We start from the raw sequence: 55242 nt of genomic DNA on the forward strand, positions 1-55242 counted from the left end.
ATCAATATTCAGCATCGTCTGGTCTACCAAGTGCTCGAGGATGAGCGAGTGGTAAAAGTCCTCAGGCTCTGGAGCCACTATGAATGATGCATAACCGGCCGCTGTGCAGAGATCCTCGTCAGGCCTGCCGAGCAACGCCCAGCCAACCCCAGCCGATACAGCGCGACGAACGCCTGCTCATGGCCGAAAGACGACGCTTGCAAGGCATTGGTGACGGCCTGCATTCATTTCTCTCGAAGGCGGAGTTCTTTTCCGTCATTGCGCGGTCCCATGGCATGGGACCGATGACGGAACGTAGTGAACAGAGTCTTTACAGCGTTTCTTCCAGCAGCATGGCGAGCCGCTTGTGGTGCAGGGCATCGGCGGCCGCGTCGTAGGAGGGGGCGTCCTTGGCGGTGAAGCCGTGGGCCGCGCCATTGTAGAGCTCGGTGGTGAAGTGCACGCCGGCGGCGGCCAGCGCCTCGTCCATGCGGGCGATCTGCTCGGCGGGCAGTAGTTCATCCTTGTCGGCGTGGCCGAAGTAGACGCGCGCCTCGATGGCGTCGACCACGCCCACGGGGCTCGAGGCGTCGTCGGCCTTTGCCAGGTTGGCCGAGTGGAAGCCGGCTGCAGCGGCCACTCGGTCGGGGTGTTCGGCTGCCATGCGCAGCGCGAAGGCCGAGGTCATGCAATAGCCGACCACGCCGATCTTGCCGCCCGTGAACTCGGCTGCGCGGTCGAGGCAGTCGATCAGGGCAGCGAAGTCGCGGGATTGCGCCTCGGGCGTGAGATGACCGGCATACTCGACCAGCGTCGGACGCACCTCCGGGTCGCGGAAGGACTTGCCTTCCGGCACGATCTCGCCGGCCGCGTCACGGTAGTAGACGTTGGGCATCAGGACGGCGTAGCCGTTGTCCGCGATTCGCTGGGCCTTCTCGTGATAGCAGGGGCGCAGGCCGCCGATATCGGTGAACAGCACCACGGCCGGCAGCGGACCGTCGACGTTGGTGGGCGTGACGATGTGGGCGTCGATGGTGCCGTCGGTGGCGGGAATGTCGATGGCGCGAGACATGAGAGACTCCGGATGTCGATGGCGGATGGAGATTGTCGGGGACGACTGTCACGAGGGACGAATCTAACCGGAGACGGGGCCCGTTGACGAGGCCGCGGCTCCCCGCCCCGGGAGTCGGTCGCCTGTGGATAGGGCGATCGGGCGGGAAAGCCCCGGTTGTGGCTCAGGCTACCCGTAGCCGCTTGCCGAACAGCAACCCGCCCCACTGCAGGCGGTTGACCGCCAGGTTCCAGGTGATGGAGCCGGCCATGCCCACCCCCGCCAGGGTCAGCGCATAGAGTCCCAACGGGAGACGCTGGTCAGGGTCCAGCCGGTCCACCAGGTTGAAGAACATCGGGTGGGCCAGGTAGATGCCGAAGGAGAACTCGTTGAGCCGACGCACCAACGGCGGGGCCCGACGACCGCGCAGTCGATGCATCGCCCACAGGGTAAAGAGCAGGAACAGCGGGACCACCCACACTTCCTTGGAGGAGTATTCCAGCCAGCCGGGCAGCGCGAGCAGTACCACCAGGCCGATCAGGGCCAACAGCCAGCGCGGTTGCGCCAGTGCTTCCAGCCAGGCCGGACGGGTCTCGGTCTGATAGTGCCGCACCAGCGTCAGGGCCAGGAAGAACAGATAGAGCCAGCCGAAGGGCGCGATCCAGTGCAGGTAGCCCGGCGGCAGTTGGCTGCGCCACTGCCAGTAGCCCCACCAGCTCATGCTGACCAGGCTGCCGAGTGCCAGCCACGGGGTGGCCGGTAGCCAGCGGCCCAGGTTCAGCCGTCCGTAGAGCCAGTAGAAGGCGTAGAACTGGGCGGCGATGAGCAGGAAGTAGCCGTGCCAGCCGGCGTAGAGCAGATACTCGCGCAGGACGTCCGCAGCCCGGCATCGTCGTCAGCCGCGTGCAGGCGCAGGAACTCCGCGACGGCATACGCCAGGCCATAGACCAGATAGGGCACCATGATGTACTTCAGGCGATTGCCCAGGAAGCCGCGGGGAACCTCGTTCCCGTAGCGCAGGGAGAACAGGAAGACCGAGATGAAGATGAAGACCGGGGTACCGAACACCGTCGGAATACGGGCGACGTCGGTGACCAGGGTGTCCAGGCGCTGGTTGAGATGATCGAGGAGATGAAAGGCGAAGACCGCCAGGCAGCCGTAGGCGCGTAGCCAGTAGATTTCCTCGACGCGTTGCATGCTTCGGTTCCCTGCCAGCATCATGAAGAGTGAACGTGTATTGCGTACCCGCTGTCGGACCACGGCGTGCGCCATGAATTCCCTTCATCGGCGATGTCGTACATTCGCGGCTAGTGTCGTAAGAGAGGGAGAGCGCCAGGATTCTACAGCCAACTCTGACACAGGACACCAGGGAGGATCCGACATGTCGGCGGTGGCTCGAGGCGTGGCGTTCGCCATCCTGACGCTCCTGGTACTGGTCGGTCAGGTAGCGGCCGGCCAGGTCACCCATCACCGTTTCCATTCCGAGGTGCTGGGGCGCGACTATCCCTATACCCTCTATCTGCCTGTCGGCTACCACGACTCCGGGCTGGAGTATCCGGTGATCTATCTGCTGCACGGCTCCTTCGGCAGCGACCGTGACTGGGTCAACCGCGGGAGGCTGGAAGCCGTCGCCGACCGGATGATCCGACGGGGACGCATCCCGCCGGCCGTGATCGTCATGCCCGGGAGCCGTAGCTGGTGGGTCGATGGTCACAATGAGCCGGCCCGCACCGCTTTTCTCGAGGAGCTCATGCCTCAGGTGGAGGCGCTCTGGCGGGTGGTGCCCGAGCGAGAATGGCGCGGCATCGCCGGGCTCTCCGCCGGTGGTTATGGCACGGTGAACATGATCCTCGAACGCCCCGAGCTGTTCGGCGCCGCGGCGGCCCTGAGCCCGGCCAGTTACTATCCCCTGCCGCCGGCCGACTCCACGGCACGTCGACACCCGGCCTTCCTGACCCCCGACCGCCGTTTCGATGCCGAGCTGTGGCGGCAGCTCAACTATCCGGCCCATCTCGATGGCTATCTGGCCCAGGAGCGGGTAGTGCCGCTCTACCTGAGTGCCGGTGATCGCGACCGTTTCGATGCCATGAGGCATGCCCGCCGGCTGCAGGCGGCGCTGGAAGTGCACCAGCCGGGCCGGGTGCCGCTGGAGGTGCTGCCGGGGGGCCACAGCTGGCGCGTGTGGCGGGCCAGTCTCGGCCCGGCGCTGGAGTTCATGTTTCGCCATCTGCGAGCGCCGATCCCGACGCAGACGATGCCCTCGTCGACTACCGACGCGGCACCCTGATGCTTGGCCCTCGAGAGCCTCCTGTGATGCGACTCTCTCGGGAGGTCAGGCAAAGGCCGGCCGGCGGGGAAGCCAGCCGCCTTCACGAATCACCGGACGGCCGGTGACGTCGTGGTTGTAGAGGTAGAGCCAGGCGGGGCCGAAGGCGGTGGCATGAATGGCGCGGTCGTACATGCCCGATGCCGGAGCGCGCACGCGATAGTCCTCCAGGCGGTCGAGACCGGCAAAGGTCCGGGCGTCGACGCGATAGATCTCCACTTCCACGCCACACGAGGACTCGGCCTTGGCGCCCGGGCAGTGCCCCAGGTCGTAGAGCGTCGCACTGGTGAGGCGATCGCGACCGACGAAGGTGGCGCCTTCCAGCCAGTGGTGATTGCGCAGGCCGCGCTTCAGGGTGCCGTAGACGGCCACCAGGGGCGTTCGGGTAATGGCGAGGGCGGGGCTATGCATGGGCGTTTCGTGTGACTCGAGAAGACAGGTTCCGACCGGACGCGGCCGGCCGGAGAATTCACTTCAAGCCCAGATTATCGGGGCCGAAGGCATCCGGCAGCAACTCGTCCATGGTGTAGCGCCGGAGCAGGGTGCCGTCGGCATCGACCACATGAATGCGAGTTTCGCCGGTGGCGAATTCGCGGATGCGCTGGCGGCAGTCGCCACAGGGTGTGCAGAGGTGTTGGCCCGGCCCGATCACGTAGACCTCGCGCAGGCGCCGCTCCCCGGCGCTGGCCATGGCGGCGATGGCCGAGGCCTCGGCGCACAGCCCCTTGTAGTGGGCGACTTCGACGTTGGCGCCGCTGTAGCGAGTACCGCTCTCGCTGATCACCAGGGCGCCGACGGGGTGCCGGGAGTAGGGCGCGTAGGCGCGATCGCGCACCGCGACCAGTTCAGTGAGGAGCTCGGTGTCCAGGTCGGTGCTCATGCGCCACCTCCGGCATCGTCGCGAAGCACGCTGTCCAGGGCGATGCGCATCATGTCGTCGAAGGTGGTGGCGCGCTCGTCACTGGATAGCGAGTCGCCCTTGACGATGTGGTCCGAGACCGTGCAGATGGTCGCGGCCCGGGCGCCGAACTCGGCGGCCACGCCGTACAGGCCGGCGGCTTCCATCTCTACGCCGACGATACCGTAACGGCGCATCATCTCGACCATCTCGGGGCGCGGGTCGTAGAAGAGATCGGCGGAGAAGATGTTGCCGACCTTGACCGGCACGCCGTGTTCGCGGGCGACATCCGCGGCATGACGGGTCAGCTCGAAGTCGGCGATGGCACCGAGGTCGTTGCCCAGAAAACGGGTGCGGTTGACGCCGGAATCGGTGCTCGCGCCCATGCCGATCACCACGTCGCGTACTGCCACGTCGTCGCGCACCGCGCCGCAGGAGCCGACCCGGATCAAGCGATTGACGTCGAACTCGGTGATCAGTTCCTTGGCGTAGATCGATACCGAGGGAATGCCCATGCCATGGCCCATCACCGAGATCTCGCGACCCTGGTAGGTGCCGGTGTAGCCGTACATGTTGCGGACCTCGTTGACGAGCCGTGCATCGTCGAGAAAGGTCTCGGCGATGTATTTCGCGCGCAGCGGGTCGCCGGGCATCAGCACGGTATCGGCGAAATCACCGCGTTCGGCTTTGATATGGGGGGTCGCCATCATGTGTCTCCTTTTGGGGAACCAGCCGGGAGAAAGCTTTCACCGTCGTCCATGGGCGGCAGGTCGAAATGACGGGCCAGGCTCTGGCCGATGTCGGCGAAGCTGTTGCGTGCGCCGAGCGAGCCGGGAGCGAGCCCGGCGCCGAGGGCAAGAACCGGGATATGCTCGCGGGTATGGTCGGTGCCGTGCCAGGTTGGATCGCAGCCGTGGTCGGCGGTAATGATCAAGAGATCGTCGTCGTCGAGGCGTTCGAGCAGCTCGGGCAGGCGAGCATCGAAGGCCTCGAGGGCGGCGGCGTAGCCGGCCACGTCGCGCCGGTGACCGTAGACCATGTCGAAGTCGACGAAGTTGGTCATGATCAGGGTGCGCTCGCCGTCGGTGGCCATGGCATCCAGGGTGGCGTCGAACAGGGCGTCGTGGCCGCTGGCCTTGAGCGTGCGCGAGATGCCGCAGTGGGCGTAGATGTCGGCGATCTTGCCGATGGCGGTCACCTGACCGCCCGCATCGCAGAGACGTTGCAGCACGGTGGGCGAGGGCGGCTCGACACTGTAGTCGCGGCGGTTGGCGGTACGCTGGAAGGTTGCGGCATCGTTGCCGTTGAAGGGGCGGGCGATGACCCGGCCGATGTTGTAGGGCTCGAGCAGCCGACGGGCGATCTCGCAGAGGCGATAGAGCCGTTCGAGGCCGAAGGTGTCCTCGTGGGCGGCGATCTGGAAGACCGAGTCCGCCGAGGTGTAGACGATCGGCTTGCCGCTTTGCACATGCGCCTCGCCCAGCCGGGCGATGATCTCGGTGCCGGAGGCGTGGCAATCGCCCAGCACGCCGGGCAGTTCGGCCTCGCGGATAAGAGCATCCAGCAGATCGGCGGGGAAGCTGTTTTCCGGCTCGCTGAAGTAGCCCCAGTCGAAGCGCACCGGTACGCCGGCGATTTCCCAGTGGCCGGACGGCGTATCCTTACCGGAGGAGATCTCCCGGGCGTGGCCGTAGGCACCTGCGATCGACTTGGAGGGGACGACACCCTCGGCCCAGGCCCCGGTGCTTTCGCGGTGAGCATGGAAGAGGCCGAGTCGGCCGAGATTGGGGAGCTGCAAGGGACCGCGCTCGGCGGATGCGGCGCAGGCCGCGGCGATATGGCCGAGGGTGTCGGCACCGGCGTCGCCGAAGCGTTCGGCGTCGGGCGCGGCGCCGATGCCGAAGGAGTCGAGGACGAGCACGATGGCGCGTGTCATGGAGCCTCCCGGCGAATGATGTCGCGAATCAGGGTGGGGGATGTGGTGGCCTCACCGATCTCGATGGCCTCGAGCAACTGGCGCTCGGCCTGATCGGCCTCGGCAGGGCTGCGGGCATGCAGGGTGGCGAACGGTTGACCGGCGTCGAGTTTGGTGCCGAGTTCGGCGATATCGGACAGGCCTACCGCAGGATCGATGGTCTCGCCTGCCTGGCGACGGCCGCCACCGAGCTCGACCACGGTCATGCCCAGTGCCCGGGTATCCATGCCGCGCAGGTGACCGGCGCGCGGCGCAAGTACCAGACGCCTCACCGGCGCGGAGGGCAGGTGACGATCCGGGGCCTCGAGCAGGTTGGCGGGACCACCGAGGCCTGCCACCATGCGTCCGAAGCGCTCGGCGGCTTCGCCCGAGGCGAGTCGTTCGTCGAGCTTGCCCAGTGCCGCAGTCCGGTCGGTGGCCAGGCCGCCGGCCAGCAGCATTTCCGCCGCCAGGCCACGGGTCACCTCGAGCAGGCGGCCGTCACGGCGTGCGCCGGTGAGCACGGCCAGCGCTTCGCGCACTTCCAGGGCATTGCCGGCGCAGGGCGCCAGGGGCTGGCTCATGTCGGTGAGCAGGGCGGTGGTCGGGGTTCCGGCGCGACTGGCGACCTCGGCGATGGTCTCGGCCAGTTCCCGCGACGCCTCCGGCGTGGGCATGAAGGCACCGCTGCCGACCTTGACGTCCATCACCAGGGCATCGAGTCCGCAGGCGAGCTTCTTGCCGAGAATGGACGAGACGATCAGCGGCAACGATTCTACCGTGGCGGTGACGTCGCGAACCGCATAGAGGCGCCTGTCGGCCGGGGCGAGGTCGGCGGTCTGGCCGATGATGGCCACCCCGACGTCCTTGACCAGACGGCGGAAGGTGGCGGTGTCGGGGACGACCGAATAGCCGGGGATCGACTCCAGCTTGTCCAGGGTACCGCCGGTGTGGCCGAGGCCCCGACCGGAGATCATCGGCACATGACCGCCGCAGGCGGCGATCCAGGGACCGAGGATCAATGACACCACGTCTCCCACGCCACCGGTGGAGTGCTTGTCGATGACCGGACCGGGCAGGTCGAGTGCCGTCCAGTCGAGCACGTCGCCGGAGTCGCGGACTGCCTCGGTCAACGCCACCGTTTCGGTGGCGTCCATGCCGTTGAGGAAGATGGCCATGGCCAGCGCCCCGATCTGGGCATCGCCGAGGCCGTCATCGGCGATGCCGGCGACGAGATCGCCGATGGTCGCCGCATCCAGCGCCTCGCCATCGCGTTTGGCGCGGATGGCCTCCTGGGGCAGCATCAGTAGTCCTCCTCGATATCGGTGCCTCCCATCATGCCAAGGGTCTCGAGAAGGTTGTCCAGCAGGCCGGAGGCGCCGAAGCGGAAATGTTGCGGTGTGATCCAGCTGGCCCCCATCAGGCGCTCGGCCAGTTCGAGATAGGCCCGGGCATCTTCGGCGGTACGCACGCCGCCGGCGGCCTTGAAGCCGATGTCGCCGCCGTTGTCGCGGATCACCTCGAGCATGATCTCGGCGGCTTCCAGGGTGGCATTGACGGCAACCTTGCCGGTGGAGGTCTTGAGGAAATCGGCGCCGCCATCGATGGCCAGCTCCGATGCGCGACGGATCAAGGCCGGATCCTTCAGCTCGCCGGTCTCCAGTATGACCTTGAGGGTCTTGCCGCCGGCGGCGGCCTTGCACATCTCGACCAGCTCGCGGCCGGTGTCTTCGTCGCCTTCCTGCAGCGCGCGATAGGGGAAGACCACATCGACTTCATCGGCGCCCGAGGCAACGGCCTCGCGGGTCTCGCGGGCGGCATGCATGATATCGGCGTTGCCATGGGGGAAGTTGGTGACCGTGGCGATGCGGATGGTGTCGTTCAGGCGATGGGCGGTCAGGGCGCGCCGAGCCGGCACGATGAAGCGTGGGTAGATGCAGATCGCCGCCGGATGGCCGGCCGGTGTCTTGGCGCGCTGGCAGAGCGCTTCGATGCGCTCGTCGGTGTCGTCGTCGTTCAGGCTGGTGAGGTCCATCAGGGCCAGTGCCTGACGGGCGGTCCGGGTAAGGTCGTTCATGGCGTGCTCTCGTTGATGCATGAAGGAAACACTGCGGGATGCCGTCGCTGCGTGACACCCGGCTCAGTGCGTCCTGAGGGGGCGCGATGGCCCCCTGAAGATTATGGCTCAAGCGCCCAGGGCGATGAAAAAGCCGGCGAGTGTGGCAGACATCAGGTTGGAGAGGGTACCAGCCAGTACGGCCCGGATGCCGAAACGGGCGATGTCGTGACGACGGCTGGGCGCGATACTGCCCAGGCCACCCAGCAGGATGGCGATGGACGAGAGGTTGGCAAAGCCGCACAGGGCGAACGACAGGACCGCCTTGGTATGAGTGGTCATGGCCTCGCCGGTGGCGGCGACGACTTCCTCGCCACTGATATAGGGCGCGAGGTTGATATAGGCCACGAACTCGTTGACCACCAGCTTCTGGCCAATGAAGGAGCCGGCCAGCGTGGCCTCGGACCAGGGAATGCCGAGCAGGAAGGCCAGGGGCGCGAACAGCCAGCCGAGGATCTGCTCCAGGCTGAGCGCTTCCATGCCGAACCAGCCGCCGACGCCGCCGAGGATGCCATTGATCAGTGCGATCAGGCCGATGAAGGCGAGCAGCATGGCGCCGACGTTGGCTGCCAGGCGCAGGCCGGAGGAGGCGCCGGACGCGGCGGCGTCGAGCACATTGGAGGGATGGTCCTCTTCTTCCTCGAGACGCTCTTCGGCCGCCGAGACGCTGTCTTCGGGCGTCTCGGTCTCGGGCATGATCAGCTTGGCGAACAGCAGCCCGCCGGGCGCGGCCATGAAGGAAGCGGCCACCAGGTACTCCATGGGGATGCCCAGAGCAGCGTAGCCGGCCAGGACCGAGCCGGCCACGGATGCCAGGCCGCCGCACATTACCGCGAAGAGTTGCGACTGGGTCATGCGGTTGATGAAGGGGCGCACGACCAGCGGCGCCTCGGTCTGGCCGACGAAGATGTTGGCGGTGGCCGAGAGCGACTCGGTGCGCGAGGTGCCGAGCGCTTTCTGCAGGGCGCCGCCGAGCAGGCGGATGATCCACTGCATGATGCCCAGGTAGTAGAGCACGGCAGTCAGCGAGGAGAAGAAGATGATGACCGGCAGTACCTTGATGGCGAAGACGAAGCCGGTGTCCTCGACGTTGGCCAGGCCGCCGAACAGGAAGTCGATGCCATCGTTGGCATAGTTCACCACCTGGCTGACGGCCTCGGAGACGGTGGCGAGCACTGCCTGGCCGAAGGGCACATAGAGCACGAAGGCTCCCAGGCAGGCCTGGATGGCGAAGGCGCCGATCACGGTGCGCAGGCGGATCGCACGGCGATTGGTGGAGAACAGCAGGGCGATGACGACCAGGGTCGCCATTCCGACGAGACTCATGATCAAGGTCATGGCAATGTCCTTGTGGTCGATGGCATGGGGGCGCTCATATTACGGCGACTTAAAGGAAGTTGTACTTCAGGGTGTAGATCATCGCGTTCTGGTAATGATCGGCGGTGCCCAGCTTGTTGTTGGAGTAGCGATACTGAACGCCGGTGGTGATCTCTTCGATCGGGTGCCACCACAAGGCTACGGCGCCATTGGTGCCGGTGCTGCCGGCCGGACCATTGACGTAATTCTGCTGCAGATAGTCGTCATCGCGATCGAAGGTCTGCTCGTGCCAGTTGCTCAGGCTGAAGTTCTCGCCGAAGGCCTGGAAATCGTAACCCAGTACCCACCCGAGCATATAGCCGTTTTCGCCGCTGTAGGAATTGGCGTCGCTTTCGACCCAGGCCTTGCCGAGAAAGGGCTTGAACCACAGGCCGTTGTCGAAGGTGTGACGGTAGCCGAAGCCCACGATGCGGTCCTGTTCCTTGCTGTCGAACCCATGATCGCGGAAATCGTAGACATGGAAGTACAGCGAGAAGGGCGTGTCGCCAAGATAGATATGGGACGTGACCTTGCCGGCGGCTCGGCGATTGTCCCGGGTATCGTCTTCGAGGGTGTCGTTGTGGGGGTTCTCGAAATCGTAGAAGCCGTAGAATTCTCCCCAGTCGAAGCCGACGCCGCCTTCGAGTTCCAGGTAGAAGAAATCGCCCTTGGCGGCATTGCTGGCGGTGCGCTGTTCCGTGCCGTCGGACCAGTCAAGATAGTTGACGGAGACGTTGGCGAACGACCACAGCGGCGAGAGCCCCGATCCGGCATCATCACCGTTGGCGCTGGCAGGCAGGGCGGTGGCGGCAAGCAGCAGGCCGGTCAGGGGAACGAGACGCGGGAATGAGACGAAGGTCGGCATATGTCGGCTTCCTTTGGAGTTGTTGTCGTGTGATGCGTCGGGCAAGTAAGGACGGTCGGACCATCACGGACGTCAATGCATGGTTCCGGGCTGGCCGGATGGAGGTGAACGCTGGGCGTCGTGTTTGTTATTTGGGTAACATCGTGATGTTATTTTAATCACATCAAGGATCGCAACCCCAATGATCAACGGCGTGTACACGGCGTGAAAGGACGCTTCGATGACGGCGATGTCGGGAGTTCCGGGATAACAAGAGGTGGCTGAGTGAACGAACGCAGTACGATAAGGCTGAGACGGCTTCAGGCGTCGCTGGCACAGGGGGGGAGTCTGCGCCTGGCCGAAGCGGCGATGCTTTGCGGTGTCTCGGAGATGACCATTCGCCGTGACCTGGCGGCATCCGACGGCGCCCTGGTGCTGGTCGGCGGGTTGCTGATGCTTGCCGATGACCCACGTCACGCACCGGCGTATGACCTGGCCGTGCAGCGAGACCGCCATGCCCAGGTCAAGCGACGGCTCTGCGAACGGGCCATCGCGACCCTGGAAGAGGGTGACACCCTGTTCATCGACTGCGGGACGACACTGATGCCGCTGGCAGCCGGCCTGCCGTCCGACCTGTCGCTGACGGTGGTCACCTACGCCTTGAACGTGGCCGATGCCGTGAGCGCTCGTCCCGGCGTTCGGTTGTGGCTGCTGGGTGGTCTCTATCAGTCATCCTCGCGTTCCTTCGATGGTGACGACATGACGGCGACCATCGCGCGCCTGGGGATCAACAAGGCCTTTCTCTCGGCGGCGGGTGTGCACCCCGAAAAGGGCTTGAGCTGTTTCCATTTTCATGAGGTGGCGCCCAAGCAGGCCGCCATCGCCTCGGCGGAACATCGCGTGCTGGTGGTCGACCCGAGCAAGCGTGGCCTGGTTCGGCCGGCGCGCTTTGCAGGACTCGACGAGATCGACGAGGTCATCACCGAGGAGGCGAGTGTCGAGGTGTGATCGCGTGCGACAACCTGCGGCAAATCGCCTCTTCCCATTCTGACCTCGGACCCTCAGAATACGGGCCTCACGGCCGGAGCCTCCCGCCCGGCGATGTCGCAGCGAGTCGTCGCCGCGGGCTGCGTGCCGTGATTGTGCCCGAAGTACTCTCCACGACGGTCGCGCGTAGAGCTCCCCGCCAGAGCCTGCCAGCGACCCGCGCCGGAGAGCGCTTCGGCGCGTGCACCACCCGCTGACGTCAAGCGGGAATGCGTTCGCCGCCAAGCCCTGACGAGGTTGAAACATGAGAAGAAACCCCACCCTGCGCATGCTCGGCGTCTTGCTGCTGCTATCGCTGCCACTGCTGTTGGCGGGCTGCAGTTCGGCGCTGCTGGATCCCAAGGGACAGGTAGGTGAGGAGCAACGTACCCTCATCCTGACATCCTTGGCCCTGATGCAGATCGTCGTCATTCCGGTCATCGTGATGACGCTGCTGTTCGCCTGGCGTTATCGCCGCAGCAATCGGGATGCCACCTACACTCCCGACTGGTCCCACTCCAACAAGATCGAGGCCGTGGTCTGGTTCATTCCCATGGTCATCATCGTCTTCCTGGCGATCCTGACCTGGTACACCTCGCACAGTCTTGATCCGCACAAGTCCATCGAGCCGACCGAGAACCAGCAGGAGCCGATGGAAATCCAGGCGGTCTCGCTGGATTGGAAATGGTTGTTCATCTATCCGGAGCAGGGCATCGCCACCGTCAATGAACTGGCCTTCCCCGAGGACACCCCGGTGCGTTTCCGGGTCACCTCCGGTTCGGTGATGAACGCCTTCTTCATCCCGCGTCTGGGCAGCCAGATCTATGCCATGGCCGGCATGGACAACGACGTTCATTTGATCGCCGATGATCCGGGCGTCTATCCCGGTCGCTCCACCAACTACAGCGGTGCGGGCTTCTCGGAAATGACCTTCGACGCCCATGTGGGATCTCGGCAGGAGTTCGATGCCTGGGTCGAGCAGGTGCGTGAATCCTCCAAGTCCCTGACCTTCCCCGAGGAATACTATGCGCTGGCCGCGCCCAGCGAGGACAACGAGATCCAGTATTTCTCCGAGGTATCCCCGTCTCTCTACGAGAGCATCATCAAGAGCTTCCTGGCTGGCGGTGACCACGAGGAACGTATGACTGCATTCGCCGACCGCTACGCCGCAGGTTTCGGTCACGGTGCGGCCCACGATGACGACGGTCACGGCGAATCGACCGGCTCTCACGGCGAGTCCATGAGCTCGGAGGCAGCGGAGTAAATTATGTTCGGAAAACTCAGTCTAGAGGCGATCCCGACGCACGACCCCATCATCATGACGACCATCACGGCTATCGTCATCGGTGGACTCGCGCTGGTGGCCGCCATCACCTACTTCAAGAAGTGGGGCTACCTGTGGAGCGAATGGATTACCTCCATCGACCATAAGAAGCTCGGCATCATGTATTTCCTCGTGGCACTGGTGATGCTGCTGCGCGGCTTCGCCGATGCCATCATGATGCGCTCCCAGCTGGCCATGGCGTCGGCCGGCGCCGAGGGCTTCCTGCCGCCCTCGCACTATGATCAGATCTTCACCGCCCACGGCGTGATCATGATCTTCTTCGTGGCCATGCCCATGGTCATCGGCCTGATGAACCTGGTGGTGCCGCTGCAGATCGGCGCGCGTGACGTGGCCTTCCCGTTCCTGAACAACCTGAGCTTCTGGCTGTTCGTGGCGGGCGTGGTCCTGGTTAACGTGTCGCTCTTCGCCGGCGAGTTCGCCAAGACTGGCTGGCTGGCCTATGCGCCATTATCGGGGCTCGATTACAGTCCAGGGGTCGGGGTGGATTACTGGATATGGGCGTTGCAGATATCGGGTATCGGCACGACCCTGACCGGTATCAACTTCTTCGTCACTATCCTGAAGATGCGCACCAAGGGCATGACCCTGTTCCGCATGCCCATCTTCACCTGGACCTCGCTGTGCGCGAACGTCCTGATCATCGCTTCTTTCCCGATCCTGACCGCGACCATCGCGTTGCTGACACTCGATCGTTACCTGGGGATGCACTTCTTCACGAACGATTTCGGCGGCAACATGATGATGTACGTCAACCTCATCTGGGCTTGGGGCCATCCCGAGGTTTACATCCTCATCCTGCCGGCGTTCGGTGTCTTCTCCGAGGTTATCTCGACTTTCGCGCGCAAGCGTCTGTTCGGGTACGGCACGATGGTCTGGGCCACGGTGGCGATCACTATCCTGTCGTTCATCGTCTGGCTGCACCACTTCTTCACCATGGGGGCGGGTGCCAACGTCAATGCCTTCTTCGGCATCATGACGATGATCATCGCCATTCCAACCGGGGTGAAGATCTTCAACTGGTTGTTCACCATGTTCCGCGGCCGTCTCGAGTTCACCTCGCCGGTACTGTGGACCCTGGGCTTCATCATTACCTTCACCCTGGGTGGCATGACCGGCGTGATGCTGGCGGTGCCGGCGGCCAACTTCGTGCTGCACAACAGCCTGTTCGTCATTGCCCACTTCCACAACGTCATCATCGGCGGCGTGGTGTTCGGCATGCTGGCGGGTCTGACCTTCTGGTTCCCGAAGGCCTTCGGCTTCACCCTCGACGAGAAGTGGGGTAAGCGCTCCTTCTGGTGCTGGATCATCGGCTTTTACATGGCCTTCATGCCGCTGTACGTGCTGGCCTTCTTCGGTGCCGTGCGTCGCATGCAGTCCTATGAAAACGGCGACTGGCAGCCGCTGATGATCGTGGCCTGGGTCGGTGCGCTGATCATCGCCGCCGGTATCGCCTGCACGGTGATCCAGTTCATCGTCAGCATCCGTGATCGCAAGAAGAATCAGGATGTCACCGGTGATCCCTGGGGCGGTCGGACGCTGGAGTGGTCCACTTCCTCGCCGGCGCCGTTCTATAACTTCGCGCACCTACCCGAAGTGAACGACATCGATGGCTTCTGGGACCAGAAACAGCGCAATGGTGGCGAGGCGCCGCTCTCCAAGCCGCCGTACCAGGACATCCATATGCCCAAGAACACCTGGGAAGGACCGATCATCGCGCTGTTCGCGACGGTCGCCGGCTTTGCCCTGGTGTGGCACATCTGGTGGCTGGCCATCGTCGGTGGCGTCGCAACGTTCGCGACCTTCATGGCGCGGGTCTTCAGGGAGGACGTCGATTATTACGTCCCTGCCGCCGAAGTGGAGCGCATCGAGCGTGAGCACCAACAACGTGTGGAGATGCAGGCGTAATCATGGCAACCGACACTCTAAGCAACCACGAGGGTCATGCCCACGGGCATGACCACCACGACGATCATCACGATACGGCGGGCACCAAGGTCTTCGGCTTCTGGGTCTACCTGATGAGCGACCTGGTGATCTTCGGGTCACTGTTTGCCACCTATGCCGTGCTCCTCCGGGGCACGGCCGGGGGCCCGTCGGGCGCGGATATCTTCGAACTTCCGCTGATCCTGATCAGTACCTTCCTGCTGCTGGTGAGTAGTTTCACCTATGGCATGGCGGTGCTGGCGATGAATGCCGACCGGGTCAACCAGGTCAAGGCCTGGCTGGCCGTCACCTTCCTGCTCGGGGCAGGCTTCATCGGGCTGGAGCTGTATGAGTTCCAGCACCTGATCCACCTCGGCTTTGGACCGGATCGCAGTGCCTTCCTGTCGGCGTTCTTCACGCTGGTGGGGACCCACGGCCTGCACGTGATCTTCGGTCTGATCTGGATCCTGGTGATGCTGGTCCAGCTGCAGCAGAAGGGCCTGACCGAGATGACGCGGCCGCGGATCATGTGCCTGAGCCTGTTCTGGCACTTCCTGGATATCGTCTGGATCTGCGTCTTTTCCTTCGTCTATCTGATGGGAGTCCTTTGATATGAGCGGACACGCCTCTCACGAAGAGCACAGTCACGGTAGCGTCAAGTCCTACGTTGTGGGGCTGATCCTGTCCATCGTATTGACCATCATTCCCTTCGGGGTCGTGATGACCGGCTCCTTCGGTACGCCTGCCACGGTGCTGATCATCGTGGCCACGGCGGTGGCGCAGGTGCTGGTGCAGTTGATCCTGTTCATGCACATGAACACCAAGGCGGACGAAGGCTGGAACTTCATGTCGTTCGTGTTCACCGTGTCGATCCTGGTCCTGGTCATCGGAGGTTCGCTGTGGATCATGCATCATCTGCATCTCAACATGATGATCGGTTGACCCCGGCGGCCAGGATGCGAAAGGACTATCTCACCATCACCAAGCCGGGCATCATCGGCGGCAACGTGATCGCGGTACTGGGCGGCTTTTTCCTGGCCGCCCGGGGCGATGTCGATCCCTGGTTGCTGATCGCCACGGTGGTCGGCCTGGCATTGGTGATCGCCTCCGGGTGCGCGTTCAACAACGTCATCGATCGCGATATCGATGCGATGATGGAACGCACTCGAACACGCCCCCTGGTACAGGGACGTGTTACTCCTGCCGCGACCCTGCGTTTCGCGACCTTGCTCGGGATCGCGGGGTTCGCCCTGCTGGCACTGTTCACCAACTGGGTGACGGTGGGGCTCGCGGCATTCGGTTTTGCGATCTATGTCGGGGTCTACAGCCTCTACATGAAGCGTCAATCGGAGTACGGCACCCTGGTGGGCAGCCTCTCCGGCGCCATGCCGCCGGTGGTGGGGTACTGCGCCGTGACCGGGCATTTCGACACCGGTGCGCTGACACTGCTGGTGATCTTCTGCCTGTGGCAGATGCCGCATTCCTATGCCATCGCCATCTTTCGGTTGAAGGATTACCAGGCGGCCCGGATTCCGGTATTGCCGGTGGTCAGGGGTATCAGGACCGCCAAGCACTATATCCTCGGCTATATCCTGGCCTTCGTCCTCGCTTCCCTGGCGTTGAGCGTGGCGGGATATGCGGGCCCGGGCTATTTCATCGTTGCCCTGGTGATGGGGATCTACTGGCTGTATCTCGCCATGCAGGGCTATCGCGTGCATGACGAGGAACGCTGGGCGAAGCGCGTCTTTGCCTTCTCGATCATCACCATCACGGCCCTGAGCCTGATGATGTCGGTGGACGCCAGTCTGCCGCCGGCGACCCCCCTGTGGACCGCGCTTAACTGATCCTGCCTGTACATCCGGGGGCAAATCCCCCGGATTCCTGCCTATACTGCAAGTCGACAGAACCACGCAAAGGACCGACGGGCCAGTCCCGGTCCGTCTCCGGCAGGAGGTAGCGCTATGTTGACACATGTATGGGGTCTGCTCGCCCACCCGAATCGCGAGTGGAAACAGATCAAGGAAGAGCGCGAGACGCTCACCCACCTCTACGAACACCATGTCCTGTTGCTGGCGGCCATCCCGGTCGTCTGTTCCTACATCGGCACCACACAGGTCGGCTGGAGTCTGGGAGGCGGTACCACCATACAACTGAGTTATCTGGATGCCCTGGGGGCCGGGGTCGTCTTCTATCTGGTGATCCTGGCGGCGGTCTATGCGGTCGGCAAGGTCATCCGCTACATGGCCAAACGCTATACGAGTCCCCCGAGCCAGAGCCAGTGCATTGTCTTCGCCGGTTATGTCGCCACTCCGATGTTCCTGAGCGGCATCGTGGCGGTCTATCCGCTGATCTGGTTGTGCCTGCTGGCCGGTGTCATCGGCCTTTGCTACACCGCCTATCTGCTCTATCTCGGCATTCCCGGCTTCCTCAACATCAGCAAGGAGGAGGGGTTCATTGTCTCCAGCACGACTCTGGCCTTCGGCGTCCTGATCCTCGAGGCCCTGCTCGGGATGACGGTACTGTTGTGGGGGTATGGCGAGCGCATCATTCTGTCACTGCTGGGTTGATCGGACCCGGTTTCGCGAGTCCTGAAACACGAACGGGTGGCCAGGAGGCCGCCCGTTCGTGTTAGAGCATGACGCCCGGGGAGATCAGTCGTTCGGCTGATGCTCGACGTTCGTCAGGGCTCGCTCCAGTTGCTCGACGCTGCGCTCGACATTGTGCAGCTTGTCGAGGCCGAACAGGCCGATGCGAAAGGCCTGGAAGTCTTCACCCTCGTCGCACATCAAGGGGACACCGGCCGCAACCTGGACGCCGGCATCGGCGAACCTGGCGGCGATGCCGGCGTCGTCGGTATAGCTCACCACCACGCCGGGCGCCTCAAAGCCGGGTGCCGCGACACTCTTGAAGCCGTGCTCGGCGAGCATCTCGCGTACGCGGCGACCGAGCTCGAACTGCTCGTCGCGGACCTTGTCGAGGCCATAGGCCTCGGTCTCGGCCATGACATCGCGCAACTGGCGCAGCCCATCGGTCGGAAGGGTGGCGTGATAGGCATGGCCGCCCGCTTCGTAGGTCTCCATGATCGACAGCCACTTGCGCAAGTCGCAGGCAAAGCTCGAACTCGTCGTCTCGTCGATGATCTCCCGTGCCAGACGAGAGAGCATGACCATGCCGCAGCAGGGGGCGCCGCTCCAGCCCTTCTGCGGGGCACTGATCAGCACATCGACGCCGATATCCAGCATGTCGACCCAGGCGGTACCGGAGGCGATGCAGTCCAGCACGAACAGGCCGTTCTCTTCGTGGATCGCTTCGGCGATGCGCCGCATGTACTCGTCGGGCAGCATCATTCCCGAGGCGGTCTCGACGTGGGGCGCGAACACCAGGTCGGGTTGCTGGTCGTGGATCGCTTCGACTACGTCATCGATATCGGGCGGTGCGAAAGGGGAAGTCGGATCTTCGTCGTCCTGCCGCCGGGCCTTGCGTACGTTGAGCTCGGAGGGGATCCGGCCCATCTCGAGAATCTGGCTCCAACGGTAGCTGAACCAGCCATTGCGGATCACCAGGCAACGTCGATCGGTAGCGAACTGGCGGGCCACTGCCTCCATGCCGAAGGTGCCACTACCGGGGACGATGACCGCAGAGTGAGCGCGATAGACACGCTTCAGGGTAATGGAGATATCGCGCATCACCTCCTGGAAATTCTGCGACATGTGGTTGAGGGCGCGATCGGTGTAGACCACCGAGTATTCGAGCAGTCCATCGGGGTCGACATCGGGTAGCAAGCCGGCCATTAAAGTCTCCCTATGCTGGTACGGGCATTATGCATGGCTCAGAGGATATGCCGAATCTTTCTCTCGAGCCAGGGGGCGCGCCCCGAGGAAGGTGCGATCAGGTGTATAGACACTGCTCCCTGCTGCCTCAGTTATCCGATGAGGCAAGCTCGGTCGTGTCCGACAGGGCTTCGAGATTGATATGGGCGATCGCCTCGGCCGCTCGTTGCAGGGCCGGCAGGCAAGCCAGCGCCTTGTCGCGGTCCATGCGCATCACCGGGGCCTGGATCGCCAGTCCCGTGTTCGACAGTCCTTCCCGGTTGGGTGCCAGGACGGCGATGCACAGCAGGCCGGACAGAAACTCCTCATCGTCGAAGGCATATCCCTGGCGCCGCACGGCTTCGATCTCGGCTTCGAGAGCCTCGGGGTCGGTCAGCGTATTACGGGTGAACGCATTCAATGGCATCTGGTTCAGCAGCCGGCGGCGCTGGGCGGGTGCCATCTGGGCCAGAAACAGCTTGCCACTGGCCGAGCAGTGTACCGGCACGCGCGAGCCAGGGTGCAGGTAGAAGCGCAACGGCGCCGATGTCTCCACCCGATCGAGATACAGCACCTCGCCACCGGAGAGCGCCGTGATATTGCAGCTTTCGCCGACTTCTTCGACGAGCTCGGCCAATATCGCATGGCGTGCTCCCTGGATCGTGTCATTGAGGAGCAGGGTCTCGGCCAACCGCCGTAATCGGTTGCCCTTGCTGTAATGCCGTCCATCGGCCTCGCGCTGCAGCATGCCTGATGACTCGAGCTGCTGGAGCATGCGATGGAGAGTGGGTTTCGGCAGGCCGGTTTCATCGACCATCCCCTGCAGGGTGAAAAATTGATCCTTTCTCGCGATGACCTCCAGCAGTGCCAGCAGACGCTGCGCCGGCGTATCGCCCTCGAGGCGGGTCATGTCGGTTCGATTGGTGGTCATGGTCAGCTCTCCTTTGCTACCAAGGTACCTTGTTCCTTAAAAGAGATCAATTTGTACCGTTTTACGGAATATATGTTGACGAGGGTCATCGGTGGCGCTACTTTGTTGGAAAGTTCCATATATCGGAACTTTTCATATCATAAATCGGTTTTCGGCTGGCTGGACCATCCAGAATGCTTCCGAGGAGGACTTCCATGAGCAACCACGACACACAAGACACGCGCCAGGCGGTGCAAGGCAAGCAGAAGATGACGCCTTCGGAGGCTTTCGTCGAAACACTGGTGGCCAATGGGGTGACCGACATGTTCGGCATCATGGGCTCGGCGTTCATGGATGCCATGGATATCTTCGCACCGGCCGGTATTCGCCTGGTGCCGGTGGTTCACGAGCAGGGCGCAGCGCACATGGCGGATGGCTATGCGCGAGTCTCCGGGCGTCACGGCCTGGTCATCGGCCAGAATGGTCCCGGCATTTCCAACTGCGTGACGGGTATCGCGGCGGCCTACTGGGCACACAGCCCGGTGGTGATCGTCACGCCCGAAGCGGGTACCACCGGCATCGGCCTGGGAGGCTTCCAGGAATGCCACCAGCTGCCGATGTTCCAGGAGTTCACCAAGTACCAGGGGCATGTGACACATCCGGCCCGCATGGCGGAGTACACCGGACGCTGTTTCGACCGGGCGATGTCGGAGATGGGGCCGACTCAGCTCAACATCCCGCGCGACTATTTCTATGGCGAGATCGAAGCCGAGATTCCCGAACCGTCGCGCCTCGACCGCGGCCCGGGCGGAACCCGCAGCCTCGACGAGGCGGCCGCCTTGCTGGCCAAGGCCGAGTTCCCGGTGATCGTCTCCGGTGGCGGCGTGGTGATGGCCGACGGCGTGGAAGCCTGTCAGGCGCTGGCCGAGCGGCTGGGTGCCCCGGTGGTCAACAGCTATCAGCACAATGACTCCTTCCCGGCCAGTCATCCGCTGTGGTGCGGCCCGCTGGGCTACCAGGGTTCCAAGGCCGGCATGAAGCTGATTGCCCAGGCCGATGTGGTGGTGGCGCTGGGCACCCGACTCGGGCCGTTCGGCACTCTGCCGCAGCACGGTCTGGACTACTGGCCGAAGGACGCCAAGATCATCCAGATCGACGCCGACCACAAGATGCTGGGGCTGGTGAAGAAGATCGCGGTGGGGATCTGCGGCGATGCCAAGGCGTCCGCCGAGGCACTGAGCGAGCGTCTGGCCGACAACGAGCTGGCATGCGATGCGACCAGGGCGCAGCGCGCCGAGCGGATCGCCGAGGAGAAGGCGGCTTGGGAGCGCGAGCTCGACGAGTGGACCCACGAGCAGGACCCGTTCAGCCTCGATGCCATCGACGAGGCCAAGGACGAGACGCCGTTCTCGGGCGGCGAGTACCTGCACCCGCGCCAGGTGTTGCGTGAGCTGGAGAAGGCGATGCCGGCGGATGTGATGGTGTCCACGGACATCGGCAACATCAACGCCGTGGCGCATAGTTACCTGCGCTTCGAGCGGCCGCGCAGCTTCTTCGCGCCGATGAGCTTCGGCAACTGCGGTTATGCGCTGCCGACCATCATCGGCGCCAAGGCGGCGGCACCGGAGCGCCCGGCGATCGCGTATGCGGGCGACGGTGCCTGGGGCATGAGCCTGATGGAGACGATGACGGCGGTGCGCCATGACATTCCGGTGACCGCGGTGGTGTTCCATAACCGGCAGTGGGGGGCAGAGAAGAAGAACCAGGTGGAGTTCTATAACCGCCGTTTCGTGGCCGGCGAGCTGGATAATCAGAGTTTCGCGGAAATCGGCCGGGCGATGGGCGCCGAGGGTATCACCGTCGATCGACTGGAAGACGTGGGGCCGGCGCTCGAGAAGGCGGTGGCACTGCAGATGAAGGAAGGCAAGACCTGCATCATCGAGATCCTGTGCACCCGGGAGCTGGGCGACCCCTTCCGTCGGGACGCACTCAAGAAGCCGGTGCGGCTGTTGGAGAAGTATCAGGACTACGTCTGATCCAGCGTGTCGCAGTGTGTTGCCCCCGACGATGTCGGGGGCTTTTTTCCTGGGCAATGGCCGAAAGATGTCGACGTTCTTCGACCTTTCTGACATAGCCCGATGACTGCCGCACCGGCGGCGGAGACGGGAGGCCATACATGAAAGCCTTGAATCGGATTCTCGACCGAGCGCGTCGCGACCCGCGCTGCATCGTGCTCTGCGAGGGGCTGGACGAGCGGGTCCTGCAGGCTGCCGTCAAGGCGACCGAGGAGGGTATCGCCAGGATTCTCCTGGTGGGAAATGCCACTGCCATGACCGAAAAGGCGAGGGAACTGGGCGTCGGCCTGGCGGGCGTCGAGCTGATCGACCCGGCCGATTCGCCGCTCAAGGCGAGCCTGGCCGAGGCACTGTTCTCGTTGCGTGAGAAGAAGGGGATGACCCGGGAGCAGGCCGAGGTGGCGGTGTGCGAACCGCTTTGTTTCGCCAATATGCTGGTGCGAGAGGGCCATGCCGAGGGCAGCGTGGCAGGGGCGGTGAACACGACTGCCGATGTGGTACGCACGGCCATTCAACTGCTCGGTCTGGCGCCCGGTTGCCAACTGGTGTCGAGCTTCTTCCTGATGATGCTGTGTCAGCCATTCCATAGCCTCAAGGGCGGTCTGATCTTCTCCGATTGCGGCCTGGTCATCGACCCGGATGCCGAGCAGCTCTCGCAGATTGCCATGGCGGCGGCGGAAAGCGCTCGGGTCCTGTTGGGCGAGGAGCCGCGGGTCGCGATGCTGTCGTTTTCCACCAGTGGCAGCGCCAGGCATGCGTCGGTCGACAAGGTGGTCGAGGCGGCACGCCAGGTCAAGGCGCGGCATCCCGAGCTGGCCATCGATGAAGACGTGCAGCTCGATGCGGCCATCGTCGCCGAGATTGCCGAGCGCAAGCTTCCCGAGTCCCGGGTCAAGGGCCATGCCAATGTCCTGGTCTTCCCCGATCTCGAGGCCGGTAACATCGGTTATAAACTGGCCGAGCGTATCGGTGGCGCCATGGCCATCGGGCCTTTGCTGCAGGGACTGGCCAGACCGGCCAACGACCTGTCGCGAGGCTGCAGCGTCGACGATATCGTCAATGTGATTGCCGTGACCGCGGTTCAGGCACAGAACGCCCTCTCAAGCCCGTCGTAATCGTCATTCGAAGGAGCGGCGCATGATCCCCTTGACCGCAGGGCTTGAGCCCGGAGTGCTGTTGGCCACGCTGGCGATCATGGCGGTGGCCGGCTACTTGCATACGGTGTCGGGGTTCGGCCTGGGCATGATCGTGATGGGCGCCGCCGGCGGGCTCGGGATCGCCTCGGTCCCGGTGCTGGCGGCGGTGGTCAGTCTGGTGACCCTGGTCAACAGTGCCGTGGCGTTGCCCGGGGGATGGCGGCGCCTGGACAAGCGTCGGGTGGCGGCGCTGGCGGTGGGGATCATTCCCTTCATCGGGCTGGGAGTCTGGGCGCTGTCGTGGTTGAACGCCACCTTTGCCGGCGTGCTCACCCTGCTGCTTGGCACCATGGTGCTCTACGGCGGAATCAGCATCGGCCTGCGCCCGCATCCCCGCGAACGGGTCTCGGCGGCCTGGACCTTCACCCTGAGCGGCGCCTTGACGGGATTGTGCGGCGGGCTCTTCGGTGTGCCGGGGCCCCCCGTCATCTATCACTGCTATCGCCAGCCCCTGCCCCTGGAAACCATCAGGCTGCTGCTGATCCTGTGCTTCGCCATCACGTCCGGCGTTCGTACCCTGTTCGTCGCTGTCCAGGGTGGCTTGACGATGGACGTGTGGCACCTGGCGTTCTGGGCGGCGCCGGTCGTGGGGCTGGCAACCTGGCTGGGACGGCGTTGCCCTCCGCCCTGTACGGCGAAAACCATGCGCCAGGTTGCCATGCTGGCCCTGATCGGCCTGGGGTTGGCCATTGTGATAAAGAGTGTCGTCTCATTGGCATCGAGTTAAGGGGCTTTCCTCAGCCGCCACTCACCGTCCTCGATCGGCAGGAAGGCGGCGATCGCCGCGGTGGCGATGACGTGGGTAGTGGCATTGTCCGGGTCGTGGACGTCGAGCCCGCCGTGTACCACGCTCACCTCGGCGCGGCCGCGGGGCAGTTCGGCGGCTACCGCTTCGGCGTCGACCCGTTCGGGTTTCTGGACACCGATGGTCACCTGGACCCGCATCTCGCGATGGTCGTAGCCCAGCGATTTGAACAGCACGATGGATGAGTGGTGCAGGGCGTCCTGCACGGCACGGCAGGCGGCCTTGGTGTAGTCCTCGCCGTAGAGGTCGTTGCCGCTGCCCATTTCCAGGATGAGGCGTCGCTCAGGCATGTTCGGGCTCCATGTCGAAGGAGACGATGACGGCGGCGTTGGCGATCACGCTGGTGCCGCTACCGTCGGGTTTGTCCACGTCCAGTCCGCCCTTGATCAGCCTGACCGATGGCTGGCCGTACGGGAAGATTCCCAGCAGGGTCGCGACTTCCACGGCCTCGGGCTGCTGGATACCGATCTCGACGTCGATCAGCATGGCCTCTTTGGGAAAGTCGAAGGCATCGGCGATGTTGAGCGAGTTGTGCCACAGGGCATCGCGGATCGCCCGCGCTGCGGCCTCGGTGTAGTTGCGGCTGCGGATCGAGGTGCCCATGCCGAACTGGTGCACCAGGCGTGTCTTGGCCATGTCGGTCTCCTTGATCATGACGAGAAACTTGCTTCCTGGATCGTCAGCGTCGGTGACGACCACCGATCAGCGCGACGATCTCGTCGAACAGGTGGCTGTCCAGTGCCTGGGTCATGTCGGTGGCGAGGCAGCGACGATAGAAGGGACTGAGATCCAGGCCCACTCCCAGGCCGAGGATTTCCACGTGACCTTCCCGGGTACGCCGGGCGATGACGTCCTTGAGGTGGTTGTCCAGATAGTAGGTATCGTTGGTCAGGTTGGTGGCGCTGTCGGCCGGGCAACCGTCGGAGATCACGATCAGCAGGCGTCGCGATTCCGGGCGGCCGAGAAGGCGCTCGCAGGCCCAATCCACCGCTTCGCCGTCGATGCCCTCACGAAACAGGTCGGGCTTGAGCAGGGCGGCGATATCGGTACGTGCGCGTCGCCAGCTGCGTTCGGCCGACTTGACCACCAGGTGGCAGACTTCGTTGAGGCGGCCCGGGTGGCGGGGTCGGCCTTGCCGCATCCACTCCTTGTAGGCCCGGCCGCCGTTCCAGGCGCCGGTGGTGAAACCGAGCAGTTCGGTACTCGCGCCAATCATTTCCAGGGCACGAATCAGGCTCTCGGCCATCAGCGTCACCGGTTCGATATGGTGCTTCATGGAGCCCGAGCAGTCGATGAGCAGGCTGACCGCGCAATCGGCACCCAGCTTGTGCTGGTCACGATAGAAGAGGCGGCGCTCGGTCGGCGAACTGACCAGCTGGGCCAGGCGGCGTCCGTCGATGTGGCCCTCTTCCTCGCCGAAGTCCCGGCCATCGGGTCGGGGCTCGCAGAGCACGGTAGCGAGCCGCCTTGCCAGGCGAGGCAGGTTGATGCCTTGTTCGGCGGCCGCTCGATCGAGATGTTCACGGTATTCGCGCAGCAGTGCGCGACGCACCAGGCGGCCGGCCGTGACCTCGCGGTCGTACCGGGTCGTGAAGACCCGATAGGTCTGGGCGGTGTCCTCGAAGACCTTGCTGTGACCGGTCGTCGCGGCGGCAACGCCATCATCGTCGCCCTCGGCATCGTCAAGATCGAGCAGCAGGGCGAAAGCCTCCCTGGTCGTCTCGTCCGCATCGCCTGGATCGTCTTCTTCGGCCTGGGCACGTTCGACGCGCACTCGGTCACCGACGATTCGGGCGATGGCCAGGGCATGTTCGGCATAGGCGGCCTGGTCGTCGCGATGTTGACGCAGGCCGGCGAGCGCCGTACCCAGTTCGTTCACCAGGGAGGCCCGAGTGCTCTCGATATAGTCCTCGGTTTCCTCCAGCACGGGGCATGCGTTCAAGCGCGACCAGCCCATCTGGGCGACGGTATAGACCAGCATGCCGATGCTGCCCTCGGTGAGCCCGGAGCGGTAGAAGTCGCGGGACCAGCTCGAAAAGCGTCGGTGGAGGTTGTCGCGCATGCCCGGCATATCGCGGGGTGTCCGGGTTTCCGTTCTCAACTGTTCGAGCAATTCGAAGATCAGCCGCTCGACCGAACCCTCGGGCCGTAGACGGCGGTGCAAGTCGGTATCGGAGTGCAGCAGACGCAAGGCCATGCCGTCGGCGACGGCACGACAGTCGGCGAAGTTGTCCTGACCGGGGTCGATACGCAGGTGGGGCGCATGGGTCGGCAATCGTACCTCGCCACGGTAGAGGCGCCGTCCGCGATAGTGCAGGTCGGCATCCCCGGTCAACGCACGCAGGCTAGCGGCGCACAATTCCTCGATCCGTTGCTGGCGGAGCGCCTGCTGCTGGGCGCTTGCGGTCATGAGGAAGCGGCCTCCTGCATCCAGGATTCATCGAGTTCCGCACCGAAACAGCGCTGGTAGTACTCGGCGACGATGGGGCGTTCGGCTTCATCGCACTTGTTGAGGAATGACAGCCGGAAGGCGATCGCCGGGTTGCGGAAAATCTCGCAGTTTTCCGCCCATGTGATCACCGTGCGTGGCGACATCAGGGTCGACAAGTCGCCGGCGGCAAAGCCCTGCCGCGTCAGGTTGGCCACCGCCACCATGGCGGTGATCAACTCGCGTCCTCTCTCGGAGTCCTTGGAGGGCACGCGTCCCAGCACGATAGCGGCCTCTTCTTCACGGGGCAGGTAGTCGAGCTTGGCGACGATGTTCCAGCGATCAATCTGGGCGTGGTTGAGCACCTGGGTGCCCTGATAGAGCCCCGTGAGGTTGCCGAGCCCGACGGTGTTGGCGGTGGCGAAGAGACGGAAGTGGGGGTGGGGCTGAATCACTCGATTCTGGTCGAGCAGGGTGAAGTTGCCGTCGCGCTCCAGGATGCGCTGGATGACGAACATCACGTCCGGCCGACCGGCGTCGTACTCGTCGAAGATCAGTGCCACCGGTCGTTGCAGCGACCAGGGCACGATACCTTCCTGGAACTCAGTGACCTGCTGGCCGTCGCGCACCACGATGGCGTCCTTGCCCACGAGATCGAGGCGACTGATATGGCCGTCCAGGTTGACACGCAGGCAAGGCCAGTTGAGTCGGGCCGCCACTTGTTCGATATGCGTCGACTTGCCGGTGCCATGCAGCCCCTGAACCATCACCCGGCGGTTGCGGGTGAAGCCGGCCAGGATCGCCAGGGTCACGTCGGGATTGAAGCGATAGGCCTCATCGATCTCCGGCACGTATTCATCGCGCTCGCTGAAGGCAGGCACCTGCAGGTCACTGTCGATGCCGAAGAGCTCGCGTGCCGAGCGCAGTGTGTCGGGCTGGGCATACATGGGATCTGTCATCACTATCTCCTCGGCCCGTCGGGACCGTTTCCGTGGGGCCCGGACCTTGTCACCCGGGTCGGGCTTGGCTGCCGGGAATGCTTCGAGCATATAATGGTTTCATAAAAAGAATCAAATGGTACCGTTTTATGAAATTCTATAGAGCATCCGGCAGACTTCCCACGGAGGTGATTCATGAATGATTTCCTGATCATTGGCGGTGGCGTCATCGGCATGATGACCGCCTGGCAACTGGCCGAGGTGGGCCATGGCGTGACGCTGATCGAGCACGGGCAGTGTGGACGGGAGGCCTCTTGGGCCGGCGGTGGTATCGTCTCGCCCCTTTACCCCTGGCGATACAGTGCGCCTATCTCGGGGCTTTCGCGTTGGTCGGAAGGGCGGTATCGGGACCTGGCGGCTCGACTGGCCGAGGAGACCGGCATCGATCCGGAGTTTCGCCGGAAGGGGCTTTTCTATCTCGACCTGGACGATGCGGCCGAGGCCATGCAGTGGGCACAGCAACAGGACAAGCCGTTGGCACGGGTCGACGACGGCTTCCTTTATGCCAGGGAGCCGCATCTAGTCGACGGTCTGGAGGGCGCGTTGTGGATGCCGACGCTGGGCAGCATTCGAAATCCACGTCTGGGCCAGGCCCTGCGGGCCAGACTGGCGAGCTTGCCTGACGTGACGCTGAAAGAGGGGTGTCGGGTCGACCGTCTGGTGGTCGAGAAAGGCCGGATTCATGGCGTCGACACCGCTGATGGACGATTCTCGGCCGGGACGGTGATTCTCTGTGGCGGGGCCTGGACCGGACAACTGCTGGAAACGCTGGGGATCGGTCTGCCGGTGCGGCCGGTCAAGGGTCAGATGATGGTCTACCGAACACCAGTGGTGTCCGGCAGCCGCCAACTGCTCGATCGGGTGGTGCTGGCCCGGGGGCGATACCTGATCCCGAGGTCCGATGGTCGGGTGTTGATAGGCTCGACGCTCGAGGAAGCCGGTTTCGACAAGACGACCACGGCCTCGGCGCAGGCATCGTTGCATGACAGTGCGGTGTCCATGTTGCCTGCACTGGCCGACTGTGAAGTGGAACATCACTGGGCAGGATTACGACCGGGCGCCCCGGACGGCCTGCCGTTCATCGGCGAGCTTCCCCATGTCCGTGGCCTGTTCGTCAATGCGGGTCATTATCGCAATGGTCTGGTGCTGGCTCCGGCCGCCACGCGGCTGCTGGTCGATCAGTTGCTGGGACGCGAACCGATTCTCGACCCCGCGCCATTCTTGCCCCGCTCAGGGCCGGGCGTGTCGAATGTCGGTAACGATGTTGCCTTCTCGGGCGAGGCGTTCGTCTGATGGCAATCGACTGGTCCAATGTCCGGCTGGCATCTGGCGCTAATGTCGATCAGGCACAGTCAGTACTCTCGTGGGTGAACAAGGGACCGAATCTCCGGCCCTTTTCTCGCGCCTTGCGTGAACTGAACACAAGCCCAGGAGACAACAATGAGCCAGCCAACCGTGGAATTTCTTGAAGCCTTCAGTGATGCCCTGAACCGTCATGATATCGATGCCGTGATGGAAATGATGACCGAGGATTGCGTGTTCCATGCCATCGCCGGTCCGGAGTTGATGGGCAAGAGTTTCGTGGGGCAGGGCGAAGTCCGCCAGGCATTGGAGAATGCCTGGAAGACCGCGCCCGATGCTGCCTGGATCAATGGCGAACACTTTGTGGTCGGTGACCGTGGCGTTTCCGAGACCACATACTGCGGCACGACCGCCGAGGGGGCTCGCTCCGAGGCGCGCATGGTGGATGTCTTCACCTTCCGTGATGGCAAGATCGCCGTGAAGAATGCTTTCCGCAAGAATCGGCCGCCGGTCAATGCCTGACAGGGGCACGAGCGAGTCATGGCATTCAGACGGCGAGGAGTCCGGTCATGGAGACAGTATCGGTAGAAGAGGTGAAGGCCAGGGGAAGCACCGCGCCTTCCCGGCCTTACGATCCAGCTTATGATCCCTTGAAGAGTGCGACGCCGGGACAGGGTCGCGATTATGCGCCCACCTACTGGATCGATACCGCGGGTGAGCCGCCGGAGGATGATGGTCCGGTCAGTGGTGACATGGATGCCGATGTGGTGATCATCGGTTCCGGCTTTACCGGGCTGAGTGCCGCCATCTTCCTGGCTCGCGAGCACGGCATCAAGGCGACCGTGCTCGAAGCCAATCGTGCCAGTTGGGGGTGCTCCACGCGCAATGGTGGCCAGGCGCAATGTGCATCCGGCCGGCTGAAGCGCTCGCAGTGGATCCAGCGCTATGGGCTTGATGCCGCGCTCAAGCTTCATGAAGAATGCCTGGCCGGCATGGCGACCTTCAAGGGTTTGATTGCCGATATCGATTGCGACCCGCAGCCCGGCGGTCACCTCTACGTCGCCCACCGGGACAAGGTGATGCCGAGTCTGGAAAAGGAGGCCAGACTGCTGCGCGATACCTTCGATTATGATGCCCGGATTCTGGATGCCGAGACGGTCAAACGTGACTGGATGGGAGATCAGGAAGCGGCCGGCGCCATGCATGAACCCGAAGGCATCGGCATCCATGCCGGCAAGCTGGCCTTTGGTTATCATCGCAAGGCGCGTGAGCTGGGCGTGAAGATCCATCCGTCGAGTCCGGTGATGGGCTTCGAGACTCGAGGTGGTGTTCACTACCTTCAAACGCCGGGGGGCGTGGTCAAGGCGCGTGCCGTGGGTATCGCCACGGGAGGGTATACCTCCCAGAGCCTTCATCCCTCGCTGAAGAACCGACTGCTGCCGATCCTCTCCAATTCTATCGTCACCCGCCGGCTGACAGATGATGAGATCGCGTCATGCAATCTGTGGACGCACCAGGTGATCACCGATACGCGGATCCTGCGGCACTATTACCGCCTGTTGCCGGACAAGCGTCTGCAGATAGGCAGCCGGAGTGCGATCACTGGCCGTGAAGCGCCACAGAAGAAGTACGAGGATCGGCTGATCCATGACGTGCATCGCAAGTTCCCGACCCTCCAGGGCATCCAGATTGACTATTCCTGGTGGGGATGGGTCGACGTCAGTCACGACATGATGCCGCGTATTCATCAGCCTGATTCTCGCGAGACGGTCTATTATGCGCTGGGTTATGGCGGTAACGGAGTGATGTATTCCGCCCAGGCCGGTCGTCGGCTGGCCCAGTGGATTGCCGGGCAGGGGCAGGAGCTCGATCTGCCGATATTCACGTCGAGACTGCCGTATCCCAATGTTCGCGAAATGGTCGAGTCCCGGGCGTTTGCCCCTTTCCGGCGTCTCGGTCAGCGCATGCTGTATCGCTGGTACCACCTGAAGGATGAAGTGTTATGACATCAGGCCAGGCCGGGTAAGCAGCATCGCTCATGGCCGCCTTGCCGGCGGCCTACGCGATTCGACTGGCAGGTACTTCGATTCGATTGTCTCATGATCGTACCGCCTGGGGGATGAGCGCCGCGAGGCGCTCGATGCCCGGTTCGATACGTGATTCGGGAATCGCCGAGAAGCCCAGCCGGAAGTATTCGCGGCGAGGGGTATCGAAGAAGTGGATATCGCCGCACTCGATGAGGATGCCCTGCTCGGCGGCGAGACGCTGCAGCTCGTGGCAGTCCAGGCCCTCCGGGCCCCTTACCCAGAAACAGGATCCCCCGTAAGTCGAGGGTACCGAGGACTGCGGCATATGGCGGGCCAGGGCGTCGCCCATGCGCTGCCAACGGCTGTGGAAGACCTGATGGGTGTGCCGCAGCAGGGCATCGTGGTAGCCGCGATCGAGAAAGAGCGCCACGGCGCGCTGGTTGTTGGTCGGCGGGTGGCGGAGCATGAGGCGGCGAAGGGCTCGCGCTTCGCGGATCAGCGCCGGTGGTCCCACCATGTAGCCCAGCCTCAGTCCTGGTGCCAGGGTCTTGGACAGGCTGCCGACATAGATGACCCGGTTGTGCCGGTCGAGGCTTTTCAGGGCCGGCGTCGGGTTGTCGAGGTAGTTGGTCTCGCTCTCGTAGTCATCCTCGATGATCAGGAAGTTGTCGATCTCGGCCATGTCGAGCAGTTGGCGGCGACGCTCCAGCGGCATGGTCACCGTGGTGGGAGCCTGGTGGCTGGGGGTGACATAAACGAGCTGGCAGTCACGTAGCGCTGCATCGAGGCACATGCCATCTTCGTCCACGCCCAGCAGATGAAGATCATCGGTGAAGGTGCGGGCGATGTTGTACATGTCGACATAGCCTGGACTCTCCATACCGAACCGCCGGCCCTGCTTCAAAAGCAGCATGCTGGCAATCCAGAGCGCTTGCTGGGCGCCGATCGTGACCAGGATCTCTTCCGGATCGGCCCATACCCCGCGTCGAGGCAGCAGCCGCTGATGAATCTGTTCTATCAGCAAGGGATCGTCGTCGTTGAGATGATCGGTCGACCAGCTGCGAATCGCCGGCACGCTCATCGAGTCGCGACTGCACTCTCGCCAGTGCTGGGTGGGAAAGAGTTCGGGGTCGATCTGTCCATAGATGAACGGATAGTCGTACCGGTGCCAGTCGCTGGGCTTGTCGATGGTCTGTTGCTGCGACGGGCGCATGGTCAACAGCTCCTCCCAGGGGAGGCGGTCGGCATCGATGTCGTTGAGCCGTTCGGGCTTCTTGGCACTGCCTTTCAGGATCTCGGGATTGACGAAATAACCGCTTCGGCTCTTGGCGATGAGGTAGCCATCGTCGAGCAATTGTTCATATGCCAGCATCACCGTGTTGCGGGCGATATGTAATTCCTTGGCGAGTTTGCGGCTGGAGGGCAACGCCTTGTCTCGAGGGATATGGCCATCGAGAATGCCCCGCGCGATTTGTTCGCGGAGCTGTTGTTGCAGGCTTTTCGCAAGGTCGGGATCGAGATAGAAGAGTAGCTGGCTCATGCAGGGCTCAGGACGGTCCGCGGTGACTCGATACGCGCTGCGGAGAAGGTACATATCGGCCCCCGATCATGCCAAGTCCATGGCGGTATTGCCAGCGCTTCCCGCATGGCTTTCGGGGCCCGCGCCCGTGAGCGCTCTCAGGCTTCGACGCTGGCGCGGACCCGGCAGCGATGAAGTTTCAGGTTACTCTGATGGGAAATGGGGTCCAGGCGGCCGTCGGTGAGTTCATTGACCGATCCCCAGGGGGCGAAGGGCTGCCGGGTATCCCAGCCGATGGGAATGAAGACCACGTCCGGGTGAATCCCCGACGTCACCCAGGCCCGGGCCTCCAGGTGTCCCCTGGGTGATTCGATGATCAGCGGCTCGCCTTCCCGGATGCCCTTGCTGGCCGCCTTGTCGGGATGAATCTGGCAGTAGAGATCCGGCCACATCTCCTGTGCCTGCCAGAAATAATGGGTCCAGGAGTGGAAATGCGATGCGGTGGGGCGTCCGGTCACCAGCTGTGTATCCCACTCGGCTTCCTCATGTTCCGGTGGTGCCTGCAAGGTGACGTGGTCGGTGAGGGTCGGCTCGTGAAAGAAGGGGGACAACTCGGCGGGGCGATCATCGGAGGCAACGTGAGGATGCCCCGAGTTGGCTTCTGTCTCTGTATAGAAATACGGCAGCGACGACAGGCCCAGCGAGCGAAACTTGGCTTCGATGGTGGTGTTCCAGAATTCCAGTTGGCCGCTGGGCGTGGGAAAGCGCTTGCCCGGCTCGCTGCCGAAGGCGGTGGTACCCTCCAGATAGAGGGTGTCCGGTTCGGGTGTATCCTCGTCGGCCACGGGGATGCGAACCCAGCGATAAGGGGTCGACGTCAAGCGCTTCATGGTGACGCCTCGCAGTGCCGGGGTGGCGTGTCGGAAGACCTCGTCCCAGAATATCGCCGGGTCCTTGTAGCGATCCTGGAGCACCGACTGGAACCCCAACCGCTTGCCAAGCTCGATCCAGAACCAGTGATCCGAACGGGCCTCCCCTGGCGGGTCCATGAGGCGCTCGTTCCAGACGACTCGCCGATCTTCCGCCAGGCGGCTGATCCCCCCTTTCTCGACACCGGTGGCGGCGGGCAGGACATAATCCGCCAGTGCCGAGGTCTCGTTGAAGAACAGGTCCATGTGGACCAGCAAGTCCAGTGAGCGAAAGGCCTCCTGGACCTTTTGCCGGTTCGGCCACTGGGCGGCGGGGTTGTTGCCGGTGATCAAGCCGCGGACGGCATAGGGCTTGCCTTCCAGCATGGCGTCCAGCCATTGGCGAGGACTGTTGCCCAGCGCCGGCCGATCAAAGGGCATCTTGCCGCTCTCCGGGACCGGAATGCGTCCCCAGTCGGGTTCCGATGCCACATTGAAATAGCCGCCGCCACGACGTCCCCAGTTACCGGTGATGGCCGCCAGGAACATGAGGGTTCGGTTGGCCTGGACGCCGTTGCTGTGCTGATTGATGCCGCGGCTGGCAAAGATCATGCAGCCCTCGGCATGGGCGATTTCCCGGGCCAGCTTGCGGATGCACCCGATGTCGAGGCCGGTGATATCACTGGCCCATTCGACGCTGTAGTCCCGCTCACGAATGAAGTCTCGCCAGGTCTCCCATCCCTGTACCCATTGCTGGCAGAACGCGAGGTCATGCCAGTCGTGACGAAATATCTCGTGAATCAGTCCCAGGGCCAGGGCCATGTCGGTGCCGGGGCGTATCGCCAGCCAATGATCGGCCTTGCTGGCGGTCGCGGTCAGGCGTGGATCGATGACGACCATCCCGGCCCCACGGCGGAGTCGCCAGTCATTGACCATGCCGAAGTTGACCGGGCGAGTTTCGGCCTGGTTGTCGCCGAAATACACATGCAGTGCTGCACTGCCGATATCTTCCGGCGTATAGATATTGGGCTGGGAAGTGGAGCCAAGGGTCAGCTCCAGGGCCACGACCTTGCCCGCATCGCAGAATGGTTCGGTGGTCAGGAAGTTGGGCGTCCCCCACATCTGAGTGAACATGGGGACATAACCCATGATATTGAGCACGCCGGTCCGGGTTCCCATATGGATCGCCAGCGCTTCGCTGCCATCGCGCTCACGGATCTGCTCGAGGCGTTCGGCGATATCCTCCAGAGCCTCATCCCAGCCGATCCGCTCGAACGTCTCGCTGCCGGGAGGGCCTCGGCGCTTGAGGGGGTGCGTCAGGCGACTCGGGTTGCGGTAGAGTTGGAGCGTCATCTGCGATTTCGGGCAGATGCGTCCCTGGAATACCGGGTCCTCGTCATTGCCGAGGATCCTGACCACTTCGCCGTCTTTCATGCCGAACTTGAGAGTGCAGCCATTGAAGCAGATATGGCAGCCTCCCGGCTTGATGTCGTCGGGCTGCTGGTCGTCCACCTTGCGGTAGGGGATCTGCACCCACTTCGACGTGGGGGATGGACTTGACGGTGTCGAGACCTGGACAGCGGGCGGATGCTTGTCGGTCAGGGGATCCTTCGGGGCCGTCTCGTCCGGCGACCTGTGCCGATCCAGATAGAGGGTGGCGGGGCCCTGCAGGAAATGATCGTTATCACGGACAGGCTTGTCGGCTTCATGGGCCAGTTCCAGCAGTTCCTCGCGCTCGCCGAAGGTGATGGCACGCGTCGGGCAGACACTGGCACACGCCGGCATTTCACCGCGGGCCCGGCGCGGTGCGCAGAGATCGCATTTCACGGCATGGTTGTCCACCGGATCATAGCCCATGGCGCCATAGGGACAGGCCAGGACGCATTCCCCGCAACCGGTGCACAGCGACTCGTCGACGCTGACCACCCCGGTGTCCGGGTCCTTGCTCAGGGCCTTGGGGACCACGGGGCAGGCTCTCAGGCAGGCCGGGCGCTCGCATTGCTGGCAGGTCACGGTGAGGAAGTCCAGCTCGGGCAGCGAGGGGTCGCCCAGCCACATCACCCTGTTACGGTATTCGTCAGGGCCCAGGCCGTTGACTTGCTTGCAGGCCGCTTCGCAGCTCTTGCACCCGGTGCAGCGCTCCAGGTCGATGCTCAAGCAGAGCTGGCTCATGTTTCCCCTCCCCAGGTGGCCAGGTGCCACCAATAGATAGCGCCGTCGCCGGCAACGTAGCCGGCGAAAAAGGTAACGGTCAGGACGTGTACGACAATGCCGAAGACGAACAGCAGAGCGACGAGAATATGCAGCCGCCGCCACAGCGACAGGGCCCGACCGGCCCGGCGACGTGCGCCCACGAGTCGCGACTCCCGGGCGGCCAGGCGTGCATAGCCCAGCGTCAGCAACGGATGGGTCACCGCATGTCTCAGGTTCGGCGAGAACAGGGCTTCATCGGCTTGTGGGTCCAGACGCTTCAGCAGGTGGACCTTGGCCGCGATGATGTCGGCCAGCTCGTGTCGTGCTGTCGTCGTTAGCGTGAAGCTGGTCTCTCTCGATCCGAACTGACGGGAGAACTGCCGGGACAGGAAGACCCGAGCCACGATGCCCTGATAGATCAGGAACAACAGCAGCACGTAGAGGACACCCGGCATGCTGAGGAGACGTCCCGCGGCGACATGCAGACTGATGAACACGAAGCCGGCCATGCTGGCCAGGACGTGCACGGCGAACCAGAGGGGTGGGCTGACCGACAGCGAGCTGCGTTTGGTGAGGCTGAAGAGCAACGGCGCCATCAACAGAAGGCTGCCGAGCATGGCGACCAGTTGCAGCCAGGGCAGGCCCGGTCGTTTGCCGAGGAAATCGGTTATCTGCAGGGCCAATGTGAGTACCAGAACCAGCGTAATACCGGTCAGTCCCTGCAACAGGCGCCGATGAGCGATGCGTGGCGGAATGGCGGGGCGATCATCATGCGACATGTTCTCGGACTCCACGCGCCGTGTCGACGCCATGCCGGGATGTCCTGGCCGGGCCCCTCCACGGCTATCATGGAGGGCAGCGAGTCATGCCGAGACTCGCCACCCCTGTGCCAGGACGAAAGGCCGTCAGTCGAAGAATTGTGGCAGCCAGGTAGCAATCTCGGGGAATACAAAGATCAGGCCCAGGCCGAGTAGCTGCAGCAGCACGAAGGGCCCCACGGATCCATAGACATCTCCCCACCCGACATCACCGGGCAGGATGCTTTTCAACCAGAACAGCACGAAACCGAAGGGTGGCGTCAGATAGGCAATCTGGATATTGACGATGAACAGGACCCCGAACCAGATCTTGTCGACGCCCAGCAATTCGATGATCGGCAGGAACAATGGCGTGCACAGCATGATGATGGCCCAGTCGTCCATCACCATCCCCAGCAGCAGGATGATCAGCATCATCAGCAGCAAGATGCCGGTCGTGCCACCTGGCATTGCCAGGACCATGTTGGTAATCAACTCCTGACTGCCCAGGGTGTTGAAGATGTTGAGGAAGATGTTGGCCCCGATCAGGATCCAGAGACCCATGCCGGTCAGCTTCACGGTCGTGCTCAACGAGTCCTTGAACACTTGCCTGGTCAGGCGGCCATTGAACAGATTGATCAGCAAGGCGCTGGTGGCACCGAAAGCAGCGGCTTCAGGCGGCGTGGCGATACCGCCCCAGATGGTGCCCAGCACGATGAGGATCAGCAGGATGAAAGGCCAGATGCCCAACAAGGATTGGACCTTTTCGCGTCGGGAAAACTTCTTGTCGGCAGGTAGCGCCGGACCCATTTCCGGTTGCAGCTTGCAGCGAACGCCGATGTAGATTGCGTAGAAAGTGGCCAGCATCAAGCCCGGCAAAAGACCGGCCAGAAACAGCTTGCCGATAGAGGCATTGGCCAGCAGGCCGTAGAAGATGAAAGGCACGCTGGGGGGAATCAGTGCCCCCAATGCGCCGCCGGCTCCGATAGAGCCGATGGCGATCTTTCGGCTGTACGAGTACTTCATCATCGAAGGGTAAGCGATCTGTCCCATGGTGATCGTCGCCGGCGGCGTGATGCCGGTGACGGCGGCGAAGATGGTGCTGACCTTCACCGTGCCGATGGCCAGGCCGCCCGGGATATGGCCGATCAGCTTGTATACGGCGTCATAGGCAGCATCGGCTATGCCCGAGTAGCGAATCAGGCTGCCCATGAACAAGAACAACGGCACCGTGACCAGCACGGGGTTCCAGGGGGTGGAGTAGAAGGCGCTCGGTATGGCCAGCAGGGCGCGTGGCTCGACCATGGCAGCGAATACCACCGCGGTGCCACCGAGCGCGAAGGCGACGGGCAGCCCCAGGAACATGGCTCCAAAGAGGCACGCGAAGTAGAGGAGCGTGATGATTTCCAGACTCATTCAGTGGCCTTCCTGGTGAAAGTTATTGAGCAACCAAGTCAATGTCAGTCGTTGACACGCAAGGGACCATGACATGGCGTCCTGTCCAGAGACGAAGACCCATGCCCTGGGCGGGAGAGGTGGTCAAGTACCTGAGATCCGGGCTTGTGAAGCGATTCGGAAGCGTGAAGGAGTGCACCTGCCCCTACGAAGGGTGAAGCAGGCGCACCGGCCCTGTTGACCCACCGAATGATCGGTCAGAGTTTTCCCTTGTCCTTCATGAAACGCTTGAAGATCTCCACGCCTTCCGCATTGCGCTCGGACATGTCGGCGATTTCCGGCCAGACTTCCTCGATGGAGAATTCACGCATACGGTCGATTTCTTCATCGCTGAAGTTGATGACTTCACCGCCTTCATCCTGCAAGGACTGTAGCGCGATATCGACCTGGTCAGCGTGCATCTTGCTGGTCTCGAAGTAGGTCTCCTTGAAGACATCCTCGATCTGTTCACGCTGCCAGTCGGTCAGAGCATTCCAGGCTTCGAGATTGACGAAAGTTTCCTGGTGCTGGGCGGGATTCCAGCCTGGCTGGATGGCATAGTCGACGACCTCGTTGAAGGACATGTCATCGATGCCACCGGTATCCCAATAGGTGCCGTCGATCGTTCCCAGCCGAATCGCCGTGTAGATATCACCGGCCCCCATTGATACGGCAGTGCCCCCCAGGGCCTCGTGGAACAGGGCTTGGGGGCCCCCGGCACGCATCTTCTTGCCTTCCAGATCCTCGAGTTTCTCGACGCGGAAGTTGGTGAACATGGCATTCGTTCCCTGGTCGGTCCAGCCGACCCAATGGAGACCGCGTTCATGGGCGGCCTCCTGAACCAGCTCACCCACGCGATAGTCCTCGCCCCACATGACTTCCCAGGCTTCTTCGGGACTCTCGGCCCCCATGGGTAGACCGAAGGCCAGCATGCCTTCCGGCAGGTCACCGCCATAAACCGTCGCCCAGCCGGCGTAGCCATCGGTCATGCCGGATGCGGCGGCCATGAATGCTTCATCGCCACTGGTCAGTGAGCCGGCTGGCCTCAATTCGATCTTGACCGTGCCCTCGGTGGCTTCCTCGACGGCGTCGATCCAGGGAACCAGACCATTGTCCCAGCCGGCATCGGAGGAGTCGAAGGCAGGCTGTAATACCCACGTCGTCACTTCGTCCGGAGGACCATCAGACTGGGCCAGGGCCTGGTTGGCTGTCATTATTCCGGCACTGATCATGGTCATGGTGAAGATGGTACGTTTTGTCATTGTCATGTCGTCTATCCTTCTTCGTCATTTCGAGTTTCTGTGCGGGGCCGGTTGGCCTGCGTGGTTATGGCTCCTGGGTGCCTTTGAATACCGTCCTTAAATCCTCCATAAGTTGTTGTGCTGCAATCAGAAGAACGATGATGGCAGACAGTGGGATAATGGATTTTATAGGGTAGATGGGAATCGGGATTGCTGTGGGGGTGGTCTGGTTGAACTTGTAAGACATGACCGCTGCATCTATTCCCTTCCAGATGAGGACGCCCAGGAAAGCGAAGGTGAGAATGGATGTCAGAATGTCACAAAGGGCCTTTATTCTAGGTGGGAAGTTGGCGTAGAAGAGATCGAGCTTGATAAATGAACCATGTTTCAGGGCGTAGCCCCCACCCGCACAGGCAAGGAGCACCATGGCGGCCTGGATGGTAGGGGCTATCCACTGTGACGCTGAATTCAGGGCATATCTCAGGAAGACATCGGTGACACCAAATACCATGCAGTAGAGGATCAGTATGGAGCCGATAACCCCCATGGTTTCGGCCGCTCGGTGAGTCATCTTGTCGAGAAGAGTAATTAACACTTTTCCTGCTCCTCTTTCTATTTGTATTTGGTCGGCCATAGCCCAAGATTTCGTGGCTGGTTCCGCTATTGTATCGCAGTTTCCAACATGCCTTGAGTACAGCCTAGGATCGGTTGATCCGGGAGGGATAGTGCCAGTTGGCGGTATTCAATGGCACCAGGCGAGGTGAGCCGTATGGGCGTTCGCAGATCCCGTTGGTCTGGCTCAGGCGTATCTTCACAGTATGGACCATTTCGATCCTGCGCGATGGTCGAAGCGGGTATAGTCCACCGCCACTTGCCTTGGCAGGACCTGCCCGCTGTATTCCACACCGACACTCCTCCGAGAAAAGGGTGACGCGGATGGCTCGCATCCTGCGCCCCTGATTGTTCGTATGCCAGATGAAATTATTTGCCCGGCCAACTCGTATCATGTCGAGTCTAGCGAAGAGGTTCCTGATTCGTTTGATTTTTCTCTGGTAATATTTGTAAATATTATTTATGGAGGGATCTCATTATGGGTAATGCTGCCTGGGTTATTCCGTGAATTAAAGAGGTGTTTCTCGTGCTGTGCATGATTTAGATGTCTCGAGACATAAGTCGTTCGGAGATCCTGTTACGATATTTGTGTTGTTAAATTTTGGGGCGGGAGAGGGCTTTTGCATAAGAGCTATCCTTCCCCCCCTAGTGAGCCGATGGAATGACGTAGTTGTGGTGCATGGATGGAAGGAATGGATTGCATATGATCGGCCTGGTCGAAGATTGGGCTGAAATAGCGACCACTCCTTGAATGAATTATTCGTTATCGATGCACAGCCTGTCTTTGGCGATTTGGCCAGAAGAGATGTAGAAGTGAGCATATGCGGAGCATGGACCTCTGCGTCAAGTTTGTTATTAACCCAGCAAGATTTCAGGTCGGGGAAATCGTGGCGCAGGGGAGTACCGCCGACGGACGACAGGCTGGTGAAAAGTCGCCCCACGCCAACATGTTTCCATAGTCTGCGCCAGCGCGGAGTGGTCGAACATCGAAGAGATCAGGATAATCGATTTTATTTCCAGGTTAATAGTAAGGGGGCTACGTCGCTGAGAGGGGGCTAGGGACGATTCACTTATGCCGGCGATTGTGCCCGGTAACACCAATGCCCCCACCATCATGATTGCCGAGAAAGCTGCCGATATGATCAAGGCAACTTACGCATCGCATGAGCGTGCTTCTTGGTAGTGGGAACGGCTGGTCTCAAGGCTATCAGGAAACTGGCCCTAATCTCTCTTGTAGAACCCAGGCAGCATGGCATTCGTGACGGCGGTACTGTTCGTAATTGACGCCACGCCGAGCTTACCTCTCATGAGTTCATTTTCTCATCCATAAGGGGCGGTCCGTATCGGTGAACGTGCGGAAGGGACGTCCCGTGACTTGCAAGGTGGTGATATGACACGTCGAGACCATGAAGGCAAGGCTCATATGTCGCCTTCCGAGGATCGACAGCGAGTCTTGGCTCGCAACCTGGATTCTCTTCGGAACATCATGCCGGGATTGATGATCTGTATCACCATTGCCCTGGCGACGACCTTCATTGCGGACCATTATGGCGGTCCCACTCTGCTGTATGCCTTGCTGTTTGGCATGACGTTGCACTTCCTTTCCGAAGAAGGACGGTGCCTGGAGGGTGTCGAATTTGCTGCGAAGCGGGTGCTTAGAATCGGTGTCGCCCTGCTGGGTGTGCGAATTACCTTCGAGCAGGTTGCCGAGCTTGGTATCGGCCCGGTGCTGACCGTGGTGAGTGGCGTCGTGTTGACCATTTTCATCGGAGCGGTGCTATCTCGCTTGCTGGGTCTGGACAAGGACATGGGTCTGTTGACGGGAGGGTCGGTAGCGATCTGCGGGGCTTCGGCAGCGCTGGCGCTATCGGCAGTGATGCCGCGTCACGAGACTCACGAACGCAATGTGATCATGACAGTGGTCGGTGTAACGACGCTGTCTACCATGGCGATGGTTCTCTATCCACTGCTTGTGGGCCTTCTGGGACTGAGCGATACCGACGCGGGCATTTTCCTTGGTGGTACCATCCATGATGTGGCACAGGTCGTGGGCGCCGGTTATATGATTTCCGAGGGGACGGGCGATGTCTCTACTTTCGTTAAGTTGTTGCGGGTCGCGATGCTCGTGCCTGCCGTGATGGTCTTCATGTTCCTGTTTCGACGTCACCGCCATGAAGAAGGCAGTGGCAAGGTGCCGATGTTGCCAGGCTTCCTGATGGCCTTCGTCGGCCTGGTGATCATCAACAGCCTTGGCTGGATCCCACCGACGATCACCGAGGGGTTTACCGATCTTTCACGCTGGTGCCTGGTAACGGCGATTGCCGCTCTCGGGATCAAGACATCGTTCCAGAAGCTGGCGGTGGTCGGCTGGCGACCGGTGATATTGATGATGACGGAGACGCTGTTCCTTCTGTTGGTCGTCCTGGCCTTTATCCATTTCGATTTGTCCAGCCTGTGAGGATGCCTGCGGATCTCAGAGTCGTGCCCCCGCCATCCTGAATCGCTCGGAGGGCGGGGAGCAGTAATGTGAATCCCGTTATCCCACGTCGATCCACCAGTAACCGGCTATCAGGTAAGCGGCCAGGGCGACCGCCGCAACGGCGAGGGCGAAGGGGATCTGGGTCTTGACGTGATCGATATGGTCGGAGGCTGCGCCGGTCGAGGCGAGCACCGAGGTGTCCGAGAGGGGCGAACAATGGTCGCCGAAGACACCGCCGCCCGCGACTGCGGCGACCGTAGCGTAGACCAGAGGTGTGATGACGTCGCCGGTGAAATTGAAGGCCACGGGAACCGACAGTGGCATCATGATGGCGAATGTCCCCCAGGATGTCCCCGTCGAGAAGGCGATCACGGCCGCGATCATGAAGGTCATGGCGGGGAGTAGCGCCGGTGTCAGCCAGCCCTGGGTGACCTCGACGATGTAGTCGGCTGTTCCCATGTTCTTGGATAACTGGTTGAGCGAATAGGCCAGCGCCAGAATGATGATGGCCGGCATGACACCTTTCATGCCGGCAGTCGCGGTTTTCATGATGTCATTGAAGGGAATGCCCTGGAGCCTCATGACGATGCCGAGGAAGACGGCGGCCGTCAGGAAGGCTTCCATGGTCTTGGCGGAATCCAGCACGATGAAGGTGCCGATCGCCACACTGATCACGATCAATACCGGCATGATGAAATTGAGCAGCAAAGAGGTGCGCGCCGCTGGGTAGGGAGCGATGTCGGTCAACTCTTCTCCTAACAGCGGGTCGGCGCCATCGCGCAGTACCTTGCCTTCTTCCCGGGCGCGTCTTTCCGCCTTCTTCATCGGGCCGAACAGCGGGATGATGCCGACGATCACCAGCCCCACCGTGGCGACCGATAGCCAGGCATAGAGATTGAACGGGATGGCATGCACGAAAACGGACATGGCCTGTCCCGCGTCTTCTATCGGCCCCATGCCGATCAACAAGCCGGCGATGAAGACGGCCCAACCGGTGATCGGCATCAGGACACTGACCGGTGCTGAAGTGGAGTCGGCGATATAGGCAAGTTTCTCTCTGGAAACCCTGTATCGGTCGGTCAAGCCTCGCATGGTGCTGCCGACGAACAGCGGGCTGAAATAGTCGCTGAAGAAGACGAACATGCCCATCACCCAGCCGACGAGCTGCACCTTGACGCGCGACAGGGCGCGTTTTTCTACCCAGGCCGTAAAGTTCTGGATGGCGCCGGTTCGCTGGAAGAAGGCGATGACGGTGCCGATAAAGAGCTCCAGCAGCAGAATCCACGAGAAGCTGGTTGTGCCCAGTGTTTCCTTCAACAGATTGGGAAAGCCCATTGGTCCCTCGCCCATGGTCATGACGCCGACGAAGCAGGCGACGGCCAGGGAAAAGACCGTATTGCGGGTGATGAAGGCGAGAATGATGGCCAGTGTGGCCGGCAGCACCGATAGAAGACCGAGATGGGTCGTTGCGTCCATGTCTACCTCATTTGTTGTTGTGCCTCGGGGGCGGGGATGAATCGGGTCAGGTTTCCTGGCCGGCGCGCCGTTGTTCCAGTGTGGAGATCAGCTGAAAGCCCGTGCGGCGCAGCGGTTCCGGGGGCATCCAGTTGGCCTTGCCGAAGAGGTGTTGAATGGGTTCCACGGTCTGCCCCAGGGCATGACGCGCCAGGGCATCACCGAGGAAGCTGCCCTTGACGATGCCGCCACCATTGCAGCCTGCCGAGACGTGCAGTCCGGGTTGGATCGTGCCCCAGAGCGGGGCACCGTTATGGGTCAATCCGGTCGTGCCGCCCCAGACATGTTCCAGGCCGATGCCGGTCAGCGAGGGGTAGCGTCGGATCAGGCTGTCGGCAAGAGAAGCCTCGATGGTGGCGTTGTCCGCCTCGCGTTCGTAGCTGTAACGGGAACGGATCATCAGGCGCCCATCCGGCGTCGTGCGCAATGTGCACCCCAGCCGATGGGCGGGTAACAGGCCCCAGTCGTCGAGCATGAGCCGGGCGCGAAGCGCATCGGGCAGTACGGGCGTGACGGCGGCGTAGGTATAGATGGCCGTCAAGCGTGATGCATCGGCTCCCAGGGCACGAGAGTAGGCGTTGTTGGCCAGGATGACCTGACGAGCACGAATCTCGGCATCCGGTGTGTTGACTCGCCAGCCGTCGAATTCGGCATGCACCGATACGGCCGGACTGTGTTCATGTAGTGATACCGAGGCGGGCAGAGCGTCGGCCAGCCCGCGAATCAGGGCGGCGGGGTTGACCAGGTAACAATCCGGAGAATGAAGGCCGGCTTCATAATAATCGGTACCGATGCGCGTCTCGAGCTCGGACCGACTCAGCCGTTCGTAGCGCAGTCCTGCTGCCTCGAGAAAGGTCTGGTAGCGAGACAGGGCCGCCATGCCGCCGGGCGTGCAAGCGGCACGATAGGTACCGCTGTGTTGCAGCTGGCAATCGATGCCATGATGCTCGACCTGGCGACGCAGCCGGGACATGGTCTGTCGGCTCAAGGTATTGAGCTTCGACATGCGCTCCAGCTCATCGGTCGAGGCATCGCCTGCCAGTGCGACTTCCAGCATGAATCCGGAGTTTCGCCCTGGACTGCCTTCTCCAAGCCGCTCGGCATCGAGCACCAGCACACGATCATCCGGACGGTCCTCTGCCCAGGCTCTGGCAGCAGCCAGGCCGGTATACCCGGCACCGACGACGATCAGCTCGGCGGTCATGGAGCCCTTCGCCGGCGGGCTGGATTCACGAGCGGGCAGCCAGGCATTCCAGCCGCATGGGCGTTGGTGTGAAGGGGCGATGGGATACGTCATGTCATGGTCACTCGACATACAGAAGGCCGGAGGCTTGTTGTACGAGCCCACGGACTTCGTCTTGCATGCCCTGCAGGACGTTGCGTCGATGGGCCTCGGTCATGCGTGATTTGAGCATCGAGCAACTCAGAGCCCCGAGTGGATGACCGCTGTGATCGAGAACAGGGACCGCCAGTCCGGTGTACTCGGGGAGCTGGGAGCCTTCGACGCCGCGTGCGTAGCCGACGCGTCGGGAGCGCTCGATCTCGACGCGGACGTCATCCAGCGAGATCCGATAGTCTTGCTCGAGGCGCTCGGCATTGCGTCGAAGAATGGAGGCACCTTCCTGGTCGTCCAGGTGAGCGAGTAGTGCAATGGATGCCTGCCCCACGCCCAGAGGAACCCGACCGCCCGTGGCACGGACGAAACTGCCGACGGGATATTCGCCGTTCTGGACTTCCAGGCAGACGGCATTTACCCCATCGGGGGCGAAGAGGTAGAAACTGTCGCCGAATTGCTGTGCCAGGGAGAGCAGGCGAGGGCGTGTCAGATCCCGCAGGCCGGCTCCGTTGCCGGCTTGCGAGCCCAGCACGAGGAGCTCATAGCCAAGCAGGTAGCGTCCCCTGATCGGCGCGGGCCGCAAGAATCCTTGCTCCTTGAGGCCCTTCAGCAGGCGATAGATGGTGGGGCGGCTGAGCGCCAGGCCATCCAGGTAGTCATCGATGCTCGCTCCCCTTTGCCCCTGCACGGCGGTGATCTGCAGCACCTGCATGGCATGCGTCAAGGTCGAGGGCGCCTGTCCCTTCGGAGCGTTTCGGGTCGTCATGGTCGAGCCATCGTCTCTTGCTGAATCCGTCTTCAGGGTAGCGAGATAAAACCATGAGTTCGTCTCGTATTGTGAGATCTTCTTCGGGGCGAATAAAAAAAGCTTGCCGGGATACTATCGACACGAAAACGCCCTATCGCCACTGGTGGCGATAGGGCGTTGTTGCAGGGCCTGCAAACCAGGCGTGTCGCTTGCCCCTATACTTCCTTGTAGAGTTCGGCGCCCTGTTCGCGGAACTTCTCGGCCTGCTCCGCCATGCCGAGTTCCACCGCGGCCCGGTCGCCGTCGAGGCCTTTGTCTCGAGCGTAGTCGCGGACCTCCTGGCTGATCTTCATCGAGCAGAACTTGGGCCCGCACATGGAGCAGAAGTGGGCCACCTTGGCCGAGTCCTTGGGCAGGGTCTCGTCGTGGTATTCCCGGGCGGTGTCCGGGTCCAGCCCCAGGTTGAACTGGTCCTCCCAGCGGAACTCGAAGCGCGCCTTGGACAGGGCGTTGTCGCGGCGTTGGGCGGCCGGGTGGCCCTTGGCGAGGTCGGCGGCGTGGGCGGCGATCTTGTAGGTGATGATGCCGGTCTTGACGTCGTCCTTGTTGGGCAGGCCCAGGTGCTCCTTGGGGGTCACGTAGCAGAGCATGGCGCAGCCGTACCAGCCGATCATCGCCGCGCCGATGCCGGACGTGATGTGGTCGTAGCCCGGCGCGATGTCGGTGGTCAGCGGCCCGAGGGTGTAGAAAGGCGCCTCGTCGCACTCGGCGAGCTGCTTGTCCATGTTCTCCTTGATCAGGTGCATGGGCACGTGGCCGGGGCCTTCGATCATCACTTGAACGTCGTGCTGCCAGGCGATACGGGTCAGCTCACCGAGGGTCTCGAGCTCGGCGAACTGGGCCTCGTCGTTGGCGTCCGCCACCGAGCCCGGGCGCAGGCCATCGCCCAGCGAGAAGGCCACGTCATACTGCTTGCAGAGCTCGCAGATATCCTCGAAGTGGGTGTAGAGAAAGCTCTCCTGGTGATGATAGAGGCACCATTTGGCCATGATCGAGCCGCCGCGGGAGACGATGCCGGTGGTGCGCCGGGCGGTCAGCGGTACGTAGCGCAGCAGTACGCCGGCGTGGATGGTGAAATAGTCCACGCCCTGTTCGGCCTGCTCGATCAGGGTGTCGCGGAACACCTCCCAGGTCAGGTCCTCGGCGACGCCATTGACCTTCTCCAGCGCCTGGTAGATGGGCACGGTACCGATCGGCACCGGGGCGTTGCGGATGATCCACTCGCGGGTCTCGTGGATGTTGGCCCCGGTGGAGAGGTCCATGACGGTGTCCGAGCCCCATCGGATGCCCCAGGTCATCTTGTCGACCTCGTCCTCGATGGAGGAGGTGACCGCCGAGTTGCCCAGATTGCCGTTGATCTTCACCAGGAAATTGCGGCCGATGATCATCGGCTCGGATTCCGGGTGATTGATGTTGCACGGGATGATGGCGCGGCCGGCGGCGACCTCGTCGCGGACGAACTCGGGCGTGATCTCCTCGGGCAGGCGAGCGCCGAAGCTCTCGCCGGGGTGCTGGTGGCCGAGGATTCGCTCGACCTCCTCGGTCCCTGAGTATTGTGTAGAGAGCGCCTGGCGCCGCTGGTTCTCGCGAATGGCGATAAATTCCATCTCCGGGGTGACGATGCCCTGGCGGGCGTAATGCAACTGGGTGACGTTCCTGCCTTCCCTGGCGCGCCGCGGCGTGCGGGTCAGGTCGAAGCGCAGCGGCGCGAGCATGGGGTCGTTGGCGCGACGGCGGCCGTATTCGGAGGTCGGTCCATCGAGGAACTCGGTGTCGTCGCGCTCCTCGATCCAGTCGCGGCGCAGTTCCGGGAGTCCCCGGCGCAGGTCGATCTTGGCCTCGGGGTCGGTGTAGGGGCCGGAGGTATCGTAGACCAGCAGCGGCGGGTTGGCCTCGTCGGCCCCGGAAGTACGGGTCGGCGAGAGGCCGATCTCGCGGAAGGGCACGCGAATATCCGGGCGCGAGCCCTCAACGAAGATCTTGCGCGAGCCGGGCAGGGCCTGGACGGCGGCGTCGTCGACGCGCGCGCTTTCGGCGAGGAAATGATCGGTCTTTGCCATGGGAGTCTCCTTGGGATCCGTCACGATTGTGGTTGTTGGTCGGGAGGAGACGCGGGGCAGGGACGTCGACCGGCCGGGGCCTGTCCGTCGCTTGATCCCTACGCTGGTACCCTCCCCGGTGGTCAGGGAATTAGCCAGTTCAGGTTCAACGGGATCCATGCTCGGGCGCGTCGCGCCGCATGATCTCAGCCGTCATCAACGGCACCCCGTCAAGCGTTGTGGTCGAGCGATGGCAGAGCATCGCCGGGTCGACATGCCGATCTGACCAGGAGCGGCATGCGGATATATCGATGGGTGGAGCCAAAGCGAGCCGAGCGTCGGGGGCAAGGCGGAGCGAGGGTCTTTTGCCATGGGTGAGGCGATCCTCGCCGAACGGGCTGGCCATGGATGGCCAGCACTGGTCCTGCAAACGGAGCAGGATGCGAGAGTGCCGCAGGGCAAAAGTAGCGCCCATGGAAGGGTTCACAGCGCCCTCGCAGAGGCTTGTCGCCGGGAAAGCTTGGCTCTGGCGCGGGAAACATTCTCAGTCCGTGCGATCCAGCCCCATCTGCCAGAAGTCGATCTCCAGTCGGGTGGCGTCGCGGAAGATGGTGGCCAGGCGCGCGAAGCGCTCCGGCGTGACTTCCGCCAGCCGGGCATCCAGCCAGGCGACTTCATCCCGCATGGCGCCCTGGAAGTCGTCGCTTTCGTACATGGCGATCCAGGCGTCGAACGGGTTCTCGTTGCCTCGCACGGTGTCCGGGCGAGCGTTCAGCCAGTTAGCGATCTCGCCATAACCCACCAGACAGGGAGCGAGCGCAACGTGGAGGTCGAGCAGGTCGCCGCGACTGCCGGTGTCCAGTACGTAGCGGGTGTAGGCCAGGGTAGCGCGGGATTCGGGCAGCCTGGCCAGGTCATCTTCGGAGATGCCCCAGTCGCGGCAGAACCCCACATGCAGGCTTAGCTCCACGTCGAGAATCGTCTTGAGTCCTTCGAAGGCGTGGCGCAGCTCGGCCAGGTCGTGACTCTTGTAGGCGGCCAGGGCATAGGCTCTCGAGAAGTGGATCAGGAACAGGTAGTCCTGCTGCAGGTAGTGGCGAAAGGCCGCCGGGTCGAGGGTGCCATTGCCGAGGGAACGGACGAAGTCGTGCTCGATATAGGCGCGCCAGTCCTGCTGGCAGGCGTCGGTCAGGTCGCTGAAACGATAACCCATCATGTCTCCGGTGTTCGGGATCCGGATGGCGGGCGAAGCGAAACGAGGAGGGAGGACGGTCGGAATAAGAGGTGCCGAGTCCACCGCCTGATTCCCTACGCCGGTTCACGTGCGCGTGATGTCGCACCTACCCGGATCAGGTTCCACGGGATCAACGCTGTGTTCGTCACGAACGCGCGTCATCTCAGCCGGCTCAACCGGCACCCCGTCAAGCGAGTGGCCCCAGTCTAGCAGCCTGCCCGGCAAAGAAAAGCCCCTGTCGTCACTTGCCGATGGTCTCTCGGCTCCGGGTGGGCAGGCACCGTTCCCAATCCCGTGAAAATGACTGGAGCGGCATGTCGCGAGGACACTCCGAGGGCGGGGACACTGGCCCTGCATCGCCGTTCACGGGCGTCGGCAGGGTCAATTCCCGCAGCACGGTGGGGGGTGTCGTTTCGCTGGGGACCAACAGCAGGCCATGTCGGCGCAGGCGCCGGCCGATGGTAAGGCTGCTGCTCAGGCGGACGAGGGGGGCAGCCAGCATCAGGCCCAACCAGACCGGTGTCAGCCACCAGAAGAAGGTCGGGGTATACCACCAGGTGGTCCATGCCCAGCAAGCGCCGGCCAGGGTCCCCGGCCAGGTGTGGCGGAGCGCCTCGCGCCAGGGCAGGGCACGTCCCTCGCGGGACTGCGGATTCCAGGCGACGGTGCGCCCGCTCAGCACCTCGATCACGAATCGGCTGTGGAAGACCATCATCAGCGGGGCGATCAGCATCGCGAACAGGGCTTCCAGCAGGGCACTTATGACCAGCCTGGCATGTCCTCCGTACCGTGCCGGATACTGGTGAAGGGCCAGACAGACACCCAACACCTTGGGCATCAGCAGCATCGCCAGGGTGCCGCCGAGCAATGGCATGATCAGGTTGGGCGGGGCGATCGGCCAGTCGGGGAAGAGCTGGGCGTTGGACGTAAAGAAGTTGGGGTCGATCAGGGCACGCATCAGGGCGTCGATGGTGCTGACCACCAGGATCGCCAGCCAGATCAGCGACGACAGGTAGGCCAGTGCGCCGCACAGGAAGTGCACTCGACTGATCATGTGCAGACCACTGCCGCCCAGCAGACGCAGGTGCTGCAGGTTGCCCTGGACCCAGCGGCGATCGCGTTTGGCATAGTCGAGAATATGGCTCGGCATCTCCTCGAAACTGCCGCCCAGGTCGGTGCGCATACGGACCTCCCAGCCTGCACGCCGCAGCAGGGCCGCCTCGACGAAGTCATGGCTGAGGATGTCGCCGCCGAGTGGCGGGCGACCGGGCAGCTCGGGGAGGCCGCAATGCCGGGTGAAGGCGTCGACGCGGATGATGGCATTATGGCCGAAGTAGTTGGCGGCGTCGGATTGCCAGAAGCTCAGCCCGGTGGCCAGCATCGGCGAATAGACGGCGGCGGCGAACTGGTTGGCACGGCCGAACAGGCTGTCCTGGCGGACCGGAATCGGCACCGTCTGCATCAGGCCGAGGCGCGGATTGGCGTCCATCTCCGCGATCAGTTCGTGCACCGTGTCGCCGCTCATCACGCTGTCGGCATCGAGCACCAGCATGAAGTCATAGTGTTGTCCCCAGCGCTGGCAGAAGTCGCCGAGATTGCCGGCCTTGCGGCCGGCGTTGCTGTCACGGTGCCGGTAATGGAGTCGGCAGTGGTCGGCGAGGCGATGCTGCAAGGCCGCCATGGCGGCGCGCTCCCGCGCGACGATCTCGGCATCGGTGCTGTCGCTGAGCACGAAGGCTTCGATGCGTCGTGCCTCGGTGATCGGCGGCAGGTCTCGACAGGTGGCCTCGAGCCCGGCGGCCACGCGTTCGACATCCTCGTTGTGGATTGGCATGACCAGGGCGGTACACGAACGGGCATCCTCTGGTGCCCTCGGGGGCGTCATTCTGGCCAGGCTCAGGGGGTCGCGGCCGGTCAGGGACAGCACGAAGCCGATGATACCGCTCCAGAAGGCGATGACGATCCAGCCGAAGGTCACGGTGAACAACACGAGTATGGCGAGTTCCAGCGGCGTCAGGCCGCCGACGTGGAGGATGCGGAACATCGTCCACAAGCCCAGGCCGGTGGTGGCGGCGACCAGCAGGGCGAAGATCACTCGGCGAGTGCGCCGGAAGGGGACGGGGGCCACGATGGCTCGGGCGTCAGCGGCGCTCATCGGGGTACCAGACATAGTTCCAGGTTTCGGTCAGCGGTTCGCCGTGAAGCGTCAGGGCCAGCCGCATGTCGGCCGGTGTGCCGTCTTCCGGGGAGAGTCGGAAGTTGGCGCGCCAGGTAGCGTCGTCGGGCAATTGCTGGACGCGCGGTTCGAGTATCTCGCCGCTGGAGGTGGTCAGCCGGGCCTTCACCGGCTGGTCCGCATCGAGGTTCTCGAGAGAGGGGCCCTGGAAGTCGACGATGAAGTGACGCTGGCTGGCAGGGGGCGGATCGTCCTGGCCCGGCATCGCTCCCCAGCCTTGTCGAGTCCGGATGACATGGGCGAGGCGCTGGTCGGGGGGCGTGGCACCGAAGGTTCGCAGCCGGTAACGGAAGGTGCGCGTCTGTCCGGCCTCGAGCGGTTGCTCGGGGACCCAGTAGGCGGTGATGTTGTCGTTGGCCTCGCTGTCGGAAGGGATCTCGACCAGCTCGATGTGTCCCTTGCCCCAATCGCCCAGAGGGGTCACCCATTCGCTGGGACGCTTTTCGTACCGGGCCTCGGCATCGAGATAGCCGTCGAAGTGTCGAGGCCGCTGGACCAGGCCGAATCCTTGGGGGGAGGTATCCTGCAGACTCGAGAGATGCAGCGTCTCGGGGTTGCTCAGCGGGCGCCAGATCCGTTCGCCATTGCCGGTATGCAGCGCCAGACCACTGGAGTCGTGGACTCGCAGGCGGTAGTCGTCGGCCGGGTAGCTGGCGATACCGCCGTGCATGAACATGCTGGTGAGCGGGGCGATGCCGAGCTTGGCGACGTCATCGCGGGCGAAGAGGCGTGCCTCGGTGTCGACCACGGTCTGACTCCCCGGCGCAATATCGAAGCGGTAGGCACCGGTCAGCGAGGGACTGTCGAGCAGTGCCAGAACGGTCATGCGGGTGGCGTCCGGCTCGGGCTCGACCAGCCAGAACTCGCGAAAGGCCGGGAATTCCTCGCCGTGGGGATCCGCGGTGTCGATGGCGAGGCCGCGGGTGGAAAGGCCGTAGCCCTGGCCGCGGCCGACCATGCGGAAGTACGAGGCGCCGAGAAATACCATGAACTCGTCACTGTACTCGCCGCTGTTCAGCGGGTAATGCAGGCGAAAGCCCGCATGGCCCAGGTCGCCGAGTTCGAGGTCGGCCAGGTCGGCGACATCATCATCATAGCGGAAGTGTGACGCATCGAAGGGCAGGGGACGTACGTCGCCGTCGGGATCCACCAGGTTGAGAGTGACCGGCCGGTCATAGAGAAAACCCGGATGGAACAGCTGGACCTCGAAGAGTCCCTGCTCGTGCCAGATGGCATGCTCCGGACGAAAACGTATCTGTCGATACTGATCGTAATCCAGCTCGGCGAGCGCGGGAGGAATCGCCGACGCCGTATCGGCATAGGGGTCTTCGGCCAGGCGTTCGGCCCGGTCGGTGATGGTGTCGTACAGTGCCTCGTCGGACGAGGAACCGGCGGCGTCCATGGCCACCAGGCTCCCCAGTGCAACGGCCAGAAGTCGGGTCGGCAACGTCATGTCGCGTGTCTCCATAGGGTCCCGCCGGCACTTCCCCGCGCAAGCCGGGCCAGGAGGTTCAGGTCATCCCGGAACTTCTTGTGATGTCATGGATGCCTTGTGTGGGGCGTCACTCGTTATCGAGGGTGTTTCATTATCCTGTCTTTGTCGATGGGGCGCCGGGATGGTTCCATCGTCGTCGGTAGATCGGCTCAGCGGTAAAGGCGGAACCGTTTCCAGTCCGGGCGCTGTTCGGCTTCCTCGGGGGTCTTGCGATAACGCTTGTATTCCCACTGGTACTGGGCCGGGTCCAGGGCGATGGCGGCTTCGACGCTGGCGTTGACGCCGGCGGCAGAGACTTGTTCGTCGCTGTCGTAGACTCGCTCGTCGGCGGCCAGGAAGTGGATGGCGAAACCGCGTCCGGGGAGTCGACGTGCCACGCCGGTGACCACGCGGGCTTCGGTGCGCGCCACGAGTTTGGGCAGCAGCGTGGCGGTATATGCCTGGCGCTTGAAGAAGGGCGCGAAGACACCGCTGCCCCAGCTTGGCTCCTGGTCCGGCAGGATGCCGACCGCCTCGGTGCGTTTCAGGGCCTTGAGCAGAGCGGCCACCCCGCGAGGATTGGTCGGTACCAGACACGCTCCCTGTCGCTCGCGTCCTTGGCGGATGATGGGGTCGAGTGCGGCCAGTTTTGGGGGCTCGTACATCGCCGTGAACGGGAAGTGGCTCGATAACCAGAAGTTGAGCACTTCCCAGTTGCCGAAGTGGGGGGCCAGCACGATGACTCCCTGGCCTCGATCGCGAGCATCGTCGAGCAGCGCCCGGCCATGCACCTCCAGAATCGAAGCGGAAACGCGCCGGGTCTCGCCCAGCCAGGCAAAGCCCAGTTCGAGCATGGTGGCGCTGGAATGCACCAGGCTATCCCGGGCGAGATGTCGACGCGTCGGCTCGGTGAGCTCGGGGTAGGCCTGGTTCAAGTTGACCCGGGTGACCAGGCTTTCACGTTGGCTGAAGCGCTGCACGAGGGGGCCGACCAGGCGTGCCAGCCGCCAGAGCGAAGCGGGACGCCAGTTGGAGAGGGCGCGCCACAGCGTGGCGATCGCCCGGCTCTGGAAGCGTGCGGTGGAAGATTCGGGTGCGGCCATGGATCAGACCAGCCAGGTATCCACATTTTCCGGCTTGCGGTGTTCCTGCAGGCCCTTGAAGCCCTTGACGCAGCGGATGACCAGCCAGATCACCGCCACCAGCCAGGTGAGAAAGCCGATGAGAATGAAGGTCAGCAGGCCGGAAACGGCGAAGTAGAGCAGGCCGATCCAGAAGGTGCGGATTTGGTAACGATAGTGCTCGTCGAGCCAGTCGGGCCCCTTGCCGCGATAGACGTAGGCGATCACCACGCCGACCAGGGCGGTCAGCCCGCCGGTGACGATGCCTGCCAGATGCAGCGCATAGATGACCATCGGAATGGTCGTGTCGGGCCTGGGATTGGACTCGGCGACCACGGGGTCGTGAGGCGCGTTCTCGTTCATCGGTCATCCTTGAAGGTGAGTGAGCGTGACGGTTGCCCGGGCCATGATACCTGGCACCGCGACCGATGCCACCGGGCGTGGCTTGATGTCAGCGCAATGGACGGCTGATTTCCAGCAGGTTGCCGTCCGGGTCGCGCAGGTAAAGGGATTCGAGTTCGCCGTTGGCCCCCTGGCGTCTGACGGGACCCAGTTCCACATCCACCGACAGGGCTTCCAGGTGTCGGTGCACCTCGTCCAGGGGCAACTGGCTGCGCAGGCAGAGGTCCAGGCTGCCCGGTGTCGGCGTGGCGGCTCGGGGCTCGATATCGGTGGCGGTCCAGTGCAGGCGCAATGCCATGTCGCCCAGCATCAGGTCGACGCGTTCCCGGTCGCGATAGCGCACATCGAGTCCCAGGACCCGACTGTAGAAATCCACGGCGCGGGAAATGTCGGTCACGGTGATGACCAGATGGTCCAGACCTGACAGCATGCATGTCTCCTTGAATAATGTCTCTGACAAGAGAATACGATGATGCAGACGTGTCCGCTATGTGCATCGCCCGATACCGGGCCCTACCATCGCGATGACACACGCGAATACCTCTTGTGCGGACACTGTGCGCTCGTTTTCGTGCCCGCATGGCAACACCTCTCCGCAGCCGAGGAGAAGGCCGTCTATGATCGTCACGAGAATGGTCCCGACGACCCCGGTTATCGTCGTTTTCTCGAGCGGCTGTTCATGCCGCTGATCACGCGGGTGCCCCCCGGGGCGCAAGGCCTCGATTTCGGTTCCGGACCCGGGCCGACCCTGTCGCTGATGCTCGAGGAAGCCGGACATACGATGGCACTCTTCGATTCCTTTTACGCACCGGATGAGCGCGTATGGCAACGACGCTACGATTTTATCACCGCCACCGAGGTCGTCGAGCACCTCGCGGCGCCAGGCAGGGAAATCGAGCGACTGGTCGACCACCTGGAGCCCGGTGGCTGGCTGGGCCTGATGACCAAGCGTGTGCGTTCACGTGATGCCTTTGCCGGTTGGCACTATATTCGCGATCCTACCCATGTGGCCTTTTTCTCCGAGTCGACGTTTCAATGGCTGGGGCAGCGTTTCGGTCTGCGCGTTGACTTTCCCGACAACGATGTCGTGTTGCTGCAGAAACCGTAAAGGGGCACCTTCGATAGCCTTCTCCCATCGAAAGAAGGCCCGATCGGCAGCGCGGTGAAAACCGATTGGCCGATGATGGCGGCGGGCATATAGTCGGCGCGATATCGCACTGCGGTGCTGGTCGTGGCGCTTCCTTCCTTTTCGCGTCACTGGTGGCGGTGGCTTCCTTCTCGCCCACGACGCCGCCCTGTGCGGTGGCGCCGAGCTGGCAGTGACCGACGAGTGGTTTCAGGGGCCCTCGAGCACGAGCATGTGGAAGATCTCTCTCATGCCGTGCCCGACGTGGAAGTGGGGGGGGGGGGGGGGGGGGCCCCCCCCCCCCCCCCCCGGGGGGGGGGGGGGGGGGGGCGGCCGCGGAGAGCCAAAGAGAACGGCGCCCCACGCGCGGGGCCGGGCGGCCGACAGCGCACGACCCCAC

The 55242-nt window shown here is 63.0% G+C and carries 50 protein-coding genes and 2 riboswitches (1 of these 52 only partly in view); of the genes, 17 read left to right on the forward strand and 33 right to left on the reverse strand.

What is annotated here, in order from left to right; all coding sequences use genetic code 11:
* Positions 1–87, forward strand: partial view of a Txe/YoeB family addiction module toxin gene (locus LU493_RS02535; protein WP_275286207.1) — the end only. 177 nt of this gene lie to the left of the window's left edge; the window shows 87 of its 264 coding nt (coding positions 178–264); the start codon falls outside the window, past its left edge; its stop codon occupies positions 85–87.
* A 223-nt stretch (positions 88–310) separates the two neighbouring features.
* On the opposite strand, the gene LU493_RS02540 is transcribed toward LU493_RS02535, so the two are convergent.
* From LU493_RS02540 to LU493_RS19975, 3 genes are all read right to left on the reverse strand, one after another.
* Entirely contained in the window at positions 311–1051 is a 741-nt protein-coding gene (locus LU493_RS02540) for a dienelactone hydrolase family protein (RefSeq protein ID WP_275286208.1), read from the reverse strand.
* A gap of 163 nt (positions 1052–1214) precedes the next feature.
* The gene (locus tag LU493_RS02545) at positions 1215–1901 is read right to left on the reverse strand and encodes an acyltransferase family protein (protein WP_343076077.1); all 687 of its coding nucleotides are present in this window, start codon (positions 1899–1901) and stop codon (positions 1215–1217) included.
* The gene (locus tag LU493_RS19975) at positions 1808–2227 is read right to left on the reverse strand and encodes an acyltransferase family protein (protein WP_343076074.1); all 420 of its coding nucleotides are present in this window, start codon (positions 2225–2227) and stop codon (positions 1808–1810) included. Before LU493_RS19975 ends, LU493_RS02545 begins: the two co-directional genes overlap by 94 nt.
* Positions 2228–2411: 184 nt before the next feature.
* Here LU493_RS19975 and LU493_RS02550 point away from each other — a divergent pair, with 184 nt between their 5' ends.
* The gene (locus tag LU493_RS02550) at positions 2412–3317 is read left to right on the forward strand and encodes an alpha/beta hydrolase (RefSeq protein WP_275286209.1); all 906 of its coding nucleotides are present in this window, start codon (positions 2412–2414) and stop codon (positions 3315–3317) included.
* Between the two features lie 45 nt (positions 3318–3362).
* Here LU493_RS02550 and LU493_RS02555 read toward each other — a convergent pair whose 3' ends face one another.
* From LU493_RS02555 to LU493_RS02590, 8 genes are all read right to left on the reverse strand, one after another.
* On the reverse strand, positions 3363–3767 hold the full coding sequence (locus tag LU493_RS02555; RefSeq protein ID WP_275286210.1) for a gamma-glutamylcyclotransferase family protein: 405 nt from the start codon (positions 3765–3767) through the stop codon (positions 3363–3365).
* A gap of 58 nt (positions 3768–3825) precedes the next feature.
* Positions 3826–4236 carry a cytidine deaminase gene (cdd, locus tag LU493_RS02560; RefSeq protein ID WP_275286211.1) on the reverse strand — a complete coding sequence of 137 codons (411 nt, stop codon included), beginning with the start codon at positions 4234–4236 and terminating at the stop codon, positions 3826–3828.
* Positions 4233–4961, reverse strand: a complete 729-nt coding sequence (deoD, locus tag LU493_RS02565; protein ID WP_275286212.1) for a purine-nucleoside phosphorylase — start codon at positions 4959–4961, stop codon at positions 4233–4235. Before deoD ends, cdd begins: the two co-directional genes overlap by 4 nt.
* Positions 4961–6190, reverse strand: coding sequence for a phosphopentomutase (locus LU493_RS02570; RefSeq protein ID WP_275286213.1), 1230 nt, complete (start codon positions 6188–6190; stop codon positions 4961–4963). The genes deoD and LU493_RS02570 overlap by 1 nt, the downstream gene beginning before the upstream one ends.
* Positions 6187–7512 (reverse strand): thymidine phosphorylase, encoded by a 1326-nt coding sequence (deoA, locus tag LU493_RS02575; RefSeq protein ID WP_275286214.1) that lies wholly within the window; start codon positions 7510–7512, stop codon positions 6187–6189. The genes LU493_RS02570 and deoA overlap by 4 nt, the downstream gene beginning before the upstream one ends.
* Positions 7512–8285 carry a deoxyribose-phosphate aldolase gene (gene deoC / locus LU493_RS02580; protein ID WP_275286215.1) on the reverse strand — a complete coding sequence of 258 codons (774 nt, stop codon included), beginning with the start codon at positions 8283–8285 and terminating at the stop codon, positions 7512–7514. Before deoC ends, deoA begins: the two co-directional genes overlap by 1 nt.
* Positions 8286–8393: 108 nt before the next feature.
* The gene (locus LU493_RS02585) at positions 8394–9662 is read right to left on the reverse strand and encodes a NupC/NupG family nucleoside CNT transporter (protein WP_275286216.1); all 1269 of its coding nucleotides are present in this window, start codon (positions 9660–9662) and stop codon (positions 8394–8396) included.
* Positions 9663–9711: 49 nt separating this feature from the next.
* The gene (locus LU493_RS02590) at positions 9712–10545 is read right to left on the reverse strand and encodes an outer membrane protein OmpK (RefSeq protein WP_275286217.1); all 834 of its coding nucleotides are present in this window, start codon (positions 10543–10545) and stop codon (positions 9712–9714) included.
* A 264-nt stretch (positions 10546–10809) separates the two neighbouring features.
* Here LU493_RS02590 and LU493_RS02595 point away from each other — a divergent pair, with 264 nt between their 5' ends.
* From LU493_RS02595 to LU493_RS02625, 7 genes are all read left to right on the forward strand, one after another.
* Positions 10810–11532, forward strand: coding sequence for a DeoR/GlpR family DNA-binding transcription regulator (locus tag LU493_RS02595; RefSeq protein WP_275286218.1), 723 nt, complete (start codon positions 10810–10812; stop codon positions 11530–11532).
* Between the two features lie 283 nt (positions 11533–11815).
* Positions 11816–12814, forward strand: a complete 999-nt coding sequence (gene cyoA / locus LU493_RS02600) for a ubiquinol oxidase subunit II (protein ID WP_275286219.1) — start codon at positions 11816–11818, stop codon at positions 12812–12814.
* 3 nt (positions 12815–12817) lie between these two features.
* Positions 12818–14800: a cytochrome o ubiquinol oxidase subunit I gene (gene cyoB / locus LU493_RS02605; protein WP_275286220.1), complete on the forward strand. Its 1983-nt coding sequence runs from the start codon at positions 12818–12820 to the stop codon at positions 14798–14800.
* Between the two features lie 2 nt (positions 14801–14802).
* Positions 14803–15429 (forward strand): cytochrome o ubiquinol oxidase subunit III, encoded by a 627-nt coding sequence (gene cyoC / locus LU493_RS02610; protein ID WP_275286221.1) that lies wholly within the window; start codon positions 14803–14805, stop codon positions 15427–15429.
* Between the two features lies 1 nt (position 15430).
* Positions 15431–15760, forward strand: a complete 330-nt coding sequence (gene cyoD, locus LU493_RS02615; RefSeq protein WP_275286222.1) for a cytochrome o ubiquinol oxidase subunit IV — start codon at positions 15431–15433, stop codon at positions 15758–15760.
* A 14-nt stretch (positions 15761–15774) separates the two neighbouring features.
* Entirely contained in the window at positions 15775–16662 is an 888-nt protein-coding gene (gene cyoE / locus LU493_RS02620) for a heme o synthase (RefSeq protein WP_275286223.1), read from the forward strand.
* A gap of 117 nt (positions 16663–16779) precedes the next feature.
* Complete coding sequence (locus LU493_RS02625; protein ID WP_275286224.1) at positions 16780–17385, forward strand: Yip1 family protein; 606 nt, start codon at positions 16780–16782, stop codon at positions 17383–17385.
* 84 nt (positions 17386–17469) lie between these two features.
* Here the strand turns inward: LU493_RS02625 and LU493_RS02630 are convergent, their stop codons facing one another.
* Positions 17470–18609: an aminotransferase class V-fold PLP-dependent enzyme gene (locus LU493_RS02630; RefSeq protein ID WP_275286225.1), complete on the reverse strand. Its 1140-nt coding sequence runs from the start codon at positions 18607–18609 to the stop codon at positions 17470–17472.
* 127 nt (positions 18610–18736) lie between these two features.
* On the reverse strand, positions 18737–19558 hold the full coding sequence (locus LU493_RS02635) for an IclR family transcriptional regulator (protein WP_275286226.1): 822 nt from the start codon (positions 19556–19558) through the stop codon (positions 18737–18739).
* Positions 19559–19752: 194 nt separating this feature from the next.
* Here LU493_RS02635 and xsc point away from each other — a divergent pair, with 194 nt between their 5' ends.
* The 3 genes from xsc (at position 19753) to LU493_RS02650 (ending at position 23535) form a co-directional block, all read left to right on the forward strand.
* The gene (xsc, locus tag LU493_RS02640; protein WP_275286227.1) at positions 19753–21573 is read left to right on the forward strand and encodes a sulfoacetaldehyde acetyltransferase; all 1821 of its coding nucleotides are present in this window, start codon (positions 19753–19755) and stop codon (positions 21571–21573) included.
* Positions 21574–21713: 140 nt separating this feature from the next.
* Positions 21714–22727 carry a phosphate acetyltransferase gene (gene pta, locus LU493_RS02645; RefSeq protein WP_275286228.1) on the forward strand — a complete coding sequence of 338 codons (1014 nt, stop codon included), beginning with the start codon at positions 21714–21716 and terminating at the stop codon, positions 22725–22727.
* A 22-nt stretch (positions 22728–22749) separates the two neighbouring features.
* A complete protein-coding gene (locus LU493_RS02650) occupies positions 22750–23535 on the forward strand; it encodes a sulfite exporter TauE/SafE family protein (protein ID WP_275286229.1) in 786 nt (261 codons plus the stop codon).
* Here LU493_RS02650 and LU493_RS02655 read toward each other — a convergent pair.
* The 4 genes from LU493_RS02655 to LU493_RS02670 are packed head-to-tail and all read right to left on the reverse strand — an operon-like array spanning position 23532 to position 27000.
* Positions 23532–23903 carry a Lin0512 family protein gene (locus LU493_RS02655; protein WP_275286230.1) on the reverse strand — a complete coding sequence of 124 codons (372 nt, stop codon included), beginning with the start codon at positions 23901–23903 and terminating at the stop codon, positions 23532–23534. The two genes, LU493_RS02650 and LU493_RS02655, sit on opposite strands and share 4 nt — an antisense overlap.
* Positions 23896–24249, reverse strand: coding sequence for a Lin0512 family protein (locus tag LU493_RS02660; RefSeq protein ID WP_275286231.1), 354 nt, complete (start codon positions 24247–24249; stop codon positions 23896–23898). Before LU493_RS02660 ends, LU493_RS02655 begins: the two co-directional genes overlap by 8 nt.
* Before the next feature lie 43 nt (positions 24250–24292).
* Positions 24293–26023, reverse strand: coding sequence for a cobaltochelatase CobT-related protein (locus LU493_RS02665; RefSeq protein WP_275286232.1), 1731 nt, complete (start codon positions 26021–26023; stop codon positions 24293–24295).
* A complete protein-coding gene (locus LU493_RS02670) occupies positions 26020–27000 on the reverse strand; it encodes an AAA family ATPase (protein ID WP_275286233.1) in 981 nt (326 codons plus the stop codon). Before LU493_RS02670 ends, LU493_RS02665 begins: the two co-directional genes overlap by 4 nt.
* A gap of 174 nt (positions 27001–27174) precedes the next feature.
* Between LU493_RS02670 and thiO the strand changes: the two genes are divergently transcribed.
* From thiO to LU493_RS02685, 3 genes are all read left to right on the forward strand, one after another.
* Positions 27175–28332, forward strand: coding sequence for a glycine oxidase ThiO (gene thiO, locus LU493_RS02675; protein WP_275286234.1), 1158 nt, complete (start codon positions 27175–27177; stop codon positions 28330–28332).
* A gap of 147 nt (positions 28333–28479) precedes the next feature.
* Positions 28480–28863 (forward strand): nuclear transport factor 2 family protein, encoded by a 384-nt coding sequence (locus tag LU493_RS02680; protein ID WP_275286235.1) that lies wholly within the window; start codon positions 28480–28482, stop codon positions 28861–28863.
* Between the two features lie 47 nt (positions 28864–28910).
* Positions 28911–30347 carry an NAD(P)/FAD-dependent oxidoreductase gene (locus LU493_RS02685; protein WP_275286236.1) on the forward strand — a complete coding sequence of 479 codons (1437 nt, stop codon included), beginning with the start codon at positions 28911–28913 and terminating at the stop codon, positions 30345–30347.
* Positions 30348–30438: 91 nt separating this feature from the next.
* On the opposite strand, the gene LU493_RS02690 is transcribed toward LU493_RS02685, so the two are convergent.
* The 6 genes from LU493_RS02690 to LU493_RS02715 form a co-directional block, all read right to left on the reverse strand.
* Entirely contained in the window at positions 30439–31908 is a 1470-nt protein-coding gene (locus LU493_RS02690; protein ID WP_275286237.1) for a PLP-dependent aminotransferase family protein, read from the reverse strand.
* Positions 31909–32045: 137 nt separating this feature from the next.
* Entirely contained in the window at positions 32046–34967 is a 2922-nt protein-coding gene (locus LU493_RS02695; RefSeq protein WP_275286238.1) for a molybdopterin-dependent oxidoreductase, read from the reverse strand.
* Entirely contained in the window at positions 34964–35800 is an 837-nt protein-coding gene (locus LU493_RS02700; protein WP_275286239.1) for a hypothetical protein, read from the reverse strand. The genes LU493_RS02695 and LU493_RS02700 overlap by 4 nt, the downstream gene beginning before the upstream one ends.
* Positions 35801–35893: 93 nt before the next feature.
* Positions 35894–37201 carry a TRAP transporter large permease gene (locus LU493_RS02705; protein WP_275286240.1) on the reverse strand — a complete coding sequence of 436 codons (1308 nt, stop codon included), beginning with the start codon at positions 37199–37201 and terminating at the stop codon, positions 35894–35896.
* A 236-nt stretch (positions 37202–37437) separates the two neighbouring features.
* Positions 37438–38487, reverse strand: a complete 1050-nt coding sequence (locus LU493_RS02710; protein WP_275286241.1) for a TRAP transporter substrate-binding protein — start codon at positions 38485–38487, stop codon at positions 37438–37440.
* 58 nt (positions 38488–38545) lie between these two features.
* Positions 38546–39094 (reverse strand): TRAP transporter small permease subunit, encoded by a 549-nt coding sequence (locus LU493_RS02715; protein WP_275286242.1) that lies wholly within the window; start codon positions 39092–39094, stop codon positions 38546–38548.
* A gap of 1368 nt (positions 39095–40462) precedes the next feature.
* Here LU493_RS02715 and LU493_RS02720 point away from each other — a divergent pair.
* Complete coding sequence (locus tag LU493_RS02720) at positions 40463–41530, forward strand: YeiH family protein (protein ID WP_275286243.1); 1068 nt, start codon at positions 40463–40465, stop codon at positions 41528–41530.
* 78 nt (positions 41531–41608) lie between these two features.
* On the opposite strand, the gene LU493_RS02725 is transcribed toward LU493_RS02720, so the two are convergent.
* From LU493_RS02725 to LU493_RS02770, 10 genes are all read right to left on the reverse strand, one after another.
* Positions 41609–43027: a Na+/H+ antiporter NhaC family protein gene (locus tag LU493_RS02725; RefSeq protein WP_275286244.1), complete on the reverse strand. Its 1419-nt coding sequence runs from the start codon at positions 43025–43027 to the stop codon at positions 41609–41611.
* A 46-nt stretch (positions 43028–43073) separates the two neighbouring features.
* Positions 43074–44363 (reverse strand): NAD(P)/FAD-dependent oxidoreductase, encoded by a 1290-nt coding sequence (locus LU493_RS02730; protein WP_275286245.1) that lies wholly within the window; start codon positions 44361–44363, stop codon positions 43074–43076.
* Between the two features lie 7 nt (positions 44364–44370).
* Positions 44371–45168 carry an IclR family transcriptional regulator gene (locus tag LU493_RS02735; RefSeq protein ID WP_275286246.1) on the reverse strand — a complete coding sequence of 266 codons (798 nt, stop codon included), beginning with the start codon at positions 45166–45168 and terminating at the stop codon, positions 44371–44373.
* 197 nt (positions 45169–45365) lie between these two features.
* Positions 45366–47270 carry a phosphomethylpyrimidine synthase ThiC gene (gene thiC, locus LU493_RS02740; protein ID WP_275286247.1) on the reverse strand — a complete coding sequence of 635 codons (1905 nt, stop codon included), beginning with the start codon at positions 47268–47270 and terminating at the stop codon, positions 45366–45368.
* Positions 47271–47348: 78 nt separating this feature from the next.
* A riboswitch (TPP riboswitch) is annotated at positions 47349–47489 on the reverse strand.
* Between the two features lie 304 nt (positions 47490–47793).
* The gene (gene tenA / locus LU493_RS02745; protein WP_275286248.1) at positions 47794–48462 is read right to left on the reverse strand and encodes a thiaminase II; all 669 of its coding nucleotides are present in this window, start codon (positions 48460–48462) and stop codon (positions 47794–47796) included.
* A 74-nt stretch (positions 48463–48536) separates the two neighbouring features.
* Positions 48537–48680, reverse strand: a riboswitch (TPP riboswitch).
* Between the two features lie 44 nt (positions 48681–48724).
* A complete protein-coding gene (mdoH, locus tag LU493_RS02750) occupies positions 48725–50638 on the reverse strand; it encodes a glucans biosynthesis glucosyltransferase MdoH (protein WP_275286249.1) in 1914 nt (637 codons plus the stop codon).
* On the reverse strand, positions 50625–52172 hold the full coding sequence (locus LU493_RS02755) for a glucan biosynthesis protein (protein WP_275286250.1): 1548 nt from the start codon (positions 52170–52172) through the stop codon (positions 50625–50627). Before LU493_RS02755 ends, mdoH begins: the two co-directional genes overlap by 14 nt.
* 191 nt (positions 52173–52363) lie before the next feature.
* The gene (locus tag LU493_RS02760) at positions 52364–53296 is read right to left on the reverse strand and encodes a lysophospholipid acyltransferase family protein (RefSeq protein ID WP_275286251.1); all 933 of its coding nucleotides are present in this window, start codon (positions 53294–53296) and stop codon (positions 52364–52366) included.
* Positions 53297–53299: 3 nt separating this feature from the next.
* Positions 53300–53677: a DUF4870 family protein gene (locus LU493_RS02765; protein WP_275286252.1), complete on the reverse strand. Its 378-nt coding sequence runs from the start codon at positions 53675–53677 to the stop codon at positions 53300–53302.
* A gap of 88 nt (positions 53678–53765) precedes the next feature.
* A complete protein-coding gene (locus LU493_RS02770; RefSeq protein ID WP_275286253.1) occupies positions 53766–54146 on the reverse strand; it encodes a VOC family protein in 381 nt (126 codons plus the stop codon).
* Positions 54147–54185: 39 nt separating this feature from the next.
* Here LU493_RS02770 and LU493_RS02775 point away from each other — a divergent pair, with 39 nt between their 5' ends.
* Positions 54186–54824, forward strand: coding sequence for a class I SAM-dependent methyltransferase (locus tag LU493_RS02775; RefSeq protein WP_275286254.1), 639 nt, complete (start codon positions 54186–54188; stop codon positions 54822–54824).
* The last annotated feature ends 418 nt before the right edge of the window (positions 54825–55242 follow it).

The sequence above is a fragment of the Halomonas elongata genome (assembly GCF_029081005.1).
Taxonomy (GTDB): domain Bacteria; phylum Pseudomonadota; class Gammaproteobacteria; order Pseudomonadales; family Halomonadaceae; genus Halomonas; species Halomonas elongata_B.

What these genes read in the sequence shown, in the direction of transcription:
- deoC (WP_275286215.1), bottom strand. Translation starts at nt 8,285, where the DNA reads ATGAACGACCTTACCCGGACCGCCCGTCAGGCACTGGCCCTGATGGAC.
- LU493_RS02720 (WP_275286243.1), top strand. Translation starts at nt 40,463, where the DNA reads ATGACACGTCGAGACCATGAAGGCAAGGCTCATATGTCGCCTTCCGAG.
- cyoC (WP_275286221.1), top strand. Translation starts at nt 14,803, where the DNA reads ATGGCAACCGACACTCTAAGCAACCACGAGGGTCATGCCCACGGGCAT.
- cyoE (WP_275286223.1), top strand. Translation starts at nt 15,775, where the DNA reads ATGCGAAAGGACTATCTCACCATCACCAAGCCGGGCATCATCGGCGGC.
- cdd (WP_275286211.1), bottom strand. Translation starts at nt 4,236, where the DNA reads ATGAGCACCGACCTGGACACCGAGCTCCTCACTGAACTGGTCGCGGTG.
- LU493_RS02680 (WP_275286235.1), top strand. Translation starts at nt 28,480, where the DNA reads ATGAGCCAGCCAACCGTGGAATTTCTTGAAGCCTTCAGTGATGCCCTG.
- LU493_RS02585 (WP_275286216.1), bottom strand. Translation starts at nt 9,662, where the DNA reads ATGACCTTGATCATGAGTCTCGTCGGAATGGCGACCCTGGTCGTCATC.
- LU493_RS02700 (WP_275286239.1), bottom strand. Translation starts at nt 35,800, where the DNA reads ATGGCGTCGACACGGCGCGTGGAGTCCGAGAACATGTCGCATGATGAT.
- LU493_RS02660 (WP_275286231.1), bottom strand. Translation starts at nt 24,249, where the DNA reads ATGGCCAAGACACGCCTGGTGCACCAGTTCGGCATGGGCACCTCGATC.
- LU493_RS02655 (WP_275286230.1), bottom strand. Translation starts at nt 23,903, where the DNA reads ATGCCTGAGCGACGCCTCATCCTGGAAATGGGCAGCGGCAACGACCTC.
- thiC (WP_275286247.1), bottom strand. Translation starts at nt 47,270, where the DNA reads ATGGCAAAGACCGATCATTTCCTCGCCGAAAGCGCGCGCGTCGACGAC.
- deoD (WP_275286212.1), bottom strand. Translation starts at nt 4,961, where the DNA reads ATGGCGACCCCCCATATCAAAGCCGAACGCGGTGATTTCGCCGATACC.
- LU493_RS02665 (WP_275286232.1), bottom strand. Translation starts at nt 26,023, where the DNA reads ATGACCGCAAGCGCCCAGCAGCAGGCGCTCCGCCAGCAACGGATCGAG.
- LU493_RS02540 (WP_275286208.1), bottom strand. Translation starts at nt 1,051, where the DNA reads ATGTCTCGCGCCATCGACATTCCCGCCACCGACGGCACCATCGACGCC.
- LU493_RS02770 (WP_275286253.1), bottom strand. Translation starts at nt 54,146, where the DNA reads ATGCTGTCAGGTCTGGACCATCTGGTCATCACCGTGACCGACATTTCC.
- LU493_RS02555 (WP_275286210.1), bottom strand. Translation starts at nt 3,767, where the DNA reads ATGCATAGCCCCGCCCTCGCCATTACCCGAACGCCCCTGGTGGCCGTC.
- deoA (WP_275286214.1), bottom strand. Translation starts at nt 7,512, where the DNA reads ATGCTGCCCCAGGAGGCCATCCGCGCCAAACGCGATGGCGAGGCGCTG.
- LU493_RS02650 (WP_275286229.1), top strand. Translation starts at nt 22,750, where the DNA reads ATGATCCCCTTGACCGCAGGGCTTGAGCCCGGAGTGCTGTTGGCCACG.
- LU493_RS02755 (WP_275286250.1), bottom strand. Translation starts at nt 52,172, where the DNA reads ATGACGTTGCCGACCCGACTTCTGGCCGTTGCACTGGGGAGCCTGGTG.
- LU493_RS19975 (WP_343076074.1), bottom strand. Translation starts at nt 2,227, where the DNA reads ATGCAACGCGTCGAGGAAATCTACTGGCTACGCGCCTACGGCTGCCTG.
- LU493_RS02710 (WP_275286241.1), bottom strand. Translation starts at nt 38,487, where the DNA reads ATGACAATGACAAAACGTACCATCTTCACCATGACCATGATCAGTGCC.
- cyoA (WP_275286219.1), top strand. Translation starts at nt 11,816, where the DNA reads ATGAGAAGAAACCCCACCCTGCGCATGCTCGGCGTCTTGCTGCTGCTA.
- LU493_RS02670 (WP_275286233.1), bottom strand. Translation starts at nt 27,000, where the DNA reads ATGACAGATCCCATGTATGCCCAGCCCGACACACTGCGCTCGGCACGC.
- LU493_RS02550 (WP_275286209.1), top strand. Translation starts at nt 2,412, where the DNA reads ATGTCGGCGGTGGCTCGAGGCGTGGCGTTCGCCATCCTGACGCTCCTG.
- LU493_RS02735 (WP_275286246.1), bottom strand. Translation starts at nt 45,168, where the DNA reads ATGACGACCCGAAACGCTCCGAAGGGACAGGCGCCCTCGACCTTGACG.
- pta (WP_275286228.1), top strand. Translation starts at nt 21,714, where the DNA reads ATGAAAGCCTTGAATCGGATTCTCGACCGAGCGCGTCGCGACCCGCGC.
- LU493_RS02775 (WP_275286254.1), top strand. Translation starts at nt 54,186, where the DNA reads ATGATGCAGACGTGTCCGCTATGTGCATCGCCCGATACCGGGCCCTAC.
- LU493_RS02590 (WP_275286217.1), bottom strand. Translation starts at nt 10,545, where the DNA reads ATGCCGACCTTCGTCTCATTCCCGCGTCTCGTTCCCCTGACCGGCCTG.
- LU493_RS02635 (WP_275286226.1), bottom strand. Translation starts at nt 19,558, where the DNA reads ATGACCACCAATCGAACCGACATGACCCGCCTCGAGGGCGATACGCCG.
- thiO (WP_275286234.1), top strand. Translation starts at nt 27,175, where the DNA reads ATGAATGATTTCCTGATCATTGGCGGTGGCGTCATCGGCATGATGACC.
- LU493_RS02715 (WP_275286242.1), bottom strand. Translation starts at nt 39,094, where the DNA reads ATGGCCGACCAAATACAAATAGAAAGAGGAGCAGGAAAAGTGTTAATT.
- mdoH (WP_275286249.1), bottom strand. Translation starts at nt 50,638, where the DNA reads ATGAGCGCCGCTGACGCCCGAGCCATCGTGGCCCCCGTCCCCTTCCGG.
- LU493_RS02690 (WP_275286237.1), bottom strand. Translation starts at nt 31,908, where the DNA reads ATGAGCCAGCTACTCTTCTATCTCGATCCCGACCTTGCGAAAAGCCTG.
- LU493_RS02695 (WP_275286238.1), bottom strand. Translation starts at nt 34,967, where the DNA reads ATGAGCCAGCTCTGCTTGAGCATCGACCTGGAGCGCTGCACCGGGTGC.
- LU493_RS02730 (WP_275286245.1), bottom strand. Translation starts at nt 44,363, where the DNA reads ATGACGTATCCCATCGCCCCTTCACACCAACGCCCATGCGGCTGGAAT.
- cyoD (WP_275286222.1), top strand. Translation starts at nt 15,431, where the DNA reads ATGAGCGGACACGCCTCTCACGAAGAGCACAGTCACGGTAGCGTCAAG.
- cyoB (WP_275286220.1), top strand. Translation starts at nt 12,818, where the DNA reads ATGTTCGGAAAACTCAGTCTAGAGGCGATCCCGACGCACGACCCCATC.
- xsc (WP_275286227.1), top strand. Translation starts at nt 19,753, where the DNA reads ATGAGCAACCACGACACACAAGACACGCGCCAGGCGGTGCAAGGCAAG.
- LU493_RS02630 (WP_275286225.1), bottom strand. Translation starts at nt 18,609, where the DNA reads ATGGCCGGCTTGCTACCCGATGTCGACCCCGATGGACTGCTCGAATAC.
- LU493_RS02765 (WP_275286252.1), bottom strand. Translation starts at nt 53,677, where the DNA reads ATGAACGAGAACGCGCCTCACGACCCCGTGGTCGCCGAGTCCAATCCC.
- tenA (WP_275286248.1), bottom strand. Translation starts at nt 48,462, where the DNA reads ATGGGTTATCGTTTCAGCGACCTGACCGACGCCTGCCAGCAGGACTGG.
- LU493_RS02705 (WP_275286240.1), bottom strand. Translation starts at nt 37,201, where the DNA reads ATGAGTCTGGAAATCATCACGCTCCTCTACTTCGCGTGCCTCTTTGGA.
- LU493_RS02685 (WP_275286236.1), top strand. Translation starts at nt 28,911, where the DNA reads ATGGAGACAGTATCGGTAGAAGAGGTGAAGGCCAGGGGAAGCACCGCG.
- LU493_RS02760 (WP_275286251.1), bottom strand. Translation starts at nt 53,296, where the DNA reads ATGGCCGCACCCGAATCTTCCACCGCACGCTTCCAGAGCCGGGCGATC.
- LU493_RS02570 (WP_275286213.1), bottom strand. Translation starts at nt 6,190, where the DNA reads ATGACACGCGCCATCGTGCTCGTCCTCGACTCCTTCGGCATCGGCGCC.
- LU493_RS02725 (WP_275286244.1), bottom strand. Translation starts at nt 43,027, where the DNA reads ATGGACGCAACGACCCATCTCGGTCTTCTATCGGTGCTGCCGGCCACA.
- LU493_RS02625 (WP_275286224.1), top strand. Translation starts at nt 16,780, where the DNA reads ATGTTGACACATGTATGGGGTCTGCTCGCCCACCCGAATCGCGAGTGG.